The 55,316-nt window shown below is 68.3% G+C and carries 54 protein-coding genes (1 of these 54 running past the window's edge); 27 read left to right on the top strand and 27 right to left on the bottom strand.

The annotated features are described in order from the left end of the window. From ABIC65_RS21780 to ABIC65_RS21770, 3 genes are all read right to left on the bottom strand, one after another. Positions 1-776, bottom strand: partial view of a 3-hydroxyacyl-CoA dehydrogenase NAD-binding domain-containing protein gene (locus ABIC65_RS21780; RefSeq protein ID WP_354311589.1) — the 5' portion only. It extends 94 nt beyond the left edge of the window; 776 of the gene's 870 nt are visible here — the first part of the coding sequence; the start codon lies at positions 774-776; its stop codon lies beyond the left edge, outside the window. A 66-nt stretch (positions 777-842) separates the two neighbouring features. Beyond that, positions 843-3,065, bottom strand: coding sequence for a transglycosylase domain-containing protein (locus ABIC65_RS21775; protein ID WP_354311588.1), 2,223 nt, complete (start codon positions 3,063-3,065; stop codon positions 843-845). 258 nt (positions 3,066-3,323) lie between these two features. Further along, positions 3,324-3,890: an HNH endonuclease gene (locus tag ABIC65_RS21770; RefSeq protein ID WP_315380088.1), complete on the bottom strand. Its 567-nt coding sequence runs from the start codon at positions 3,888-3,890 to the stop codon at positions 3,324-3,326. A 100-nt stretch (positions 3,891-3,990) separates the two neighbouring features. Between ABIC65_RS21770 and gluQRS the strand changes: the two genes are divergently transcribed. Together gluQRS and ABIC65_RS21760 are read left to right on the top strand one after the other, a co-directional pair. Continuing rightward, positions 3,991-4,833 carry a tRNA glutamyl-Q(34) synthetase GluQRS gene (gene gluQRS, locus ABIC65_RS21765; protein WP_354311586.1) on the top strand — a complete coding sequence of 281 codons (843 nt, stop codon included), beginning with the start codon at positions 3,991-3,993 and terminating at the stop codon, positions 4,831-4,833. Between the two features lie 9 nt (positions 4,834-4,842). Next, entirely contained in the window at positions 4,843-5,070 is a 228-nt protein-coding gene (locus ABIC65_RS21760) for an HIG1 domain-containing protein (RefSeq protein ID WP_141988222.1), read from the top strand. Between the two features lie 146 nt (positions 5,071-5,216). Here ABIC65_RS21760 and ABIC65_RS21755 read toward each other — a convergent pair whose 3' ends face one another. Next, positions 5,217-6,509 (bottom strand): PQQ-dependent sugar dehydrogenase, encoded by a 1,293-nt coding sequence (locus tag ABIC65_RS21755; protein ID WP_354311585.1) that lies wholly within the window; start codon positions 6,507-6,509, stop codon positions 5,217-5,219. Then, positions 6,509-6,949 carry a DUF2231 domain-containing protein gene (locus ABIC65_RS21750; protein WP_354311583.1) on the bottom strand — a complete coding sequence of 147 codons (441 nt, stop codon included), beginning with the start codon at positions 6,947-6,949 and terminating at the stop codon, positions 6,509-6,511. Before ABIC65_RS21750 ends, ABIC65_RS21755 begins: the two co-directional genes overlap by 1 nt. 159 nt (positions 6,950-7,108) lie before the next feature. On the opposite strand from ABIC65_RS21750, the gene ABIC65_RS21745 reads away from it, so the two are divergent. The 5 genes from ABIC65_RS21745 (at position 7,109) to ABIC65_RS21725 (ending at position 12,350) form a co-directional block, all read left to right on the top strand. Next, entirely contained in the window at positions 7,109-7,675 is a 567-nt protein-coding gene (locus ABIC65_RS21745) for a cob(I)yrinic acid a,c-diamide adenosyltransferase (RefSeq protein ID WP_354311582.1), read from the top strand. Positions 7,676-7,739: 64 nt separating this feature from the next. Next, positions 7,740-9,011, top strand: a complete 1,272-nt coding sequence (gene egtB / locus ABIC65_RS21740) for an ergothioneine biosynthesis protein EgtB (RefSeq protein ID WP_436286760.1) — start codon at positions 7,740-7,742, stop codon at positions 9,009-9,011. Then, entirely contained in the window at positions 9,011-9,988 is a 978-nt protein-coding gene (gene egtD, locus ABIC65_RS21735) for an L-histidine N(alpha)-methyltransferase (RefSeq protein WP_354311580.1), read from the top strand. Before egtB ends, egtD begins: the two co-directional genes overlap by 1 nt. 279 nt (positions 9,989-10,267) lie before the next feature. Further along, positions 10,268-11,269: a threonine aldolase family protein gene (locus ABIC65_RS21730; RefSeq protein ID WP_354311578.1), complete on the top strand. Its 1,002-nt coding sequence runs from the start codon at positions 10,268-10,270 to the stop codon at positions 11,267-11,269. 163 nt (positions 11,270-11,432) lie between these two features. After that, a complete protein-coding gene (locus tag ABIC65_RS21725) occupies positions 11,433-12,350 on the top strand; it encodes a DMT family transporter (RefSeq protein WP_354311576.1) in 918 nt (305 codons plus the stop codon). On the opposite strand, the gene ABIC65_RS21720 is transcribed toward ABIC65_RS21725, so the two are convergent. The 3 genes from ABIC65_RS21720 to ABIC65_RS21710 all read right to left on the bottom strand — a co-directional run bounded on the left by ABIC65_RS21720 (position 12,260) and on the right by ABIC65_RS21710 (position 16,452). Continuing rightward, positions 12,260-13,078 (bottom strand): NAD(P)-dependent oxidoreductase, encoded by an 819-nt coding sequence (locus tag ABIC65_RS21720; protein ID WP_354311624.1) that lies wholly within the window; start codon positions 13,076-13,078, stop codon positions 12,260-12,262. The genes ABIC65_RS21725 and ABIC65_RS21720 overlap by 91 nt on opposite strands. A 111-nt stretch (positions 13,079-13,189) precedes the next feature. Continuing rightward, positions 13,190-14,794 carry a M28 family peptidase gene (locus ABIC65_RS21715; protein ID WP_354311575.1) on the bottom strand — a complete coding sequence of 535 codons (1,605 nt, stop codon included), beginning with the start codon at positions 14,792-14,794 and terminating at the stop codon, positions 13,190-13,192. A 5-nt stretch (positions 14,795-14,799) separates the two neighbouring features. Next, entirely contained in the window at positions 14,800-16,452 is a 1,653-nt protein-coding gene (locus tag ABIC65_RS21710) for a M28 family metallopeptidase (RefSeq protein WP_354311574.1), read from the bottom strand. A 190-nt stretch (positions 16,453-16,642) separates the two neighbouring features. Here ABIC65_RS21710 and pepN point away from each other — a divergent pair, with 190 nt between their 5' ends. Continuing rightward, positions 16,643-19,231, top strand: coding sequence for an aminopeptidase N (pepN, locus tag ABIC65_RS21705; protein WP_354311572.1), 2,589 nt, complete (start codon positions 16,643-16,645; stop codon positions 19,229-19,231). Beyond that, positions 19,231-20,739 (top strand): ABC1 kinase family protein, encoded by a 1,509-nt coding sequence (locus tag ABIC65_RS21700; protein ID WP_354311571.1) that lies wholly within the window; start codon positions 19,231-19,233, stop codon positions 20,737-20,739. The genes pepN and ABIC65_RS21700 overlap by 1 nt, the downstream gene beginning before the upstream one ends. A gap of 158 nt (positions 20,740-20,897) precedes the next feature. Here the strand turns inward: ABIC65_RS21700 and ABIC65_RS21695 are convergent, their stop codons facing one another. Then, positions 20,898-22,523, bottom strand: a complete 1,626-nt coding sequence (locus tag ABIC65_RS21695; protein WP_354311570.1) for an alkaline phosphatase D family protein — start codon at positions 22,521-22,523, stop codon at positions 20,898-20,900. 260 nt (positions 22,524-22,783) lie between these two features. Between ABIC65_RS21695 and ABIC65_RS21690 the strand changes: the two genes are divergently transcribed. Beyond that, a complete protein-coding gene (locus ABIC65_RS21690) occupies positions 22,784-24,331 on the top strand; it encodes a hypothetical protein (RefSeq protein ID WP_354311569.1) in 1,548 nt (515 codons plus the stop codon). On the opposite strand, the gene ABIC65_RS21685 is transcribed toward ABIC65_RS21690, so the two are convergent. The 10 genes from ABIC65_RS21685 to pyrE all read right to left on the bottom strand — a co-directional run bounded on the left by ABIC65_RS21685 (position 24,268) and on the right by pyrE (position 33,707). After that, on the bottom strand, positions 24,268-25,467 hold the full coding sequence (locus tag ABIC65_RS21685; RefSeq protein ID WP_354311567.1) for a glycosyltransferase: 1,200 nt from the start codon (positions 25,465-25,467) through the stop codon (positions 24,268-24,270). The two genes, ABIC65_RS21690 and ABIC65_RS21685, sit on opposite strands and share 64 nt — an antisense overlap. An 8-nt stretch (positions 25,468-25,475) precedes the next feature. Beyond that, complete coding sequence (locus ABIC65_RS21680; protein ID WP_354311566.1) at positions 25,476-25,997, bottom strand: DUF2141 domain-containing protein; 522 nt, start codon at positions 25,995-25,997, stop codon at positions 25,476-25,478. Beyond that, positions 25,994-26,908 (bottom strand): hypothetical protein, encoded by a 915-nt coding sequence (locus ABIC65_RS21675; RefSeq protein ID WP_436286761.1) that lies wholly within the window; start codon positions 26,906-26,908, stop codon positions 25,994-25,996. The genes ABIC65_RS21680 and ABIC65_RS21675 overlap by 4 nt, the downstream gene beginning before the upstream one ends. A 229-nt stretch (positions 26,909-27,137) precedes the next feature. Next, positions 27,138-29,204: a TonB-dependent receptor plug domain-containing protein gene (locus tag ABIC65_RS21670; RefSeq protein WP_354311562.1), complete on the bottom strand. Its 2,067-nt coding sequence runs from the start codon at positions 29,202-29,204 to the stop codon at positions 27,138-27,140. Continuing rightward, the gene (gene maiA, locus ABIC65_RS21665) at positions 29,197-29,838 is read right to left on the bottom strand and encodes a maleylacetoacetate isomerase (RefSeq protein WP_354311560.1); all 642 of its coding nucleotides are present in this window, start codon (positions 29,836-29,838) and stop codon (positions 29,197-29,199) included. Before maiA ends, ABIC65_RS21670 begins: the two co-directional genes overlap by 8 nt. A gap of 4 nt (positions 29,839-29,842) precedes the next feature. Then, complete coding sequence (locus ABIC65_RS21660) at positions 29,843-30,940, bottom strand: AI-2E family transporter (RefSeq protein WP_354311558.1); 1,098 nt, start codon at positions 30,938-30,940, stop codon at positions 29,843-29,845. Beyond that, positions 30,937-31,827 carry a signal peptidase I gene (lepB, locus tag ABIC65_RS21655; RefSeq protein WP_354311556.1) on the bottom strand — a complete coding sequence of 297 codons (891 nt, stop codon included), beginning with the start codon at positions 31,825-31,827 and terminating at the stop codon, positions 30,937-30,939. The genes ABIC65_RS21660 and lepB overlap by 4 nt, the downstream gene beginning before the upstream one ends. Beyond that, entirely contained in the window at positions 31,827-32,240 is a 414-nt protein-coding gene (gene acpS / locus ABIC65_RS21650; protein ID WP_294256519.1) for a holo-ACP synthase, read from the bottom strand. Before acpS ends, lepB begins: the two co-directional genes overlap by 1 nt. A 157-nt stretch (positions 32,241-32,397) precedes the next feature. Beyond that, positions 32,398-33,126 carry a pyridoxine 5'-phosphate synthase gene (locus ABIC65_RS21645; RefSeq protein ID WP_354311554.1) on the bottom strand — a complete coding sequence of 243 codons (729 nt, stop codon included), beginning with the start codon at positions 33,124-33,126 and terminating at the stop codon, positions 32,398-32,400. Next, positions 33,123-33,707 carry an orotate phosphoribosyltransferase gene (gene pyrE / locus ABIC65_RS21640; RefSeq protein ID WP_354311552.1) on the bottom strand — a complete coding sequence of 195 codons (585 nt, stop codon included), beginning with the start codon at positions 33,705-33,707 and terminating at the stop codon, positions 33,123-33,125. Before pyrE ends, ABIC65_RS21645 begins: the two co-directional genes overlap by 4 nt. A 170-nt stretch (positions 33,708-33,877) precedes the next feature. On the opposite strand from pyrE, the gene coxB reads away from it, so the two are divergent. Together coxB and ctaD are read left to right on the top strand one after the other, a co-directional pair. Further along, a complete protein-coding gene (gene coxB / locus ABIC65_RS21635) occupies positions 33,878-34,990 on the top strand; it encodes a cytochrome c oxidase subunit II (protein ID WP_354311550.1) in 1,113 nt (370 codons plus the stop codon). 3 nt (positions 34,991-34,993) lie between these two features. Continuing rightward, positions 34,994-36,652 carry a cytochrome c oxidase subunit I gene (ctaD, locus tag ABIC65_RS21630; RefSeq protein WP_354311548.1) on the top strand — a complete coding sequence of 553 codons (1,659 nt, stop codon included), beginning with the start codon at positions 34,994-34,996 and terminating at the stop codon, positions 36,650-36,652. Between the two features lie 93 nt (positions 36,653-36,745). On the opposite strand, the gene ABIC65_RS21625 is transcribed toward ctaD, so the two are convergent. Together ABIC65_RS21625 and ABIC65_RS21620 are read right to left on the bottom strand one after the other, a co-directional pair. After that, positions 36,746-37,000 (bottom strand): hypothetical protein, encoded by a 255-nt coding sequence (locus ABIC65_RS21625; protein ID WP_354311546.1) that lies wholly within the window; start codon positions 36,998-37,000, stop codon positions 36,746-36,748. Positions 37,001-37,035: 35 nt separating this feature from the next. Then, positions 37,036-39,114 carry a TonB-dependent siderophore receptor gene (locus tag ABIC65_RS21620; RefSeq protein ID WP_354311544.1) on the bottom strand — a complete coding sequence of 693 codons (2,079 nt, stop codon included), beginning with the start codon at positions 39,112-39,114 and terminating at the stop codon, positions 37,036-37,038. Between the two features lie 233 nt (positions 39,115-39,347). On the opposite strand from ABIC65_RS21620, the gene ABIC65_RS21615 reads away from it, so the two are divergent. The 8 genes from ABIC65_RS21615 to ABIC65_RS21580 all read left to right on the top strand — a co-directional run bounded on the left by ABIC65_RS21615 (position 39,348) and on the right by ABIC65_RS21580 (position 43,962). Beyond that, on the top strand, positions 39,348-39,632 hold the full coding sequence (locus ABIC65_RS21615) for a hypothetical protein (RefSeq protein WP_121072049.1): 285 nt from the start codon (positions 39,348-39,350) through the stop codon (positions 39,630-39,632). Between the two features lie 40 nt (positions 39,633-39,672). Then, a complete protein-coding gene (locus ABIC65_RS21610; protein ID WP_354311542.1) occupies positions 39,673-40,578 on the top strand; it encodes a heme o synthase in 906 nt (301 codons plus the stop codon). A 29-nt stretch (positions 40,579-40,607) separates the two neighbouring features. Beyond that, positions 40,608-40,745, top strand: coding sequence for a hypothetical protein (locus tag ABIC65_RS21605; RefSeq protein WP_354311540.1), 138 nt, complete (start codon positions 40,608-40,610; stop codon positions 40,743-40,745). Then, complete coding sequence (locus tag ABIC65_RS21600; RefSeq protein WP_354311538.1) at positions 40,742-41,281, top strand: cytochrome c oxidase assembly protein; 540 nt, start codon at positions 40,742-40,744, stop codon at positions 41,279-41,281. Before ABIC65_RS21605 ends, ABIC65_RS21600 begins: the two co-directional genes overlap by 4 nt. Positions 41,282-41,317: 36 nt before the next feature. Next, positions 41,318-42,202, top strand: coding sequence for a cytochrome c oxidase subunit 3 (locus ABIC65_RS21595; RefSeq protein ID WP_354311536.1), 885 nt, complete (start codon positions 41,318-41,320; stop codon positions 42,200-42,202). 1 nt (position 42,203) lies between these two features. After that, positions 42,204-42,605, top strand: coding sequence for a DUF983 domain-containing protein (locus ABIC65_RS21590; protein WP_354311535.1), 402 nt, complete (start codon positions 42,204-42,206; stop codon positions 42,603-42,605). A gap of 1 nt (position 42,606) precedes the next feature. Then, positions 42,607-43,239, top strand: coding sequence for an SURF1 family protein (locus ABIC65_RS21585; RefSeq protein WP_354311533.1), 633 nt, complete (start codon positions 42,607-42,609; stop codon positions 43,237-43,239). Positions 43,240-43,335: 96 nt separating this feature from the next. Continuing rightward, the gene (locus ABIC65_RS21580; RefSeq protein ID WP_354311531.1) at positions 43,336-43,962 is read left to right on the top strand and encodes a hypothetical protein; all 627 of its coding nucleotides are present in this window, start codon (positions 43,336-43,338) and stop codon (positions 43,960-43,962) included. Between the two features lie 150 nt (positions 43,963-44,112). Here the strand turns inward: ABIC65_RS21580 and ABIC65_RS21575 are convergent, their stop codons facing one another. The 4 genes from ABIC65_RS21575 to ABIC65_RS21560 are packed head-to-tail and all read right to left on the bottom strand — an operon-like array spanning position 44,113 to position 48,057. Further along, complete coding sequence (locus tag ABIC65_RS21575) at positions 44,113-45,423, bottom strand: amidohydrolase (RefSeq protein ID WP_354311530.1); 1,311 nt, start codon at positions 45,421-45,423, stop codon at positions 44,113-44,115. A gap of 52 nt (positions 45,424-45,475) precedes the next feature. Beyond that, on the bottom strand, positions 45,476-46,102 hold the full coding sequence (locus ABIC65_RS21570; protein WP_354311528.1) for a DUF4893 domain-containing protein: 627 nt from the start codon (positions 46,100-46,102) through the stop codon (positions 45,476-45,478). Beyond that, entirely contained in the window at positions 46,099-46,884 is a 786-nt protein-coding gene (locus ABIC65_RS21565) for a 3-hydroxybutyrate dehydrogenase (protein ID WP_354311526.1), read from the bottom strand. The genes ABIC65_RS21570 and ABIC65_RS21565 overlap by 4 nt, the downstream gene beginning before the upstream one ends. Positions 46,885-46,905: 21 nt before the next feature. Continuing rightward, positions 46,906-48,057 carry a patatin-like phospholipase family protein gene (locus ABIC65_RS21560; RefSeq protein WP_354311524.1) on the bottom strand — a complete coding sequence of 384 codons (1,152 nt, stop codon included), beginning with the start codon at positions 48,055-48,057 and terminating at the stop codon, positions 46,906-46,908. A 135-nt stretch (positions 48,058-48,192) separates the two neighbouring features. On the opposite strand from ABIC65_RS21560, the gene ypfJ reads away from it, so the two are divergent. Then, complete coding sequence (gene ypfJ, locus ABIC65_RS21555; protein WP_354311522.1) at positions 48,193-49,089, top strand: KPN_02809 family neutral zinc metallopeptidase; 897 nt, start codon at positions 48,193-48,195, stop codon at positions 49,087-49,089. Positions 49,090-49,107: 18 nt separating this feature from the next. Next, positions 49,108-50,208, top strand: coding sequence for a M48 family metallopeptidase (locus ABIC65_RS21550; RefSeq protein WP_354311520.1), 1,101 nt, complete (start codon positions 49,108-49,110; stop codon positions 50,206-50,208). Here ABIC65_RS21550 and ABIC65_RS21545 read toward each other — a convergent pair. Further along, positions 50,205-50,339 (bottom strand): hypothetical protein, encoded by a 135-nt coding sequence (locus tag ABIC65_RS21545; protein ID WP_294253107.1) that lies wholly within the window; start codon positions 50,337-50,339, stop codon positions 50,205-50,207. The two genes, ABIC65_RS21550 and ABIC65_RS21545, sit on opposite strands and share 4 nt — an antisense overlap. Before the next feature lie 107 nt (positions 50,340-50,446). Between ABIC65_RS21545 and ABIC65_RS21540 the strand changes: the two genes are divergently transcribed. The 5 genes from ABIC65_RS21540 to ABIC65_RS21520 all read left to right on the top strand — a co-directional run bounded on the left by ABIC65_RS21540 (position 50,447) and on the right by ABIC65_RS21520 (position 53,658). After that, positions 50,447-51,172 (top strand): alpha/beta hydrolase, encoded by a 726-nt coding sequence (locus tag ABIC65_RS21540; RefSeq protein ID WP_354311518.1) that lies wholly within the window; start codon positions 50,447-50,449, stop codon positions 51,170-51,172. Continuing rightward, positions 51,148-51,984, top strand: coding sequence for a tetratricopeptide repeat protein (locus tag ABIC65_RS21535; protein WP_354311517.1), 837 nt, complete (start codon positions 51,148-51,150; stop codon positions 51,982-51,984). Before ABIC65_RS21540 ends, ABIC65_RS21535 begins: the two co-directional genes overlap by 25 nt. A gap of 62 nt (positions 51,985-52,046) precedes the next feature. Further along, on the top strand, positions 52,047-52,481 hold the full coding sequence (locus ABIC65_RS21530) for a VOC family protein (RefSeq protein WP_354311515.1): 435 nt from the start codon (positions 52,047-52,049) through the stop codon (positions 52,479-52,481). A 4-nt stretch (positions 52,482-52,485) separates the two neighbouring features. Then, entirely contained in the window at positions 52,486-53,220 is a 735-nt protein-coding gene (gene gloB, locus ABIC65_RS21525; RefSeq protein WP_354311514.1) for a hydroxyacylglutathione hydrolase, read from the top strand. 27 nt (positions 53,221-53,247) lie between these two features. Next, the gene (locus ABIC65_RS21520; RefSeq protein ID WP_354311512.1) at positions 53,248-53,658 is read left to right on the top strand and encodes a DUF6491 family protein; all 411 of its coding nucleotides are present in this window, start codon (positions 53,248-53,250) and stop codon (positions 53,656-53,658) included. Between the two features lie 188 nt (positions 53,659-53,846). Here the strand turns inward: ABIC65_RS21520 and hslU are convergent, their stop codons facing one another. After that, the gene (gene hslU / locus ABIC65_RS21515) at positions 53,847-55,139 is read right to left on the bottom strand and encodes an ATP-dependent protease ATPase subunit HslU (protein WP_294333067.1); all 1,293 of its coding nucleotides are present in this window, start codon (positions 55,137-55,139) and stop codon (positions 53,847-53,849) included. Between the last annotated feature and the right edge of the window lie 177 nt (positions 55,140-55,316).

Raw genomic sequence — 55,316 nt, 5'->3', positions numbered from 1 at the left:
AGCGGCGCCGGGCGGAACTTGGGGTCGCCGGTGCCTTCGAACAGCACGCGGGTGATCTCCAGGCAGGTATCCAGCCCGATGAAGTCGGCCAGCGTGAACGGGCCCATCGGGTGGTTGAGGCCGAGCTGGCAGGCCGCATCGATGTCCGGGATCGTCGCCACGCCTTCGCCCAGCGCGAAGCACGCCTCGTTGAGCATCGGCATCAGCACGCGGTTGACGATGAAGCCCGGCGCGTCGTTGGCATGGACGATCCGCTTGCCCAGCGACTGGCCGAACGCCTCCACCGCAGCGACGGTCGCGTCGCTGGTGGCGAGGCCGCGGATCAGCTCGATCAGGCCCATCACCGGCACCGGATTGAAGAAATGCACGCCCATGAAGCGCGCCGGATCGGGCGCCGCCTGGGCGAGCCGGGTGATCGGAATGGAGGAGGTGTTGCTGGCAAGGATCGCGTTGCCGCCCAGCGCCTTGCCCACCGTCTCGAAGATCTGGCGCTTGATTGCCTCCCGCTCGGTCGCGGCCTCGATCACGAGCTCGCAGGGCGCCATTGCGGCGAGGTCGCCAATGGGGGTGATCCGACCGAGCGCGGCCTCGGCGTCGGCGGCAGTGATCTTTTCCTTTTCGACGGCGCGCGCCAGCTGCTTGCCGATCCCCGCCTTGCCGGCTTCGGCGCGGGCCTGGTCGACGTCGGACAGCAGCACGGCATAGCCCGCCTGCGCCGACACCTGGGCGATTCCCGCCCCCATCTGGCCCGCACCGATCACGCCAACCGTCTTCATGTCCGTCTCCTGGAAATTTGTTGCGGCCCTCCTACCCGGTCGCGCCGGGGAGGGCCAGCGCCGGGATCACTCCTCGCCGTCGGGTTCGTCGCGCGGGGGATCGCGGCGGCGGCGGTCGGCGTCACTGCCGGGCACCGGGATCCGCACGTTGCGCGGGATCGCGTCGCGCGCCTCGCCCTCGGGCACCAGCTCGCGCACCCGGCCGAGATCGAGCTGCACGCCCTCGTCGTCGACCTGCACGCCGGCGCCGTTCAGCACCTCGTCCAGCCCCATCGCGTTCTCGTCGATCGCATTGTCTTCCTCGACCGGCGCCGGCGGCAAGGTGAGGCCGAGCGCGCGGACCATGAAGTCGCGCCAGATATGCGCCGGCAGCCCGCCGCCATAGGCGCCTGAAACCGGGCTGTTGTCATCATTGCCGATCCACACGCCGACGACGAGGTCGCCTGCCCAGCCGACGAACAGCGCGTCGCGCCCGTCCTGCGTGGTGCCGGTCTTGCCGAAGGCCGGCAAAGGCAGCGCCGCCGATCGCCCAGTGCCCGACTGGACCACCGTCCCGAGCATCGAGCGCAGGTCTTCGAGCAGCCGTTCGTCGAACCGGCTCGGCCCGCCTAGGCGGCGCGCCAGCCAGTCATCGGCCGATTCCTCCTCGTCGAGCCCGCGCGGGCGCACCGGATAGCTGCCGTTCGCCACCGCCGCATAGGCCGCGGTCAGCTCGAGCAGCGAGCCGGTCGAGGTGCCGAGCGCGATCGAGGCGTCGTTGCCGAGCGGGGTCGAGATGCCGAGGTCGCGCGCCGCCTGGGTCACCCGGCCGACGCCGAGCTTCTGGATCAGCCGCGCGGCGACCACGTTGCTCGATTTGGCCATCGCCTGGCGCAGCGTGATGCGGCCGGCATAGCGGCCATCGCTGTTCGAAGGCTTCCAGTCGCCGATCTGCACCGGCGTATCGTCGACCATCGTGTCTGGGGTCATCCCCGAGCGGAGCGCGGCCAGATACACGAACAGCTTGAACGCCGAACCCGGCTGGCGCCGCGCCTGGGTGGCGCGGTTGAACGGGCTGGCGGCATAGTTGCGCCCGCCGACCATCGCGACCACGCGCCCGTCCGGCCGCATCGCGACGAGTGCTACCTGCGCCTTGCCGAGGCCGGAGGATTTGATCACGCGCTCCGCCGCCGCCTGCAGCCGCGAATCGAGCGTGGTCGTCACGGTCTGCTCGGTGGCGACGCCACCGGCACGGTCGCGCGCTTCGGGGAGCACCCAGTCGGCGAAATAGGTGCCGTTGGGCAGGGTCTCGTCGCTGTCCTGGACGTGCAGCACCGCGGGCCGCACGCGGCGCGCCTCGGCCGCGGTGATGAACCCGGCCTCCTGCATCGCGCCGATCACCAGCCGCTGGCGCTCGCGGGCGCCGTCGAGATTGCCGGTCGGCGCCAGCCGACTCGGCGCCTTGACCAGACCGGCGAGCAGGGTCGCCTGGCTGAGCGTCAGATGCTCGGGCGTGGTCGAGAAATAATGCTGCGCGGCGGCGCGCAGGCCATAGACGTTGTCGCCGAAATAGACGTTCGAGAGGTAGCGCGAGAGGATCTCGTCCTTGCTCAGCCAGCCTTCGAGCCAGAAAGCGATCAGCACTTCCTGCGCCTTGCGCCCGAAGGTGCGGCGCGAGTTGAGGAAGGCGTTCTTGGCGAGCTGCTGGGTGATGGTGCTGCCACCCTGCGACCCGCCGCCCGAGCTGACATTGTGGAACGCCGCGCGCGCGATACCGCGGGGGTCGACGCCCCAATGGCTGTAGAAGCGTCGGTCTTCGATCGCGATGAACGCCTGCGCGACATGGTCGGGCAGCTTGGACACGTCGACCGGCTTGCCGATCACCGCGCCGCGTCGTGCGATCGGCGTGCCGTCGGCGGCGAGCAGGGTGATCGAGGGCGGCGCCGGCGGGCGTAGCGACTTGGAGAGCGGCGCGGTGATCGCCAGCCAGGCGACCGCGGCGATGAACAGCAGGATGCACACGGCAAGCCCGCGAACGATCCAGCGGCCCCAGCGGATGCGACGCTTGGCCGGCGCGGCGGGCGGCAGATCGTCGCCGCCGTCGAACCCGCCGCCTGCACCGCCATAGCCGCCGCGATAGGGCTCGTACGGCGCGGTGCTGTCGCTCGTGCCCATGCCGGGCCGCCAGATCGGCTCGCGCTTGTCGCGCCGGCCCTGCGGACGCCAGCCCTGCGGTTGCGCCACATCGTCGTCCGCGCCATCGCGCCGCAACGGGAATCGACTATCGGGAATGCCGGGCTCGCGCGCCATGGCCCCGCCTTAGCCGACTATCTGTGTTATCGCAATAACACACAAGGCATTTGGCGGGGCGCCGGGCATTTTCCATTCGCGCGGAGGCGCGAGGAAGAAGGAAGAGCATTTCGCGCAGAGGCGCAGAGAACGCAGAGAGCCCTCGCCAGCGCGAAGCGCAGGAAAGAGACGGATCGAGGTGACACAGCCTGCTTCGCAGGCCATCCACCTCTGCGCCCTCTGCGCCTCTGCGCGCAAAAACTTCTGTGTGCTGTCCGCTCAGGCCTCCAGCTCGATGTCCCAATAGAGCCAGTCGCGCCAGGTATCGTGGAGGTGGTTGGGCGGGAAGCGGCGGCCATGTTCCTGGAGCTGCCAGCTCGTCGGCCGGATCGGCTGGATGTAGAGCGGCATGCCGGCCTGCTGGGGGGTGCGGCCGCCCTTTTTCAGATTGCAGGGGGCGCAGGCGGTGGCGACATTTTCCCAGGTGGTGCGGCCGCCCTGGGCGCGGGGAATGACGTGGTCGAAGGTAAGATCCCGGTGCGATCCGCAATATTGGCAGGCGAACTTGTCGCGGAGGAAAAGATTGAACCGGGTGAAGGCGGGGAATTGCGAAGGCCGGACATATTGTTTGAGCGCGATGACCGAAGGAAGCTTCAGCACCGCGCTGGGACTTCGCACCTCGCGTTCATAATAGGAAACGACGTCGACGCGGTCGAGAAAGATCGCCTTGATCGCCGTCTGCCAGGGCCACACGCTCAGGGGATAATAACTCAGCGGCGTGTAGTCGGCGTTCAGCACGAGCGCCGGGCACCCATCCGGATGGCGGATCAGATCGGGATGGTACATGCAAGAACCTCACCCTCGATTTCGGTGCCTCGCCTCTTGCGCAGAAGCGTGACGCCCGCATGACAGCATATGCCGCGACTCACGGTCAAGAGCCACATTCATGAATATCCACACCCGATTTGCCCCCAGCCCCACCGGTCGACTCCATCTCGGCCACGCCTATTCCGCGCTGCAGGCGCACGACTTCGCGCGGGGCGCGGGCGGTCGTTTCACCCTGCGCATCGAGGATATCGACGGCACCCGCTCGCGGCCCGAACATGTCGCAGCGATCCTCGCCGATCTCGACTGGCTGGGGCTGCAATGGGACGAACCGCCGACCTTCCAGTCGCAGCGGCTGGGGCTGTACCAGGATGCGCTCGACCGGCTGCGCGGCATGGGGCTGCTCTACCCCTGTTTCTGCACCCGCGCCGATATCGCTGCGAGCCTTTCCGCGCCGCACGGGCCCGACGGCCCGCTCTATCCCGGCACCTGCCGTGGACTGGTCGATCCGGACCTCACGCGTCCGCATAGCTGGCGGCTGGACATAGCAAAGGCGGTTGCTTTAGCCGGGCCGCTCATCTGGAACGATGCCTATGCCGGCATCGTCCCCGCCAATCCCCTCAGCCACGGCGACGTGATCCTCGCCCGCAAGGACGCGCCCGCCAGCTATCACCTCGCCGTGACGGTGGACGATGCGGCGCAGGGCATCAGCCATGTCGTGCGCGGCGCCGACCTGTTCGCCGCCACCCATGTCCACCGCCTGCTCCAGGCGCTGCTCGACCTGCCGACGCCCGAATACCGCCACCACGCCCTGCTCGCCGGCCCGGACGGCCAGCGGCTCGCCAAGCGGAACGGCGCGCCCACGCTGGAATCGCTGCGGCTGGCGGGCGAGGACGGCCGCGCGCTTTCCGACAAACTGCGCAAAGGGGAAGTACCGATTGGCTTCGGCCAAATCGAGGCGTAGGGTCGGCGGATGTTGTTCCTCGCGATCCTGTTCCTCGCAGCGGTCCTGGCGACGCTGTTCTTCCTCATCAAGGGGTTGGTCAACATGGCCGGCACCACCACGCAGGACCTGGAAGGCGACGGCCCCAGCGAGCGTGCGCTGCGATCGAACAAGCTGATGCAGAAGCGCATCCTGTTCCAGGCAGTGGCGATCGGCGTCGCCGCGCTGATCCTGCTGATCGCCTCCGCCAAGAGCTGAGCGGGGGGCTTCAGCCTTTCCTCTCCATCGTCATCCCGGCGGAAGCCGGGATCCATTTGCCATCACGTTGGGGCTAGAGCCGATACGCTGAGGGCAATGGATCCCGGCTTTTGCCGGGATGACGCGATGGGGGATGAACCCTGAGCCTATTGCGCGCTGACCCGCCACACGGTGTTGCCGAGATCGTCCGCGATCAGCAGCGCGCCGGTCCTGTCGAGACCGAGGCCGACCGGGCGGCCATGCGCCTTCTCGCCCTCGACGAAGCCCGTCACCACGTCGACCGCCTTGCCCGACGGACGACCTTCGGCGAACGGCACGTAGATCACCTTGTAGCCGTTGAGATGGCCGCGATCCCAGCTGCCATGCTCGCCGATGAACGCGCCCGAGCGCCACTGCGGCGGGAGCGCGGCGGCGTTGGCGGCGAACACCATCCCCAGCGGCGCGACATGGCTGCTAAGACCATAGTCCGGCTTGATCGCCTTGGCGACCAGGTCCGGCCGCTGCGGCTTGACCCGCGGATCGACATGCTGGCCCCAATAGCTGTACGGCCAGCCATAGAAGCCGCCGTCGCGCACCGAGGTGAGGTAATCCGGCACCAGGTCCGGTCCCAGTTCGTCGCGTTCGTTGACGACGGTCCACAGCACGTTGGTGAGGGGCTCGAACTGCAGCCCGTTGGGGTTGCGCAGGCCGGTGCCGTAGAGCCGATAGGCCCCGCTCGCGCGATCGACTTCCCAGATTGCGGCGCGGCCGCGCTCGGCATCCATACCGTTCTCGGTGATGTTGCTGTTCGACCCCACGCCGACATAGAGCTTGGTGCCGTCGGGGCTGGCGACCAGGCTCTTGGTCCAGTGATGGTCGATCGGGCCGCCGGGCAGGTCGATCAGCTTGGTGCCCGCCGCGGTGATGCTGGTCTGGCCGGTCTGATAAGGGAAGCGCAGGATCGCGTCGGTATTGGCGACGTAGAGGTCGCCGCCGACCAGCGCGACGCCGAAGGGCGAGTTGAGCCCGGTGAGGAACTTGGTCTTGAGCTCGGGCACGCCGTCGCCGTTCGCGTCGCGGAGCAGGATGATGTCCATGCCCGCCTTGCCGCCGCCATGCGCCGCCGCCTGGATCAGGTTCATCACCACGTCCTTGGGGCGGTGGATCGGCTCGGACGGGCCGTCGGTCTCGACCACGAGCACGTCGCCATTGGGCAGGGTGTAGACCGTGCGCGGCTTGGCAAGCCCGGTGGCGAAGGCCTGGACCTTCATGCCCGCGGGCACCTTGGGCTTGGCCGAACCCCAGGGGGCGGGCGGCACCACGTGCATCGGCGGGATCAGATATTGCTGGATGTCCGGCAGCTTGGGATCGCCGCCGATCTGCTGGCTGGTATCGCCGCCCTTGCTGGCGCAACCGGCGAGCGCGAGCGTGGCGCCCGCGGCGAGAAGCAGTGCACGCATCAGCGAACCCTTCCGAACAGACTTTGCCGCAGCAGGATCGCGCCGAGCGCCGAGGCGCCGGTGAGCACGAGCACGGTCAGCACCGAAAGGATCAGCCCGGCGGGCATCGCGCCGTACGCGTCTCGGCTGTGAATGAAATTGTTGAGCAGCGCCAACACCATGGCGACGGCGTAGGCGATCGCGTACGGGGTCAGCAGCCGGTTCGCCCGCACCGCCGGTCGCAGCAGGTCGACGATGCCGACGATCGCGCCGAGCGCTCCCAGCACCATGCCGCCGGCAAGCAGCCAGTCGGCGAAATTCTTCCAGGCGATGTCGTAGGTGCGGACATAGGCGATGTCGGCGATCATCGCGGCGAGGAAGCAGATAAAGGGCAGGCCGAGCACGATCGGGTGCAGCGGCAGGCCATAGGATCGGGAGCGAAGCGGTACGGGATCGGGCATGGAGCGTCTCCCCAGACGAGGCAGGCCCTTCGAACGGTCGCGCTTTCAAGGGGTTCCGCCGCAGCGAGCCTAACCCTCCCCTTGGCGGGGGAGGAAACGTTGGGCCCTGTCCCTCGGCCCTCTAGCCCCGGCCGCGCATCCGCCGTACCTTCCCTCCCCATGGTCAAGCTCAACAAGATCTACACCCGCACCGGCGACGCCGGCACCACGGGGCTGGCGGACGGCTCGCGCGTTTCCAAGGCATCGGCCCGGATGGAGACGATCGGCGATGTCGACGAGGCGAACAGCGCGATCGGCGTCGCGCGCACCACGCTCGTGGCCGGCGATCCGCTCGACGCGACGCTCGCCCGCATCCAGAACGACCTGTTCGATCTCGGCGCCGATCTCGCCACGCCGGGCGAGCGGGAGGGCGCGCTGCGCATCACGCCAGAGCAGATCCAGTGGCTGGAAGCCGCGATCGACGGGCTCAACGAAAACCTCGAACCGCTCAACAGCTTCGTCCTGCCCGGCGGCAGCCAGGCGGCGGCGGCGATCCACCTCGCCCGCGCGATCACCCGCCGTGCCGAACGCGCCGCAGTGGCCGCCAACGACCAAGGCGGGCTCAGCGGCAATGCCCTCATCTACCTCAATAGACTGTCGGATTTTTTGTTCGTTGCGGCACGGGCCATGAACCAAAACGGCGCCACTGACGTTTTGTGGATCCCAGGGGGGCCGCGTAACCAATAGCCTGCCCTGCGCGCATCCCACCGTATGGGTTGCCCCCGCAACCGGCCTGCGGTAGGAGAACAGAATGCGAACGATGCCCGCCAATGCCGCCACCCCGGACGCCTTGGCGGCGCAGTTCGCGGGCGTTCGCGCGCTCAGCACGGCACTGGTGGCGCGGCTTTCCGATGCCGATGCGACGCTCCAGTCGATGGACGACGCATCGCCGGCCAAGTGGCATCTCGCGCACACGACCTGGTTCTTCGAGACCTTCGTGCTGCGCGACCACGTCCCCGACTATCGCCTGTTCGACGAACGCTGGCCCTTCCTGTTCAACAGCTATTACGAGGCCGAGGGGCAGCGCCACGCCCGTCCTCGCCGCGGCATGCTTTCGCGCCCGACGCTGGACGAGGTGCACGCCTATCGCGCCGCGGTGGATGCGGCGATCGTCGCGTCGATGCCGACGCTGCCGCCCGAGGCGCTGGCGCTGATCGCGCTCGGCTGCCAGCACGAGCAGCAGCATCAGGAACTGCTGCTCACCGATATCCTTCACCATTTCTCGGTCAATCCGCTCGAGCCGGCGATGTGGCCCGGGGATGCCAAGGTGCCCGTGGCGATGCCCGGACCGATCGGCTGGATCGAAGGCGCGACGGGTCAGGTCAGCGTGGGCACTGACGCTCCCGAAGATCTGGCGGATTTCGCGTTCGACTGCGAGACGCCGCGCCACCCCACCCTTCTGCACCCGCACGCGCTGGCCGACCGCACCGTCACCAATGGCGAATGGGCGGCCTTCATCGCCGATGGCGGCTATGCCGATCCACGCCACTGGCTGTCGGACGGCTGGGCCTGGGTGCAGGCAAGCCGGATCGAAGCACCGCTCTACTGGCAGCGGATCGACGGCGTGTGGACCCGCTTCGGGCTCGACGGCCGCCGCCCGATCGATCCCGCCGCGCCGGTGACGCATGTCAGCTTCTTCGAGGCCGATGCCTATGCAAGCTGGGCCGGTGCCCGGCTGCCGACCGAGTTCGAGTGGGAAGCCGCGGCGGCGAATGCCGATCCGCTCGGCGGCAACCAGCTCGATGCCGCCGGCCCGGTCGAGCCGCGCCCGTCCACCGGCGGCCCGGCCTGGTTCGGCGACGTCTGGGAATGGACCGGCAGCGCCTATCGGCCCTATCCCGGCTTCCGCACGGCGCAAGGTGCGGTCGGCGAATATAACGGCAAGTTCATGAGCGGGCAGTTCGTGCTGCGCGGCGGCAGCTGCTCTACCCCGCGCGGCCATGTGCGTGCCAGCTACCGCAATTTCTTCTATCCCCACCAGCGCTGGCAGTTCACCGGCGTGCGTCTGGCGAAGGACCTCTGATGCTCAAGCAGGAACTCGAAGACGGCCAGGCGAGCCTTGCCGACCCCCATTTCCGCGCCGACGTGCTGACCGGCCTCGCCGCCAGCCCGCGCGCGATTCCCGCCCGCTGGTTCTACGACCGCCGCGGCTCGGAGCTGTTCGAGGAGATCACCGAGCTCCCCGAATATTATCCGACCCGCACCGAGACGGCGCTGCTCGAATCGATCGCCGGGGACCTGGGCGACCTTGCCGCCCCCAATGCGGCGGTAGTGGAATTCGGCTCGGGCTCGTCGGTGAAGACGCCGCGGCTGCTCCGCGCGATCGAGCCGGCCGCCTATGTGCCGATCGACATTTCGGGCGAGTTCCTGCGCCACTCGGCCGCGCAGCTCTCCCAGGCGTTTCCGGGCCTGCCGGTCTATCCGGTCGAGGCGGACTTCCTCCGCCCGGTGCCGTTGCCCGAACAGGTGGCGAAGATGCCCAAGCTCGGCTTTTTCCCCGGCTCGACGATCGGCAACATGAACGCGTGGCACGCGGTCGACCTGCTGCGCGCGATGCGCGAATGGCTGGGCGAAGGCGCGCGGCTGCTGATCGGCATGGACCGGGTGAAGTCGCCCGAGATCCTGGTCCCCGCCTATGACGATGCGGCCGGCGTGACCGCGGCGTTCAACCTCAACCTGCTCGAGCGGATCAACCGCGAGCTGGACGGCACGATCCCGGTCGACGCCTTCCGCCACCGCGCGATCTGGAACGCCGATTATGCCCGCATCGAAATGCATCTGGAGGCGCAGCGCGATGTCGACTTCACCGTCGACGGCCGCCCCTTCGCGATGGCGGCGGGCGAGACGATCCACACCGAGAACAGCCACAAATACGGCCCCAATGGCGCGCGCCAGCTGCTCCGCGCGGGCGGCTGGACGCCGATCGAGCAATGGACCGACGACAAGGACTGGTTCGCGCTGATCCTCTGCGAAGCCCAGCCACTGCGCCGCGCGCCGTAATATTTTCGTTTCATGCGAGGCCGCGAAGGCACGACGAAGGCTTTTTGCGCGCAGAGGCGCAGAGAACGCGGAGAGAAGGGGGCGCTTTGCGCCTTGGGATGATTGCCCGAAGCAAGCTGGGCCTCCACCCCCCACAAACTCGCGCGCTCTCTGCGTTCTCTGCGCCTCTGCGCGAACAAAAAGCCTTCTTCTCTTCGCGACTTCGCGCCTCCGCGTGAAATAACGATCCCCGGAACCAGCCAGTTGACCCTTGCCGGAGGAACCCGCAAGGACCTGGCCATGCGCTTCTTTTCGGACAATGCCGCCGCAGTCTGCTCGCCCGTGCTCCAGGCGCTGGTCGACGCCAACACGCTCGACACCGCCTATGACGGCGATGCCTGGTCCAAGCGGCTCGACGGCGCCTTCTCCGACCTGTTCGGCACCCAGGTACGCGCGCTGTGGGTGCCGACCGGCACCGCGGCCAACTGCCTGGCGCTGACTGCGCTGTGCCCGCCGCATGGGGGCATCGTCTGCCACCGCGACGCGCACATCAATTGCGACGAGGGCGGCGCGCCCGAATTCTACACGCACGGCGCCAAGCTGCTCACCGCCACCGGTCCGGGCGCCAAGCTGACGCCCGAGGCGATCCACGCGGTGATCGATCCGATCCGCAACGACGTGCACCAGGTGCAGCCGCACGCGATCTCGATCACCAACGCCACCGAATATGGCCTGGTCTATGCCCCCGACGAGGTGGCGGCGATCGGCGACCTCGCCAAGGCCCGCAAGCTCGGGCTCCACATGGACGGGGCACGCTTCGCCAATGCGGTCGCGCATCTCGGCTGCCATCCGGGCGACGTCACCTGGCGGGCGGGTGTCGATGCGCTGAGCTTCGGCTTCGTCAAGAATGGCGGGATGAGCGCCGAGGCGCTGGTGTTCTTCCGGCCCGAGCTGGCGGATGTGACGCTCTACCGCCGCAAGCGCGCCGGACTGCTCTTTTCCAAGGGCCGTTATCTCGCCGCGCAGCTGCTGGCGATGGTGGAGAACGAGGTGTGGCTGGCCAATGCCCGCGCCGCCAATGCCGGCGCGCGGCTGCTCGCCGAGGCGGCGGGCGATCGGCTGGTGCATCCGGTGCAGGCGAACGAAGTCTTCCTGAAGGCGACCCCGACGGAAGCCGAAGCCTTGCGCGCGCTCGGCTTCGACTTTTACGACTGGGCGGAGGGCGAAGTGCGCCTCGTCACCAGCTGGGACCAGACGGAAGACGCGATCCGGCCGCTGGCGCAAGCGATCGCGGCACTGTGAGAGTCCCCGGCCTGCATCCAAATCATCGTCATTCCCGCGAAGGCGGGAATCCATTCGCCTGTGCGCTAGGGGAAAGACCCAAGCCCTCCAGGGCAATGGATCCCCGCCTTCGCGGGGATGACGGGTTGGGTGAGGCGGCCCAGCGGCAGCTCGCAGACGCGCTGTGATCGGCGCCGACACCCCCCGCTCCGCCCGGCTGACGGTCCTGATCCCCTTCCTGCTGGTGACGTTGATCTGGGGCTCCACCTGGCTGGTCATCAAGGACCAGCTGGCGGTGGTCCCGCCCAGCTGGTCGGTGAGCTATCGTTTCCTCGTCGCGGGCGTGACAACGCTGCTCTGGGCGACGTTCCGGCGCGACCGGCTGCTGCTCGACGCGCGCGGTTTCGCCTTCGCCGCCTGCCTCGGGCTCGCCCAGTTCGTGCTCAACTTCAACTTCGTCTACCGCGCCGAATCCCACGTCACCTCGGGCGTGGTCGCGGTGGTCTATGCGCTGCTGCTGGTGCCCAATGCGATCCTGGCGCGGCTCTTCCTCGGCCAGAAGATGGGGCGGCAGCTGCTGATCGGCTCGGTCGTGGCGATGGCCGGCGTGGCGCTGCTGTTCCTCCACGAGGCGCGGCTCAACCCGGTCGGTCCGCACGAGGCGCTGCTCGGCATCGGCATCGCGCTGGCGGGCGTACTCTCCGCCTCGGTCGCCAACGTGATGCAGGCGACCGGCACCGCCAAGGCCTATCCGATGGCGACCACGCTCGGCTGGGCAATGCTGATCGGATCGGCGCTGGATGCGGGCTTCGCGCTCGCCACGGTCGGCCCACCGGTGATCGAGACGCGGCCGGCCTATCTGCTTGGCATCGTCTACCTCGGCGTGATCGGATCCTCGATCACCTTCACCATCTATTTCCAGCTGATCCGCACCATCGGCCCGGCCAAGGCGGCGTACACCAGCGTGCTGATCCCGGTGATCGCGATGCTCTTGTCGACGCTGTTCGAGGGCTATCGCTGGTCGCTGCTGGCGGTGGGCGGCGGTGTGCTGGTGCTGGTCGGGCTGGTGCTGGCCTTGAGGGCGCGCAGGCCCAACCGGTAATCGGCATAGCGCGGCCGCCAGCCGAGCAACCGCTTCGCCTTGCCGTTCGCCACCCGCCGGTTCTCGGCATAGAAGGCGCGCGAGGCGGCGCTGAGTTCGACCTCGTCGGGCGTCACCGCCGGGCCGGGGTCGATGCCCAGCAGTTCGGCGGCGTAGGCGAGCACCTCGGCCTGGGGTGCGGGGAGATCGTCGGCGAGGTTGTACGCGCCGGGCGGCCCCTCAAACGCCGCGACCACGCCCGCGACCAGATCATCGACATGCACCCGGCTGAACACCTGGCCGGGGAAATAGACGCGCGTCGCCCCCGCCGCCATCCGCTCCAGCGCGGAACGCTCGGGCCCATAGATGCCCGGCAGGCGGAAGACATGCGCATTGGGAAGCGCGCCCCAGCCGAGATCTGCGTCCACCCGGCCGCCGCGGCGCCCCCGGAGCGGTGCGCTCTCGTCCACCCAGCCGCCGCCGGTATCGCCATAGACGCCGGTGGAGGAGAGATAGCCGAGCCACTTGTCGCTCGCCGCGAGATCGGCGCCATAGGCGGCGAGCACCGGATCGGCCTCGCCTGGCGGGATGCTGGAAAGGATGTGCGTCGCCGCCGCGATTTCCACGCGGGTGCGCGCCTGGTCGGCGAAGGTGGCGCGGGTGACGGTGGCGACCTCGCCGCCACGCGCCTGCACCGCCGCCATCAGCCGCGAGGCGGTATAGCCGGGGCCGAACACGAGCAGTCGCATATCAACGGTCACCCTCACCCTTCCCACCGCCTGCGGCGGCGGGTCCCTTCCCTCTCCCATTGGGAGAGGGAAGGAGCGGCGGAGCCGCGGAAGGGTGAGGGTGATTGGACGTCACTGCCCGCCTCCGAACAGCGCACCGAAAAAGTCGCCCTGGTTCCAGCTGGGCGGCGCGTCGCTATCGGCAAGCGCCCGCACCGTCGCCAGCCCGACATGCTTGTACTTCACCGCCGAGTTCCAGTCGAACGGCAGGTCGATCTGGTCCGAGGGCTTGTGGTAATTCTCGTCGAGGAACTTGCGCGCCGCCACCGCGCCGGTGCCGCCGGGGCCGGTATCGATCGACACCGCCGGGATCCCCGCCTGCACGAAGCTGTAATGGTCCGAGCGGACGAAGAACATTTCCTCCGGCTCGGGATCGGGCACCACGCCCAGCCCTTCCGCCTTGGCCGCCGCGGCAACCACGGTGCCGATGCTCGACCGCTCGCCGCCCAGCACGACGAGGTCGACCAGCGGATAGGTGAGGATCGGCATGTCGAAATTGACGTCGGCGACGATCGAGCCCCCGGGCACCGTCGGGAAATGCGCGAAATAGTCGGAGCCGATCAGCCCCTTCTCCTCGGCGGTCAACGCCACGAACAGCAGCGATCGGCGCGGTCGCTTGCCGCTTTCCTGGATGGCCTTGGCGATTTCCAGCAGCATCGACACGCCGATCGCATTGTCCATCGCGCCGTTGTAGATCGTGTCGCCCTTCACCGGCTCGCCGACGCCGACATGGTCGAGATGCGCCGACAGCACCACCGTCTGCGCCTTGAGCATAGGGTCGCTACCTTCGATCCTGCCCACGACATTATGGCTGTCGCGCGTCGACAGGCGCGTCTTGCTCGCCACCGCAAGCGTGCCCGTCAGCGGCCCGGTCGGCATGCGGGTTCCGCGCGTCTGCGCGGCGAGCACGTCGCTCCAGCGGATGCGCGCGCCCTCGAACAGCTTGGCCGCACCGGCCTGGCTCACCTGGCCGACGACCGGCGCCTGGGGCGACACGGCGTTGGCGACGCCGTCGGGCCCCGCCCAGCCGGTGCGCGGATAGGCATAATAGGGCGCGAACTTCTCGACGCTGAAATCCTTGGCGCGCGCGATCGTCTCGACGATCAGCACCGCCCTGGCGCCGCGCGCCGCCGCCAGCCGCGCCTTCTGCCCGTCGTCGCCGAAATGCGCGTTCACTTCGTTCGGCAGGCCTTTGGGCGTGCCGTCGAGGATCGCGACGATCTTGCCGCGGACGTCGAGGCCCTTGTAGTCGTCCCGCTTCCCCTGCGGGTAGACGATGCCATAGCCCGCGAAGACCAGCTCGCCTTCCGCCTTGAAGTCGGGCGACGAGGGCACCGGCTCGTTGACGAAATCCTTGCCGAAGACGAACGGCACGTCCTTGCCGCCCCGCTTCAGCACCCAGGTCGCCTTCTCGGCCGGACGATAGGTGGTGAGCTTGACCGGCTGGAACCAGCCGCCATTCGCACCCGGCTGGAGGCCCATCGCGAGCATCCGCGCGGCGACATATTCGGCCGCCACGTCATAGTCCCGCGTCCCCGCCTCGCGCCCGCGCAGCGCGTCCGAGGCGAGGAACTGGACATGCGCCTTGATCGCCGCCTGTTCGGGCGTGAGCGGCCGCGCCTGCTGCGCCAGCGCGGGGCTTGCGAGCAGGAGCAGGGCAAGCAGCGAACGCTTCACCGGGCTTACTTCGCGCCGGGACCGTCATAGGTGACGCCGAAGAAATCACCCTTGTTCCACACAGGCCGTTCGTCGCCGTTCGCGATCGCATTGGCGATGCGGAAGTTCACGTCGACGAAGCGCACGCCCGACTGCCAGTTGATCGCCGGCTGCTGGTCGATCTGGTCCGAGGGCTGGTGATAGTGGTTCTTCATGAAATGGTCGATCGCCGCGCGACCCGGACCGCCCGCCCCCGGCCACAGGAACACCGAGGGCACGCCCTTGCGCACGAAATTATAGTGATCCGAACGCACGAAGATATTCTCGCCCGGCAGCGGGTCGTCGGACATCTTCACGCCGATCTCGGCCGCCGCCTTGGCGACGATCGGCCCCAGCGTCGAATGGTTGGCGCCGTAGACCACGATATCCTCGAACGGATAGGTGATGATCGGCATGTCGAGGTTCACATCCGCGACGATCCTGTTCTTGATCGTCGGGTTGTTGGCGAAATAGTCAGAGCCGACCAGGCCCTTCTCCTCGGCGGTCACCGCCAGGAACAGGATCGAGCGGCGCGGCTTGGTGCCCGCCGCCTTGAAGCGCTTGGCCTCCTCGATCAGCGAGGCGGTGCCGATCGCGTCGTCGAGCGCGCCGTTGTTGATCGTGTCGCCCTTCGAATCCGGACGGCCGACGCCGATATGGTCGAGATGTGCGGAGAGCACGACAACCTCGCCGGCCAGCTTGGGATCGCTGCCCTCGATCAGCCCGGCGACGTTGAAGCTCGGCATCGGCGTCAGCGCGGTCTTGGCCGCGACCGTCAGCGTGGCCGGTAGCTGGAACGCCTTGAAGGTCGCCCCGTCGACCGCGGCCGCCTTGGCGATCGCCGCCCAAGGCGTCTTCGCACCCGCGAACAGCTTCTCGGCCCCCGCAAGGCTGAGCAGCCCCAGACCCGGCGTGCCCGGCGCGGCGATATGGCCGGTGCCGTCGGGATTGCCCCAGCTGACGCGGGGCCGGTTGGCATAGGCGGCGTACATCGCGAACGGCCGCGTCTTGGCGGTAAGCGGCGATTCGAGCGTGATATACCCGATCGCGCCGTGCTTCTTCGCAATCTCGGCCTTGGCGGCGGGGTTCTGGAAGTGCGCGCCTTCCTCGCCCGGGAAGCTCGACGGCGCGCCGCCGAAGAAGGCGACGATCTTGCCCTTCACGTCGACGCCCTTGTAGTCGTCGCGGCCCAGCCCGACGATGCCGTAGCCGACGAACACCACCGGCGCGGTGACGCTGTATTCGGGCTTTTCCGGGTTGGCGCCGGCGATGAAGTCCTTGCCTGCTTCGAGCGCGACCGGCGCGCCCTTGCCGCGGCCGATCGACATCGCGCCGCTGCCGTCCAGCTTGTAGCTGACCAGCGGCACCTTCTGCAGATAGCCGCCGTCATCGCCCGCCGGCTTGAGCCCTGCGGCGTAGAATTGCGACGCCACGTAATTGGCCGCGATCTCGAACTCCGGCGTGCCCGCCTCACGGCCCTTCAGCGCGTCCGACGCGAGGAACATCACATGGCTCTTGAGCGCCGCCTGTTCGGCCGGCAGCGGCGCGGTGATGACGGCATTCCGCTCGGTGGCGGTCTGGGCGAGTGCGGGCGACGCCGCGACGAGGAGAAGGGCAAGCGGCGCGGTCGGTCGAAGCATCGAGTTTCCCTGTGGATCGCAAGAATATTTCAAGCCTAGCAGGGATGCTCGGGCGGTCAATTCCCACACACGGCGCGGTCGCGACATTTCGATGCCGTAACGTCACAGCCAAGCATGGACGACGTTTCCGCTGAAGCTAATCGAGAGAATAGAGTAGCAGCCGGGGCGGCTTGTCCTATATCGAACCGGTATGAGTGACGCCCGCATCGCCGCCGCAGCTCCCCAGGCCATTCGCCGTGAGGACTATCGTCAACCCGATTGGCTGGTGCCCGAGATCGCGCTCGATTTCGATCTGGACCCCGCTGCGACCCGGGTGCGGTCGACGCTCCACGTCACCCGCAACGGCGCGCATGATCGCGCGCTGGTGCTGAACGGCGACGGGCTCGAAGCCGCTGCGGTGAAGGTCGACGGCGTTGCCGCGCAGAACTGGCGGATGGACGGGCAGGATCTGGTGATCCCGCTCACCGGCGATGCCCATGTGATCGAAACCGACGTGGTGATCGCGCCCGAGCGCAACACCCAGCTCCAGGGCCTCTATGCCTCGTCGGGCATGCTCTGCACCCAGTGCGAGGCCGAGGGCTTCCGCCGCATCACCTTCTTCCCCGATCGCCCGGACGTGCTCTCGAAGTACAAGGTCCGCATGACCGCGGACAAGGCGCGCTTCCCCGTGCTGCTCGCCAATGGCGACCCGATCGCGCAGGGCGATGCCGAGGGCGGCCGCCACTGGGCGGAGTGGCATGATCCCTTCCCCAAGCCGAGCTATCTGTTCGCGCTGGTCGCCGGCGATCTGGTCGCCAACACCGGCACCTTTACCACCATGTCGGGCCGTGAAGTGCAGCTGGGCATCTATGTCCGCGCACCCGACCTGCCCAAGACCGACCACGCGCTCCATGCCCTCAAGCTCAGCATGAAGTGGGACGAGGACGTCTATGGCCGCGAATATGACCTCGACGTGTTCAACATCGTTGCGGTGGACGATTTCAATTTCGGCGCGATGGAGAACAAGGGGCTGAACGTCTTCAACAGCCGCTACATCCTCGCCGACCCCGACACCGCCACCGACTGGGACTATGACGCGATCGCGGCGGTGGTCGCGCACGAATATTTCCACAACTGGTCGGGCAACCGCGTCACCTGCCGCGACTGGTTCCAGCTGAGCCTGAAGGAAGGCTTCACCGTCTTCCGCGACCAGAGCTTCTCGGCCGACCAGGGCTCGGCCGCGGTCAAGCGTATCGAGGACGTGCGCTCGCTTCGCGCCAGCCAGTTCCCCGAGGATGCCGGTCCGCTCGCGCACCCCGTGCGCCCGGACGAATATATCGAGATCTCGAACTTCTACACGGCGACCATCTACAACAAGGGCGCCGAGCTGATCCGGATGATGGCCACCATCCTCGGGCCGCAGAAGTTCCGCGCCGCCACCGACCTCTATTTCGATCGCTTCGACGGTACGGCGGCCACCTGCGAGGATTTCGTCGCGAGCATGGAGGAGGCCGGCGGCGTCGATCTCGGCCAGTTCCGCCGCTGGTACAGCCAGGCGGGCACCCCGCGCGTCTCGGCCAACCTCGTCCAGGACGGCGCGACCACCCGGCTCGCGCTCGCCCAGACCGTGCCGCCGACGCCGGGCCAGCCGGTCAAGGAGCCGATGGTGCTCCCGCTCAAGATCCGCCTGTTCGGCGAGAAGAGCGGCGCCCCGCTGATCGACGAGCAATTGGTGCTGTTCGACAAGCCCGAGCAGGAACTGCGTTTCGAGAACCTGCCCGAGCGCGCGGTGCTGTCGATCAACCGCGGCTTCTCCGCGCCGGTGATTGTCGACGCCAACCGCAGCGCCGCGGACCTCGCCTTCCTCTCGGCGCATGACGACGATCCGTTCGCGCGCTACGAGGCGATGCAGCAGCTGATGCTCGATACGCTGGTCGCCGCGGTGACCACCGGCAAGGGCGAGCATGGCGCGCTGATCGACGCCGTGCGCAACACGCTGACCGACCCGTCGCTGGACCGTGCCTTCATCGCCGAGGCCGTGCTGCTCCCGTCGGACAGCTTCATCGGCGACCAGATGGCGGTGGTGGATCCCGACGCGATCTTCCGTGCGCGGGAAGCACTCCGCGCCGATCTCGGCAACCTGCTCGAGGCCGAATGGCGCGCCGCCTATGAGGGGGCGCGGGCCAACCGCTTCGAATATTCGCCGGCCGCCAAGGGCGCGCGGCGCCTGAAGAATGTCGCGCTCGGCTATATCGCCGCGAGCGGGGCGGCCGATGCGGCGGAGCTGGCCTTTGCGCAGTTCGACGCGGCCGACAACATGACCGATCGCCAGGGCGGCCTTGCCACGCTGGTCAACGGCACGTCCTCGCTGCGCGAAAAGGCGATTCAAGCCTTCTACCAGCGTTATGCCGGCAACGCGCTGGTGCTGGACAAGTGGTTCCAGACCCAGGCGCTCTCCTCGCGCGACGATACGCTCGCGGCGGTCGAGAAGCTGGCCAAGCACCCCGACTTCACGCTGGCCAATCCGAACCGGGCGCGGGCGCTGGTCGGCGCGTTCAGCATCAACCAGCGGGCGTTCCACGATCCTTCGGGTCGCGGCTATCGCTTCGTCGCGGACCAGCTGATCGCGCTCGACAAGCTCAACCCGCAGACCGCCGCCAAGCTGGTACCGCCGCTCGGCCGCTGGAAGCGCTTCGATGCCGAGCGCGCCGCCAAGATGCGCGGCGAGCTGGAGCGGATCGTCGCCAGCCCGGGCCTCAGCAAGGACATGTTCGAGCAGGCCACCAAGTCGCTCGACTGATGCTCCGGCTGCTCACCGCCACGGTGCGCGATTCCGCCCGCGTGCGGACCGTCGCGGCCGTGGCGGCGCGCTTCGGGCTGGGCGTGCTGCTGGAGAAGCTGGGCTTTGCGGGCGAAGCGGATGCCGCCGATCCCGAAACCGGCGCGCTGCCCCTGCCCCGCCGCACCCGGCTGGCGCTGGAGGCACTGGGGCCCACCTATGTGAAGATCGGCCAGATCCTCGCCACGCGCGGCGACCTGCTCCCGCCGGACTGGATCGCCGAGCTGGAACTGCTCCAGAGCGCCGCGCCGACGTTGCCCTTCGAGGATATCCGCGGCGAGGTGGAAGCGGCGCTCGGCATGCCGCCGGAAGAAGCCTTCGCCTGGTTCGATCCCACGCCGCTGGCCGCTGCCTCCATGGCGCAGGTCCATCGCGCGCGACTGACGGACGGCCGCGAGGTGGTGCTGAAGGTGCGCCGCCCCGGCATCCGCGCCGCAATGGAAGCGGACCTGCGGCTGATCGGCGAACTGGCCGCATTGGTCGCAAAGAGCAGCGCCGAGGCGCGGCGGTTCGAGCCGGTGGCACTCGCCCGCCAGCTTCGCCAGGCGCTGCTCGAAGAACTCGACTTCACCAACGAGGGCCGCAACGCCGATCTGCTGCGCGCCGACATGGCGAACACGCCGCGCGTCGTGGTGCCCGAGATCCACTGGCAATGGACCTCCGAGACGCTGCTGGTGATGGACTTCATCGCCGGCGTGAAGCCGGTCTCGGGCGAAGCGCTGCGTGGCGCCGGGATCGATCCCGAAGCCATTGCCGAGCTGGGCGCCGATACCGTGATTGCGATGGTGCTGGTCAACGGCCGCTTCCATGCCGATCCGCATCCCGGCAATCTGCTTTGCCTGCCCGGCGACAAGCTGGCGCTGCTCGACCTCGGCTCGATCGGCCATGTGGGCCCCAAGCGCCGCGACGAGTTCATCGCCTTCGTGCTGGCGCTGACCGGCGGCAATGCCAGCGCGCTCGCCGACACCCTGGCGCTTTGGAGCGACGGGTATGACGTCCCCCGCCGTACCATCGACCGCGCGGCTGAGGCGATCGTTCAGCGCCATGGCGGGGGCAAGCTGGTCCTCTCCGCGATGATGCCCGATTTCCTGCGGCTGCTCCGCGAGGAAGGGCTGGTGCTGCCGCCCGACCTACTGCTGGTGTTCAAGGCGATGGTGACGATGGACGGCGTACTCGACCGCATCGCGCCGGGCTTCGACCTGTCGGGTGCGATCGGCCGGGCGCAGGTGGCGCTGCTAGCGAACCGATTCGGGCCCGCGCGGATGGCGGCGAGTTCGGCGGCGCTGGCGCTGGCGCTGGTGGAGCTGGGCGAGGACGCGCCGCGCCTGCTGCGCGCGGCCGCGGCGCGGCTGGAGGCGCCAGCGGCGGATACCGGCGTGGCAGCGGCGATCACCAAGGTTGGCGGGTGGATCGCGGCGGCGCTGATAGCCGGCGCGGGCCTGATCGCCGCCGCACTCTGGCTGGGCTGAATTAGCGTATCCTCCCCCGCCAGGGGGAGGTGGCAGGCGTAGCCTGACGGAGGGGGAGGAAGCACGACGGCTTCCGTTCTGGCATCCTCCCCCTCCGTCGCCTGCGGCGCCACCTCCCCCTGGCGGGAGAGGATACGGTCTGGTTCTTTCGCTTCCTATTACGCCGCCATCACGTTCCGCCCCCGCGCCACGATTGCGGTATGGCCCACGCTCGCCTTGAGGCTGCGCTCCGCAACCGTGTCGACGAACACCCAGTCGTTGCGCGCCTCGTCGGGCGTCAGCGTCAGCGCCATGTACCCGCGGCGGCTGGTGTCGCACCATTTCAGCTCGGGGTTGGCCTTCACCATCGCGGCGGCGATCACCTTCGGATCGGTCTTGAGCGCGCTTTCGAAGCCCGGCGAGGTCACCGCTTGGCCGGCGAACTCGACGCCCGCCGCCTTGCCGTCCTGCGCGAGGTCGAACGCCCAGGCATTGTGGCTGTCGCCGCACACCACCAGCAGGTTGGCACCCATGCTCTGCGACGACTTGAGGAACCGCGCCCGCGCCGCGGGATAACCGCCCCAGCTGTCATAGCCGAGCGGCAGGCCAAGCTTGCCGGCCAGCACGCCGGCCTGGACATAGGCCTTGGCGCGCGGATCGGCGTCGGGCGACAGCCAGTCCATGGCCGCGGCCGGTGTCGACAGATTGCCCAGGATCGTGCCGAAGCCGACCACCTGCCAGCGCTGCCCGGCCTGCACCGAGCGGCGCATCGCATGGTCGAGCCACACTTCCTGCTCGCTGCCGAGCATCGTCACCGCCGGATCGTGCCACGGACCATCCCGGAACGCGGTGAGCGCCTTGACCGGATCGGCTTCCTTGAACAGCGGCGCGACATCGGGCTGCTGGCTGCGCGCGAGCAGGCGGCTCTCGGTGCGGAAGAAGGTCGCCAGCGTGCCGATCTCATAGGTGCCCCAGGGCGTCTCGGAGACCGGCATCCATTCGCGGAACACCTGCATCGCCGCCGCCTTGCGCGCGCTCCAGTCGCCCTCTTGGTCGGGCTGGTGGTTCTCGGCGCCGCCCTCCCAGCTGTCGTTCGCGCTTTCATGGTCGTCCCACTGGACGAGCATCGGCTTGGCGGCATGCAGCGCCTGCAGGTCCGGATCGGCGCGGTAGCTGGCGTAGCGCAGGCGATAGTCGGCGAGGTGGATCATCTCACCGACCGGCTCGGGCAGACGCCCGCCGATCGCGCCGCCGGCCGGCGCATAGCCCCCCTTGGCATATTCGTAGAGATAATCGCCGAGATGCACCCAAAGGTCGATGTCCTCCCGGGCAGCGGCATGGCCATAGGCATTGAAATAGCCAAACGGCAGGTTCGAGCAGGAGAAGATCGCGATGCCGAAGCGGCGCGCGTCACCCAGCGGCAACGTCTTGGTGCGGCCGATCGGTGAGAAGCTGCCGTCGGGCGCCACGAAGCGGTAGAAATAGCGCGTGTCGGGCGCGAGGCCCGCCACGGTCACCTTGGCGGTATGGTCGCGCCAGGGGCCGGTGATTTGCTCGCCTTCGGCGACGATGCGGGTGAAGTCGGCGCTGGTGGCGATCTGCGCGCGCAGCTTGACCGCGCCGCCATCGGCGGGGACGTAGCGCGTCCAGAGCAGCATCGTGTCCGGCCCCGGCTCGCCGCTCGCCACCGAATGGGTGAAGCCGCGCGCAGTCGCTTGCGCAAGCGCAATGCCGGGAAGTGCCAGCGCGCCGATGCCGAGCGTTCCGGTGAGCAGCAGCGATCGGCGGTCGAGTCGAAGAGTCATTTTGTCGCGTCCCTTGTTCGGTCGAGCGCTCCCTGCCGCCGCCAGGTGTCGTGTTCGTGACAGCGGCGCAAAGCTGGGCTAGGCAATTTGGCGAATCGGGTTTTGGGGCGTGACAAACTGGGGGAACGCACCCTGCCGAGCGGGAATACCGCCGGCGGCACGGAGACGAAGGCGCACGTGAACGCATTCCCAACCGCGCCGGGCATTGCCCGGTCGCCTCGCCGCACCGGCGCGGCACCAGCGGTCGGCAACGCCGGCTGATGGCGACACAGATTGAAAGGTTCGGCCAAGCCGAACCGAGGACCGGGCTGGCCGCGGCCGCGGCGGCGGTTCCCCGCTGGCTGCTGCTGCTCGCCACGGCGGTGGCCGTGCGTGCGGTCACCTTCGGCAATCCGCTGGTCGCGGTGGACGAGCAATTCTACTGGGTCACCGCCGAGCGCATGCTGCACGGCGCCCTCCCCTTCGTCGACATCTGGGATCGCAAGCCGGTCGGCCTGTTCCTGCTGTACCTCCCCGCCGCGGCGCTGGGCATGCCCTGGGGCATCCTTGCCTATCAGCTGATGGCGCTCGCCTGCGTCGTCCTCACTGCCGGCCTGATCGCGCGGATCGCCGATCGCGTCGGCTGGGGCGCGGGTGCGCTGCCGGCGGCGCTGCTGTACATCCTGATGCTCAACACCGCGGACGGCCAAGGCGGGCAGGCTCCGGTCTTCTACAACCTGCTGACCATCGGCGCCGTCGCGTTGCTGCTGCCGCGTGTGCGCGACCGGGACGGCGATCCGGCGCGCGTCGGCCGCAACCTGCTGGCGATGCTGCTGATCGGGCTGGCGCTGCAGGTGAAGTACACGGTGCTGTTCGAAGGCCTGTTCTTCGGTCTCTGGCTGCTCCGCCGCGAGGCGGTGCTGGGGACAAGCCTGGTCCATCTCGCGCGACGCGGCCTCGGCTATGCGGCGATGGCGATGCTGCCGACCCTGCTTGCCGCCGTCGTCTATGCCTGGCTCGGCCATTTCGATGCCTGGGCCTATGCCAATTTCGGCTCGATCCTCGATCGCCGCAGCGATCCGTTCATCGACCTGGTCGGCGCCTTTTTCGAAGTGTCGGTGCCGCTTGCCCCGCTGCTGGTGCTGAGCTGCCTGGCCTGGCTCGGCATGCGTCGCAGCCGCACGCTGCGGCCGGGCCAGGCGCTGCTGTTCGGCTGGCTGATCGCCGCGCTGGTCGGCCTGATCGTGTTCGGCTCCTGGTATCCGCACTATGCGCTGCCGACGATGATGCCGGCGAGCCTGTGCTGCGCCGCCTTCTTCGCGCGCGAGCGCCCGGGCCGCCGTATCGTTGCGCCGACCTTGCTGGCGGTCGCCTTCATCGCCGGTACGCTCTCGGTGCTGATCGTCCAGGCGAAGCGCGGGAACGCCGCCCAGCTGGCGACGATCGCCGACGCCATCGGCCATGGCGACGGCTGCCTCTATGTCCATTCGGGCAATGCGATGCTCTACGGCGCGACGGATCGCTGCGCGCTGAGCCCCTGGCTGTTCCCCGATCACCTGTCGCGCGAGCGGGAAGACGGCGCGCTGGGCGTCGACCAGCTTGCCGAGGTCGATCGCATCTTCGCCGGCCGCCCGGCGGTGGTGGTGATGCGCACCCCGTTCCGCGGCGAGCGAGCGGCGGTGCGCGCGCGCGTGGAGCGCTATCTGCATCGGCTCGGCTATTCGGCGCGCGGCACCTATTGGATGGGTACCGTGCCGACCACCGTCTATGCCGCGCCGGAGATTTCCTCGGCCGCCCCCCCGCGCCGGGCCGCCAGCAAGCCCGCATAATAGTCCATCAGCGCGGCGGCGTGATCGGCGTCGCTGCGCACCTTGGCGGCGCCCACCCGCGCGGCATGGCGCAGGATCGTCTGGTCCCGCGCGAACAGCCGGCGGATCGCATCGGCGGCCGAGAGCGTATCGCGCGCGGCATAGGTCTCGGCGAAAGGCGGCTCGGCGATCTCGGCGAACCCGCCCTCGTCCGGACCGATCAGCGGCAGGCCGGAAGCCAGCGCTTCCCAGGCGACCAAGCCGAAGGGCTCCGCATCGGATCCGTGGATCAGCGCATCGCAGCTGGCGATGATCCGCGACAGCCGCAACCTGTCATAGACGGGGCGGAAGATGCGGATATGCGGGCTGTCGGCGATCAGCGCCTCGAGCTGGTGGCGCTGCGGCCCGTCGCCGAGCAGCATCAGCCCCACCGGCAGATCGTTCGCCGCCGCTTCCACCGCCTCGATCACCAGCGGCCAGCGCTTTTCCTTGTGCTGGCGCCCGAGCCCGAGCAGCAGATGCCCCTCGGGCGGCAGGCCCAATTGGGCGAGCAGCGACACCCGCAGCTTCTCGTCACGCAAATCGGGGGAGAACCAGCCGCGGTCGATGCCCAGCGGCACCGACGCATCGACCTTGAGCCCCCGCCGCTCGAAGCGCTTGGCGAGCGCGGGGCCGTTGGTCACGAACGCATCATATTGCGCCAGGAAGCGGGCCATGTAGCGCGTGTACCAGCCGAAGGCCTGCTCGACCTGGAGCGGCGTCGCGACGGTGTCGAGCCAGCGCTGGGGATAGGTGCCCACCAGGTCGCCATGCGCGAAATAGACCTTGAGCGCGTCGCCCTGCCATCGCCCCACCGTCCAGGCGGGCAGCCAGGGCGAGCTGTTCTCTACGATGTCCGGCTTGAGGCGATCGAGCGCGGCCCAGACCGGCTCGTCCTTGACGAAGATGCGATAGTTGCGATCGAGCAGCAGCGGCGGGGCCTTGATCCAGTGGATCGCGCCGCCGCCGGGGCGTTCCTCCACCGCATTCTCGGCGCCCGGCGCGACGACGATCAGCTCGTGCCCCAGATCGGCCATTAGTCCCATCTTGCGATCCAGATAGGTGCGCACGCCGCCGCCGGTGGGCGAGTAGAACTCGTTGACGTCGACGATCCGCATGCCGTTCCTCACTCGAGCGGGCTGAACCCTCCCAGTCCGCGCAGATACTGCGCCCGAATGTTCACGGTGGTCACTCCGTTCCCGACGCGCACCATCGCCTGACGCAATTTGGGACGGCTGCGGCCCAGGCGCTGGTTCGAGGGGAAACCGGCGCCGTCCGACCAGAAGTTGAACTTGTTCTTGCCATCGCGGTCATGGGTGAACAGCACCGCATATTCGCCGGGCGCCGGCACGCGGATGCACATGATAACCGCGCCGGAAGGCGGCGTGTTTGCCCAGATGCGGCGGAAGGTCTTGCCTTCCTTGATCAGGTCGCGGTCGTCCTTGAGGAAATCCTCCTCGGTCGCCGGATACAGCTCCAGCTTAAGCCGCCCGCTGCGGTCCTTGAGGCCGGTGATCTCGGCCTGGATGGCAGGCCCGTGCCCGCCGGTGCAGGCGCCGGCATCCTCGCCCAGCGTCTGCGCCGACGCTGGCTGCACGGCGGCAGCAGCGGCGAGCAGCGTGGCGGCCAGAAGGTCGGTGCGCTTCATGCGGTTTTCCTCGTAAGCAATGCATACAGGCCGAAGCCTGCGATCAGGACGATGTGCGCGGCCAGCGAAAGGCCGGCGATGAGCGCCATCAGTTCGGACAAAGCCTCGCCCTGGCCGATGATCATGATCGCGAAGCTGGCGAACAACAGTTCCTTGTTGGGCACGAGCGGCAGGCGCCAGGCGAGCAGGCGCCCGGCGGACAGCAGCAGCCAGATGCCGAGCGAAACCTGCGGCATCGCGAAGTGCCAGGCGAAGGCGACCAGCACCGAGCTGGTGATGATGCGGATGCAGTGCACGCCGAACACCCACCAGAGCTCACCGCGCGGTAGCGAGAAGACACGCTTGGAAAAGATCAGGAAGGGCAGCGACATCGCGAAAATGACCGCGATCGAGCCCATCAGCGTGTTGAACTCGGCGGGCTTCAGCAGGTCGATACCGAAGGGCAGCGCCATCGCGACCACCGCCAGCGTCATCGCGTTGCCGGCGATCGCGGAGAGGATCGTGACGTCCTTCACCGCGCCGAACGGCGCCGCGATCATCTGGGTGCGCTGGCGGGCCCAGGCGTAGAAATAGGCCTCGCCCGAATAGCCGAGCAGCACTTCGTTCGCGATCCGCTTCTTGTTGAGCGCGATCATCCCGTCGATCGGGATCCGCCACAGCTTGCGGAAGATGATGAAATCGAAGGTCGGCGAGGTGAGGTAGTAGAGCACAAAGACCAGGTAGAAGAGCGGGTTGGTGGGCAATGCCCGCGCCAGCCCGGTCAGCCCGCCGCCGAACAGCTCGCGGCCCAGGCCCACCACCATCAGCAGCGTGAGGCCTGCGCCGAGCCACATCGGCCAGCGACGCCTGATCTTCTCGACGGGCTCGAGCCCCCCGAGATCGGGTGCAGCCGGAAGCGCAGCCTCGGCCATGCGCGTGTTCACCGAAGCCTCCCCCGCCTGCCTGTTCAATCGATTCAAAAGCGCCACCGAAAAGACCGCAACAATCGCAACTATCCCGCGTCCTGGCGTCTCCCCGGTCGTCCGGCGCGTCGCGCGATAGTGGCGCTATCCTACCACATTGCGGTTTATTCCGGCAGCGATTTGGGCACTAGAAAGGCAAATCGCAAGTAGATGCTGCTGCGGCCGCCTGCGCCTCCCGTCAGCGCATGGCGTAGCGCAGGCCGATCCACAGGGTGCGCGGGGTAGCGCGCTCGATGACGTTGCCGCCGCTGATGCCTGCCTGCACCTCTGCATCGAACAGGTTCTCGGCGCGTCCCTCGATGCGAAGCGTGCGGGTGACCGGCACGCCGAGCGTCGCATCGACGGTCCAGGCCGGATCGAGCCGCGCGCTGTTCTGGTCGTCCTCGAACCGCGCGCCGGCATAGCGGGCGGTCACCGAGGCATTGGCCAGCGCCGAACGCCAGGCGAGCGTCGCCGATCCCTGGAAGCGCGGGGTCTGTGCCGGACGCAGCCCGTCGAGCGACACCGCAGCACCGGACGCGTGGACGCGGCTATCGGCATAGGCCCAGGATCCGGCAAGGCTCCAGGCGCCGAGCGTCCATTGGCCGTCGAGTTCGACGCCCTTGGCCTCTACGGCATCCAAATTCTGGCGTTGGCGATAGGCTCCCGCCGCCGAGACGAAGCCGACACCGGGGAAGGTTCCCGGCCCGCGTGCGAGGGTGACATTCGCGATCGCGCCGTCCAACCGGTTCCAATAGCCGGTCGCGCGGAAGACGAGGTCGGGCACCGGCCGCAGGTCGACGCCGACCTCGCCGCCCCACAGCCGTTCGGGATCGAGACCAGGGTTCGCCGCGGTAGCATCGGCACCTGCGCGGAACGGTCGGTAGAGTTCGTTGAGCGTCGGAAGCCGCCAGCCGCGATAGCCAGCCGCGCGCAGCGTCACCGGGCCCATCGCATAGGCCGCGCCCAGCCGTCCGGTCGGTTCCCAGCCATGACGGTTGGCGTAGCGGGTGTCGGTCAGCACCGGGCCGGCGGCGAGCGGCGCCTCGAACAGGCTGCCGTCATAGATCGTCCAATGGTCGAGCCGCCCCCCGGCATCGAGCGTCCAGTCGCCGCTGGTGTAGCTGGCGTTGGCAAAACCGCCGGTGGTGAGGCTTGCGCCGCCGGCGATGCGTCGCCGCGTCGGGTTGGTGCCGACAAAGGTGTAGAGCTCGCGCGTCTCGCCCGAGACGCGGCGCAGGTCGCCGCCTAGGCGCAGCGTGACGCCGCCGCCCACGGGCGGGGCGACTTCGATCCGGCCGCCGATGCCCGTTGCGGGGACTTCCTGCTGCACGACCGGGCTCACCGTGTCGCGCGCGGCGGAGATGCTGGCGAAACCGCTCTCGAACTGGCGCACCTGAAGGTAGGCGAGCGCGGACCAGCCCCATTCGCCCTTTTGCCCGTTGCCGCGGTGGACGAGGCGCACGCTGGCGTCCGCGCCCTTGCTCAGAACGTCGGTGAAGGCGGTGCCGCGGTCGCGCTGATCGGTGAAGCCGGACAGGTTGGTCTGGAGCTCGGTGCCGCCCCCGACATCCGTCACGCCGCGCACCGCGACGCTCGCCTGCTCATAGGGCGCGGCGCGATCGACGCGGCCGGGGTTCACGATCGGCACGAAGCCGTCGCTGCGGCCATATTGCCCGGCGACGGTGAAGAAGCCGCCGCGGACCGGCACCGCCGCCACCGCATTCGCGTCGACGCTGTCGCGGCTGCCATAGAAGGCCCCGACGTTCAGCCTGCCGAGTTCCGCAGGGCTGCCGCTCTCCAACTCGACCGTGCCCGCCAGCGCACCCGGCCCGGCAAAGCCGCTGCCGCCGCCGCGCGTCACGCGGATGCCCGCCAGGCGACCCGGCATATAGGCCGGGAACGGCACCCAGCCGCCGAACGGATCGGTCTGCGGCACGCCGTCGAGCAGGAGCAGCGCGCGGCTCGAAGCATTGCCGCCCAGGCCGCGCAAGGTGATCCCCTGGCTGGTCGGATGCGCCGAGGTGGAGGTCGAGCGCCGAAACTGCGCGAGCCCCGCGACATCAGCCAGCACATCCTCGATCCGGTTGCTGGCAGTGTCGGCCAGCCGGGCGCGGTCGATCGTCACCACGTCATAGGCGGCATCGCCCGGCGGCACGTCGAGCCCGCGGCCGGTCACGACGATCTCGTCCTGCGCACGATCCTGCGCGACGGCAGGGGCCGCCACGCACAGCGCCGCGACGGCGCATCCCAGTTTTTCAAGCATGTGGTGCGACGGTATCCGGATGGGCGGCGACGAACGCCGGATGGGAAACGGCAGCCGCTTCGGCGCGGAGCAGCAGCGGATAGGCATCCAGCGGCACGGCGAAGCGCCGGGCGTTGAACAGTTGCGGGACCAGGAAACAGTCCGAGATGTCGGGTGCGGCACCCCCGAGGAACGGGCCGTCGCCGACCGAGTTGCGCACCATCGACTCCAGCGCCGAAAAACCCTCGGTCATCCAGTGCGCCGTCCAGGCCGAGCGCGTCGCTGCATCGGCGCCCATGCTATGCTCCAGATGGCGCATCACGCGCAGATTGTTGATCGGGTGGACGTCCATCCCGATCACCATCGCCCGCGCCAGCGCATCGGCCCGTGCATCGGGATCGGCGGGGATCAGCCGCGGCTCTGGGTAGCGCGCGTCGAGCCAGTCGAGGATCGCCAGGCTCTGGGTGAGGATGCGCCCGTCCGCTTCCAGCGCGGGCACCAGCCCCTGGGGATTGCGGGCAAGATGCTCGGGGCTGCGCTGGGCGTTCTCGAGCAGCGGAATCTCGTGCCGCACATGCTCCACCCCCTTCAGGGCGAGCGCAATCCGCACTCGATACCCCGCCGAGGAGCGGAAATAGTCGTGCAGCACGAGCACGGGCTCAGTCCTTCTCGGCGTCGTCGTCGCTCTTCGGCTTCTTGCCGTTGAGCCGCGCGTTGCTCTCCAGCGCGACCTTGATCATCGCCACCATCGGATCGGCCAGCGCCAGCCCGAGCACGCCGAACAGCGTGCCCGACAGGATCTGGGAGGACAGCGTCAGCGCCGGCGGCAGGTCGACGGTGCGCTTGGCGACCATCGGGATCACCACATAGCCGTCGAAATTCTGCACGGCGAAATAGATGACGATCGCCCAGATGCCGGTTTCCTGGCCCGCGCTGAAGCCCACCGCGGCCATCAGCACGCCCGAGATGATCGCGCCGACATTGGGGATGAAGGCCAGCACGCCGGTGATGATGCCGAGCAGCAGCGCCATCGGCACGCCCGCGACGCTGAGGCAGATCCAGGTCAGCACGCCTTCGAACAGCATGCCGAGCAGGCGCCCGGCGAGCAGCCGCCGCATCGTCGTCGCCATGCCGCCCAGCATGTGGGCGAAGGCATGGCGCTGGTCGAGCGGCACCATCCATTGCAGCCCGCGCTCGTAGATGCGCGGCTCCAGCGCGATGAACAGGCCGAGGATCAGGATCATGATCATGCTGGTCACCGCGCCGATCGCGGTGCCGACGGCCGTGGTCAGCTTGCCGACGGAACCCAGCGCCTCGCGCAGCATGCCGTTGATGTCCGAGCGGCCGGGCATCAGCCCCATGTCGGAGGCCCAGCGCGCGACCCGATTGGCCTGCGCCTCCAGCGTGGTGCGCAGCTGCTCGGCCTGGTCGGCGATCTGCATGCCGGTGCGGTAGAAGACGAGACCGAAGAACGCGAAGACCAGCAGCAGCACCAGGCCGATGCGAAGCCCCCGCGGGATCGGCAGCACCTTGCCGAGCAGCCGGGCGCCGCCATCGAGCATCGAGGCAAAGACGAGACCGGCGAAGATGATCAGCAGCGGCTGGATCAGCAGCACGATCAGCGCGATGCCCACCGCCATGCCCAGCCAGACTGCGGCCTTCTTGAATTCGGCGCGGGTGGCGGGGTCGCGAAACTCGTTCGGGCCCGGTTCGCGCACGACGCGGACGTGCGCGGATTCCAGCGGATCGTTGCTCATTTATCCTCGTGGGTAGGGTGCAGCGAAATGCCGAACCGATCCCCACGGAAACCCGTGAACCAGGTCAGCGGGTTCCATGTCGACGAGCCGTCGCGCGAAAAAGTGATGAACTCGGCGCGGCCGCCGATATTTTCCCACGGCACTGGGCCGCCGAGGCCACCCTGTTCGAGGCTGAACCGGCTGTCGGCGCTGTTGTCGCGATTGTCGCCCATCAGGAAAACATGGTTCTTGGGCACCACGGTCGGCGGAAAATTGTCACCGGCGGAGTCGCCGAGGTCGGCGACGTCGTAGCTGGCGCCGTTCGGCAGCGTCTCGCGGAACAGCGTCAAGCTGCAATAGGCCTTGCCCTGATGGACGACGCGGCGGCCTTCGTAGAAGATCGATCCGCCGCGCTCGGGATCGGGATCGCAGCGGGTGTTGCCGTCGATCGGCACCAGCCGCTCGCCCAGCGGCTCGCGCGCCACCTGCTTGCCGTTGAGCCAGACGATCCCGTCGCGCACGGCAATGGTGTCGCCGGGCAGGCCGATCACGCGCTTGATATAGTCGGTGCTGTGCTGCGGCGGGGTGACGATGACGATGTCGCCGCGCGCGGGCAGCCGGCCGAGGATGCGCCCGGGGATCGGCGGCAGCAAATGGAAGGTCGGCGTGACGAAGGAATAGCCGTAGGGATATTTGCTGACGATCAGCTGGTCGCCCACTCGCAGATTGGGCAGCATCGATTCCGAGGGGATGTAGAAGGGCTTGGCGATCAGGCTGTGGAAGGCGAGCACGCCCAGCACCAGCCAGACGAGGCCGCGCAGTTCGGCCCACCAATCGGTACCCTGGCGTGTGGCGCTCTGGCGTCGCTCGCTCCGCTTGCTGCTCAACGCCAGTTCGTCCGCCCCCATCACATATCCTTTTCCGCCGGCACGGCCTCGATCATCACCATCGCGAACGCCCAGGGCATGTCGTCCGTGAGCGTCAGGTGCACCTTGGCCACGTGTCCCGGTGGCGTCATGGCGTCAAGTCTCGCCTTGGCCCCGCCGGTCAGCGCGAGCGTGGGTGCGCCAGACGGTGCATTAACCACGCCGATATCCTTCATGAACACGCCCCGGCTGAACCCGGTTCCGACCGCCTTGGAAAATGCCTCCTTCGCCGCAAAGCGCTTGGCGAGCGTCGGCGCGTAATTGTGCGGGCGCTTGGCGGCCTTGGCGAGCTCGACTTCGGTGAACACGCGCTGCTCGAACCGCGTACCGTAGCGATCGAGCGAATTGCGGATCCGCTCGATGTTGCACAGGTCCGATCCCAACCCGAGGATCATATTTCCCTCTCCCGCCTGCGGGAGAGGGAGGGAGCCGCCGCAGGCGGCGGAAGGGTGAGGGTGTGTGGGGTTCGCGAAATGGTCGACCTTGAGGCGCCCGACTCACCCTCACCCCGGCCCTCTCCCGCAGGCGGGAGAGGGAGAAGGCAGGCAAGCCTCACCGGGCGGAGTCCATCAGCGCGCGCATCCGCTGCACCACGGGGCCGAGGCCGTCGAAGATCGCCTCGCCGATCAGGAAATGGCCGATGTTGAGTTCCATCACCTGCGGGATCGCGGCGATCGGCACGACATTGTCGAAGGTCAGCCCGTGGCCGGCATGCGGCTCGATGCCGTTGCGCGCGGCCAGCGCCGCTGCGTCGGACAGCCGCTTCAGCTCTACCGCGAGATCGTCACCGGAAAGCTCGGCATAGCGGCCGGTATGCAGCTCGACGACCGGCGCGCCGAGCCGGATCGCCGCGTCGATCTGGCGCGCCTCGGGCTCGATGAACAGCGACACGCGGCTGCCATTGTCGCGCAGCCTGCCGACCATCGGTGCCAGCAGGTCGAACATGCCCGCCGCGTCGAGCCCGCCCTCGGTGGTCCGCTCCTCGCGCTTCTCCGGCACGATGCACACGGCGTGCGGACGATGCTTCAGCGCGATCGCCAGCATTTCCTCGGTCGCCGCCATTTCCAGGTTCAGCGGCACCGTCAGTTCAGCCGAGAGCCGGGCAATGTCGGCATCGGTGATGTGCCGGCGATCTTCGCGCAGATGCGCGGTGATGCCGTCCGCCCCCGCCTCTGCGGCCAGCAGCGCCGCGCGCACGGGATCCGGATAGCCGCTGCCGCGCGCGTTCCGCACGGTGGCGACATGGTCGATATTGACCCCGAGGCGCAGCTTGCCGGTCATGCCGTGATCGCCCGGCTCCCGGGCTTGATCGCCGGGATCGCCGCCAGCTCGGGCGGGAGCTGGTCCGCCGGGTAGGCCGGCACGTCGAGCTTGGTCAGCGCGATCAGCGGCACGCCGACATCGGCCTTGCCGTTGGAGCGATCGACGATGCACGCAGCACCCACCAGCGTGCCGGGGTGCTTGCGGATCGCGGCGATGCACTCGCGCGAGGAAAGCCCGGTGGTGACGATGTCCTCGACCATCACGACACGTGCACCTTCGGGAATCTCGAAGCTGCGGCGCAGCTGGAACTCGCCGTCCTCGCGCTCGACGAACACCGCCTTGCAGCCGAGCGCGCGCGCCGTTTCATAGCCGGGGATGATGCCGCCGATCGCCGGGGAGACGACGATGTCGACCTCGCCGAACGTCTCGCGAATCAGCTTGCCCAGCGCGCCGCACACCCGCTCGGTGCGGACCGGATCTTCGAAAATACGCATCTTCTGGAGAAATACGGGAGAGCGCAAACCCGAAGACAGGATAAAATGCCCCTCAAGCAACGCGCCTGCGTCGCGAAATTCGTCGAGGATGGCGTCTCCGGTCAATGTCTGGGCTCCTGAAGTCAACGGTGGAACGATCCTTTAAGTGGCGGGGGCTGCTACCGCAACCGCACGCGAAAAAGGTTGAGCATGGCCTTTTCCCAGCTATACCTTTGGTACAAAGGGCCGCTAGGATGCCCCGGTTGTGCGTTCCTGGAGAGGGGTGACAACACCTTATGCGCAGTTTCTTGGTACCGTCGATCTTGCTGGCCGCTGGTCTGGCCTTCGCTTCACCGGGATCGGCGCAACCCGCCGCCCCGGCCCCTGCCGCATCGCCGGCCGCCGCTGCAGCGCCTGCCGCACCCGCCGCCAAGGTTGCCGACCCGACGCTCGATGCCGCGGGCAAGCCGTTGCACACCGCCGTTCCCGGTGTCGGCGAGCCGATCGACAAGGCCTTTTCGCTCCAGCAACAGGTGACCCCCACCGGCCAGGAAGCGCACTGGTTCCACAATGTTATCCTGCTGCCGCTGATCACGATCATCTCGATCTTCGTGCTGCTGCTGCTGGTGTGGGTGATCATCCGCTATCGCCGTGCCGCCAACCCGACGCCGTCGCGCACCAGCCACAACACCGCGATCGAGATCGTCTGGACGCTCGCGCCGGTGCTGATCCTGGTGGCGATCGCGATCCCCTCGATCAAGCTGCTCGCCGCGCAGTTCAAGCCGGCACCCAAGGGGGCGGTGACGCTGAAGGCGATCGGCAACCAGTGGTTCTGGTCGTACGAATATCCGGATAACGGCAACATCCAGCTAACCGCCAACATGCTCAAGGAAGAGGGGCAGGTCGGCAAGGATCAGCGCTATCGCACCGATGCCGACGGCCCCCGCCTGCTCGCTACCGACCAGCGCGTGGTGCTGCCGGTCGGCGTGCCGATCCGGCTCGTCACCACCGCGACCGACGTGATCCACAGCTGGGCGATGCCCGCCTTCTGGATCAAGTTGGATGCCATCCCCGGACGCCTCAACGAGACGAGCTTCATCATCCAGAAGGAAGGCGTCTATTTCGGCCAGTGCTCCGAACTGTGCGGTGCGCGCCACGCCTATATGCCGATCGCTGTCGAGGCGGTGAGCCCGGCCAAGTTCGCGCAGTGGGTCGCCTCGAAGGGCGGCACCATGCCGGGCACCAAGGCCGAGCCGGCGAGCACCACCGCGATGGGCAATGACGCGACCGACGCCACTGCCAACGGCTCGACGGATGCCGAACCCACCGTCAATGCCACCGCCACCGCGGCACCGTCCAACCAGCCTGCGACCGCGAATCCCGCCGGCGCCGGCAACACGGGCAACTGAGCCATGACCGATACCGCGCTCCCCTACTCCGCCGCGCACGATCATGCGCATGGCGACCACGACGCCGATCACAAGCCGAGCTTCTTCGCGCGCTGGTTCATGTCGACCAACCACAAGGACATCGGCACGCTCTACCTGATCTTCGCGATCTTCGCGGGGATCATCGGCGGCGCGATCTCGGGCATCATGCGTGCCGAGCTGATGCAGCCGGGCATCCAGTATCTGCCCTGGTGGGTCGCCAAACTGCACGGCGAAGGCACGTTCGACGAGGCGATGCACTTCTGGAACGTCCTGATCACCGCGCACGGCCTGATCATGGTGTTCTTCATGGTGATGCCGGCAATGATCGGCGGGTTCGGCAACTGGTTCGTGCCGATCATGATCGGCGCGCCCGACATGGCCTTCCCGCGGATGAACAACATCTCGTTCTGGCTGACCGTGGCGGGCTTCGTGCTGCTGATGCTCTCGCCCTTTGTCGGGGTGGGCGCCGGCACCGGCTGGACCGTCTATGCGCCGCTCTCCACCTATGGCGAGCCGGGGCCATCGGTCGATTTCGCGATCTTCTCGCTCCACCTGGCGGGCGCGGCGTCGATCCTCGGCGCGATCAACTTCATCACCACGATCTTCAACATGCGCGCGCCGGGCATGACGCTGCACAAGATGCCGCTGTTCGCCTGGTCGGTGCTGGTCACCGCCTTCCTGCTGCTGCTCGCGCTGCCGGTGCTCGCCGCGGCGATCACCATGCTGATCACCGATCGCAACTTCGGCACCGCCTTCTACGATCCGCAGTACGGTGGCGATCCGGTGCTCTACCAGCACCTGTTCTGGTTCTTCGGCCACCCCGAAGTGTACATCATGATCCTGCCGGGCTTCGGCATCATCAGCCACATCATCGCGACGTTCAGCCGCAAGCCGGTGTTCGGCTATCTCGGCATGGCCTATGCGATGGTGGCGATCGGCCTGGTCGGCTTCGTCGTCTGGGCGCACCACATGTTCACCACCGGCCTGCCGGTGCAGGTGAAGATGTACTTCACCGCCGCCACCATGGTGATCGCGGTGCCGACCGGCGTGAAGATATTCTCCTGGATCGCGACGATGTGGGGCGGCTCGATCAGCTTCAAGACCCCGATGGTCTGGGCGATCGGCTTCATCTTCATGTTCACCGTCGGCGGCGTGACCGGCGTCGTCCTCGCCAATGGTGGCGTCGACGACTATATGCAGGACACCTATTACGTCGTCGCCCACTTCCACTATGTGCTGTCGCTGGGCGCGGTGTTCAGTCTGTTCGCGGGCTTCTACTACTGGTTCCCGAAGATGACGGGCAAGATGTACAGCGAGCTGCTCGGCCAGATCCACTTCTGGGTGTTCTTCGCCGGCGTGAACCTGCTGTTCTTCCCGATGCACTTCCTGGGCCTGCAGGGCATGCCGCGCCGCATTCCCGACTATACGGACCAGTATGCATTCTGGAACCACACCGCCACGGTCGGCTACATGATCATGGCGGCGGGCATGGCGGTGTTCTTCGTCAACGTGATCTACTCGCTGCTCGCCGGCAAGAAGGCGGAGGCTAATCCCTGGGGCGAAGGCGCGACCACGCTCGAATGGACGCTGTCGAGCCCCCCGCCCTTCCACCAGTTCGAGACGCTGCCCAAGATCGACTGATCCGGCCGCAGCCGAACGACAAAGCCCCGGGGGGAAACCTCCGGGGCTTTTTCTATGCCGCCGTCGTCTATCCCAGTCGTCGCGGCGCTGCCGTCACAACCAGCGCACCCCGTGCGAATGGCTCACATACAGATCGGCATGATGGTCGAGGCACCATTGGGTGAGCTCCGCGTGGAGCGCCGGCCAGAGCGCCCGCGCCCAGTCCGGTGCCGTTTCCGCCCACGCGGCCGCACTCGGCAGATTGGCCGACAAGACGCCCATCGGCAGATCGAGCTCGAACGCGCCGCCGGGACCGGTCACTACCAGCCGTTCCTTCCACGCGGGCTGAAACTGGAACACGCTTGCCATCCTCGGTCCTCGCTACGGGGTCAGCGCGGGGCGCGCTAGAACCGCGTCGACGCCGTCACGCGGAAGCTGCGCGGCGTGCCGGGCGTGGTCCACACATTGGCGTAGGAACTGGCGATGTAATAGGCATCGAACAGGTTATCGACGTCCGCCCGCAGGGTGAAATGGTCGTTCACCGCCACGCTCAGATTGGCGCGGGCGATCGTATAGGCCGGCAGCCGATAGCTGGTCCCGAACGGATCGCCCGCCCGCGCACCGACATGCGTCACCCCGCCGCCCAGCGCCACCGGGCCGAGCGTCTTCTGCACGAACAGGCTGCCCATGTCGCTCGGCACGTTGCTCAGCGAGGTGCCGATCAGCGCGGCATTGGCATCGTTGCGGACCTTGGCATCGAGATGGGTATAGGTGCCGGTGACGAGCAGGCCGTTCGCCGCCTTCCAGTTGAGCTCCAGCTCGCCCCCGCGCGAGCGCTGCCGCCCGATCTGCGTTCGCACGAACGGGTCGACCGCATTGGGATTGAGCACGTTCCGCTTGATCATGTCGAACAGCGCCGCCTGGCCGGTCAGCCGCTGCCCGAACAGCGCGAACTTCACGCCGCCCTCGATCGACTGGCTGCGCTCGCCGTCGAAGCTGGTCGTCCCGTCCGACGGGTTGAGCCGCAGCGATTCGCCCCAGCTGGCGTAAAGCGCGATCGCCTTGCTAGCCCGCCAGGTCAGCGCGGCACGCGGCGTCACGCCCTTGTCGACCGTCTCGAAGCGGCGGTTGGTCAGCCGGTTGATCACCGTCTCGCGGAAGCTGTTCCACCGCGCGCCGAGCAGCAGCGTGAACGGCCCCGCCCCGATCAGGTCCTGCGCATAGGCGCTCTCGCTGCGGAACCGGCTGTCGCGGCTGGCAAAGGGCGGCGGCACCGGCAGCGCGGTGGTGGTATAGACCGGATCGAACAGGTCGATCGGCAGCAGCGGCCGGGTCGGCGTGCCGCGCGCGCGGTCGAGCACGAAGTCCATGTGGTAGCGGACGCGGTCGGCACCGACTCGCAGATCATGCGTCATGCCGAACAGCGTGGCCTTGGCGGCCAGCTCGGCGCGCAGCGACAGATCGTTCCAGGCGAAGTCGTGATAGCGGCGGTCGCGCCCGGCGGTGCGCCCGTCCGGCTGCAGCCCGCGCGGGCCGAAATCGACCATCGTTCCGAAACCGCGCAGCGATCCGTCGCGCTGGCTGGCGCCGAGCTCGAGCCGGACGTCCCTGGAGAGATCGGCGAACAGGCTGCCCTGCTGCCAGAACCCGTTCTGCACGATATGGCCATCGCCGGGCTCGCCGAGGAAGGCGCGCCGATCCATCGCCCGCGCATTGCCGCCCACCGCGACGATGCCGCGATCCAGCACGCTGGTATTGCGCATGTATTCCGCCTGATAGAGCAGCCGCAGCCCCTCCGCCGGCACCCAGGCGAGCGACGGCGCGATCAGCCGGCGCGAGCCGTCGACATGGTCGCGGAAGCTGTCATGCCCCTCCGCCACGCCGATCAGCCGGGCGGAGAGCCCCTGGGCGAGCGGCCCCGTCACGTCGGCGCTCGTCCGCCAGCTGTTCCAGCTGCCCGCGCTCAGATCGGCGCTGGCCTGGAAGCGATCGAGCGGCGCCTTGGTGACGATGTTGATCGCCCCGCCCGGCTCACCGATACCCGACAGCGCCGCGGTGGCGCCCTTGAGCACCTCGACGCGCTCGATCGTCGCCGCGTCGATCGGTGCGTTGAAGCCGAAATTGCTGCTGAAGCGGTTGATCCGGATGTCCGGCCCGGCATTCTCGTCGCCGGCAAAGCCGCGGATCGACACCTTGTCCCACAGCCCGCCGAAATCATTCTGCCGCGCGATGCCGCCCGCCAGATCGAACAGGTCGCCGAGTCGCGTGGGGTTCACCACGTCGATCAGCTCGCGATCGAGCACCCGAACCGATTGCGGATAGGTGAAGGCGGGCACGTCGGCGCCGAGGATGCTCGCATTGGCGGAGCGTCCGGTGACGACGATATCGTCCTCCTGCAGCGCCTGCGCCGCCGCGGGCATGGCGACGCCGCTGGCCAGCGCGGCCAACAGGATGCCGTGCCGGCGTAGGGAGGATAGATTCATGGATGCGCCCCGATGCAGATGTTCTGATTTTGGTGGGCGCATAGGCGTACTAATAATCAGTTGCAATAGCATCACCCACCGCAGCCGGTGGATCGCGCCGAATAGGCTGGTCTCGCCGCCGCGATGGGCGCATCAGCGGATTCGGTAACTTCTCTCCGCTATCCTGCGCGACGCCCCCGGACGCGTCGCTCGCGCGTTCTCTCGTTGGTCCGGTCGTATTTTTGGAGACGTCGATGCGCAGCCCCTATGCCGACTGGATGAAGATCGGCCTCGACAGCTGGATGCTGGGCATCGAAGCCTCGACCGTGATCGGGATGCGGCTGACAAAGCTCGCCGCCGGCGGCCCCGGCGCCACGGCCGAGGCGCAGCGCATGGTGGCGGAGAAGATGCAGGCCGCCTGGGAGCTCCAGGTCGCCGCCGCTACCGGCCGGCTGGGCAGCACGCCCGAGGCGCAAGCGAGCAAGACTCTGCGACATTATCGCCGCAAGGTGCGGGCTAACGCCAAGCGACTCGGCTGACCTCTTTCGCCCGCGCGGGCTGCGCCGTATATCGGGAACGATGATGTCCGTGACCAACGCCAATCCCGCCATGCCCGCCGATTGGCGCGATTTCCTTGCCCTCACCAAGCCCCGGGTGATGACGCTGGTCGTCTTCACCGGGCTGTGCGGCATGCTCGCCGCCCCGGTGCCGATCCACCCGGTGCTCGGCTTCACCGCGATCCTGTGCATCGCGCTGGGTGCGGGCGCGGCGGGCGCGCTCAACCAATGGTATGAGTCCGATCTCGACGCCAAGATGAAGCGCACCCAGGGCCGCCCGCTGCCCGCCGGCCGGATGGACCGGCAGTCGGCGCTGCATTTCGGCGTGGGGCTGGCGGTGTTCAGCCTCGTGCTGATGTATGTCGCGATCAATCTCGTCGCGACGCTGATCCTGGCGGTCTCGATCCTGTTCTACGTGTTCGTCTACACGATCTGGCTCAAGCGCCGGACGCCGCAGAACATCGTGATCGGCGGCGCGGCCGGGGCCTTTCCCCCGCTGATCGGCTGGGCGGCAGCCACGGGCAATGTCGCGACGCTGCCGCTGCTGCTGTTCGCGCTGATCTTCCTGTGGACACCGCCGCATTTCTGGGCGCTCGCGCTGTTCGTGAAGACCGATTACGCCAATGCCGGCGTGCCGATGCTCCCGGTCGTCGCGGGCGAGCGAACCACGCGCATCCAGATCGGGCTGTACACGCTGCCGATGATCGCCGCCGCCGCCGCGCCCTGGCCGCTGGGGCTGAGCGGCATGGTCTACGGCCTCACCGCCGCGGCGATGTCCGGCATCTTCCTCGCCATGGCGATCCAGGTCGCCACCCGCCGCACCGAACCCGAGGACCGTATGATCCCGGAAAAGCGGCTGTTCAAATTCTCGATATTGTATCTGTTCGTGCTATTCGGTGCGCTCGTGATCGACAGGTGGATCGGATGAACGATTCCCGCGGAGAGGATGTGATACGGATGCCCGCATCGGAACTGGAACTGATCCGCGCGCGCCAGCGATCGCGCGCCCGGGTGATGGCGCTGCTGCTCGGCGGGTTCGTCGTGCTGGTGTTCGCGATTTCGATCGTGAAGATGCAGCTCGGCCATAGCGGATGAGGATCAGCCGCAACCTGCGCGTCGGCCTGATGGGTGCCGTGCTGGTGTGCGGCATGACCGGGCTCGGCTTTGCCGCGGTGCCGCTCTACCGCATCTTCTGCGAGGCGACCGGGCTCAACGGCACCACCCAGCGCGGGCTGCGCGCGCCGGGCGCGACCGGCCAGAAGATCACGGTGGCGTTCGACAGCAATGTCAGCCCCAAGCTGCCCTGGAAGTTCGCGCCCGAGCGCCGCGCGGACACGATCGACATCGGCGGCCGCGACATGGCGTTCTTCACCGCCACCAACACCTCCAGCCGCCCGATCACCGGCACCGCGACGTTCAACGTCACGCCCGCGCAGGTCGGCAAATATTTCACCAAGATCCAGTGCTTCTGCTTCACCCAGCAGACGCTGCAGCCGGGCGAGACCGTCCGTATGCCGGTGATCTTCTTCGTCGACCCGAAAATTCTGAACGATCCCGACGCGCGCGACGTCGAGGAGATCACCTTGTCCTATACATTTTATCCAGTGGATTCGCCGAAGACACCAAGCTAGCATCGCGCAAAATAGAGAGAGGATTGGGATACGCCCATGGCTGGAGCAAAGAACCACCAGTATCATATCCTGCCGCCGAGCATCTGGCCGCTGCTGGGATCCATCGGGGCCGTGATCCTCGCCTCGGGCGCCGTGATGTGGATGCACAAATATGCCAACGGCACGCTGGTGCTCACCACCGGCTTCGCGCTGGTGCTGCTCACCATGTTCGGCTGGTGGGGCAAGGTGATCCAGGAGGCGCATGCCGGCGATCACACGCCGATCGTCCAGCTCCATCTGCGCTACGGCATGATCCTGTTCATCGCTTCCGAAGTGATGTTCTTCGTCGGCTGGTTCTGGGCCTGGTTCGACTTCTCGCTCTTCCCCTCCACGGTCGAGGCGGTCGGCGGCACCTGGCCGCCCAAGGGCATGGAAGTGCTCGACGCCTGGCAGTTCCCGCTGCTCAACACGCTGATCCTGCTCTGCTCGGGCTGCACCGTCACCTGGGCGCATCACGGCCTGATCCACAACGAGCGCGGCGGCGAGCTGCGCGGGATCTGGGGCCTGATCGGCGTGGGCGAAAACGACACGGTGAAGAAGGGCCTGTGGCTCACCGTGATCCTGGGCGCGATCTTCAGCTGCCTGCAGGCGTATGAGTATATGGAGGCGCCCTTCCCTTTCAAGGCGGCGAGCGAAGGCGGCTCGAGCTATGGCGGCGCCTTCTTCATGGCGACGGGTTTCCACGGCTTCCACGTGATCGTCGGCACGATCTTCCTGATCGTGAACCTGGTGCGCGCCTATCGCGGCGACTTCACCCCGCGCCAGCATTTCGGCTTCGAGGCGGCGGCCTGGTACTGGCACTTCGTCGACGTCGTCTGGCTGTTCCTGTTCGCGTCGATCTATGTCTGGGGCGGTTGGGGCGCGCCGGTCCACGCCGGCTGACGTGGTCAATCCGAAACCTGATCCCAAAGGGGGCGGCAGCGCTGCGTTGCCGCCCCCGATCGCATCCGGTCTCCAGGGCTGCTGCCCGCGCTGCGGCGCCAAGACGCTGTTCCGCAGCTTCACCGCCTTTGCCGAGCGCTGTTCGGCCTGCGGGCTGGACTTCACCAAGTTCAACGTCGGCGACGGGCCGGTCGTGTTCCTCACCCTCGGCATCGGCGCGCTGGTGACGATTCTGGCGCTATGGCTGGAGTTCAGCCTCTCCCCGCCCTTCTGGGTCCATCTGCTGCTCTGGCCGCCGGTCACGCTGGCGATGGTGGTGGGATCGCTGCGGGTGGCCAAGGGACTGCTGCTCGCGCTGGAATATCGCAACCGGGCCCATGAGGGCCGGATCGCCGGGGACTGAGATGCGCCGCGTGCCCCTGGTCCCCACCCTGCTCGTCGGCCTCGCGGTGGCAGCGATGATCGCGCTCGGTTTCTGGCAGCTCGACCGGAAGACGCAGAAGGAGGCGGCGCTCGCGATATTCGCGGCCAACACGCTGCAGCCGACGATCACGATCGAGAGCGGCGCGGCCGATGCCTCGCTGCTCTTCCGCCATGCCCGCTCGGCGTGCCAGGCGGTGACCGGCTGGGCGCGCCAGGGCGGTCGCGGGGTGCAGGGCCTGCAGGGCTGGCGGCAGATCGCCACCTGCCGCACCCATGCCGACGCGACGCTGCTGGTCGACATGGGGGTGACCCGCGACCCGATGTTCCGACCGCACTGGCCCGGCGGGATCGTCAGCGGCACGCTTACCCGCGCACCCGATCACCGTCCGCTGATCGCCGGCATCTTCGATTCCGCGCCGCAGCCGCTGATGCTGGTTTCCGACCAGGGCGCGCCGGGGCTCCAGCCCAGCGCGCCGCCCGACATCGCGAGCGTGCCCAACAACCACCTCGCCTATGCGGTCCAGTGGTTCCTGTTCGCCGGGGTGGCGATCATCATCTACGGCCTCGCGCTGCGCCTACGCGCCCGAGGAGCGCCCGAGCCCCGGATCCGCTGACCCCCTGCCCCTCCCGTACCGCCGCGCAGATGGGTGGACGCGGCCGCACCGCGCGCTAAGGGTGGGGCAAGGCAAGCGAACCTTGGAGCGGCACGCATGAACGATCAGGTTTCCCAGGGCTATGGCGCGGTCGCCGCGACCGCCGAGACCGGATGGCTGACCACCTCCTTCGTCCTCATCGCGCTCGGCGCGGCGCTGGCGGTGTTCATCCTGGTCTGGGGTGCCCGCCTGGCGATCCGCCGCCGCAAGGCGCGCGAGGAGCTGGACCAGCGCGGCGAGCTCGAGGTCGTCGATCCGGCCAAGCCGATCGAACCGGCATCGGAGATCCCGAGCGCGCCCGAAGCGCCGGCCCCCACGCCCGAGCCCGGCCCCCTTGCCGACGAGCCGATCGCGGCCACAGCGCCGGTCGCCGCCCCGTCGGCGGCGCTTGCTGCGGACACCAATGCCGAGCCGGCGCCCGTCGAAACCGCCACGCCCGCTGCGGGCGGCGACGATCTCACCCGGCTGAAGGGCGTCGGCCCCAAGCTGGCGGCACGGCTCAACGAACTCGGCATCACCCGCTTCGCCCAGCTCGCCGCGCTCGACGAGGCCAGCGCCAGGACGCTCGATGCGCAGCTCGGCAGCTTCCAGGGCCGCATGACCCGCGACCGCTGGACTGACCAAGCCCGCTTCCTCGCCGCCGGCGATACGGCGGGCTACGAGGCGGTGTTCGGCAAACTTTGAGCGCTAGATAGTCCTCCCCCGCCAGGGGGAGGTTGGGCCGCGTAGCGGCTCGGAGGGGGAGGATGCCAGACCCTCTCGACCGGCATGAGTCCTCCCCCTCCGTCGCCTTCGGCGCCACCTCCCCCTGGCGGGGGAGGATCGAGGGCGCCGCTACCGCTTCAAAATATCCAGCGCCGCCGCGGTCAGCGCCTCGGTTGCGGTGCTGACCACCGCCTCGGCATCGGGCGCCCATTCGGCGCTGTGGAGCGAGGGCAGCATCGCCTTGCCGCCCTGCGCGGCTTCCCACTTTGCCTGGGGCACGCCGCCCACCCAGAAGATCGTGCTCTGGATGCTCTTGTCGGCGAGCCAGTAGCGGCTGAAATCCTCGCCGCCCATCACCGCCTTGGTCTCCACCACCCGCTCCTTCCCGAAGCGCGCGGCGAACAGCCCCTGCAGCCGCCCGGCGAGCGGCTGGGTGTTGAAGGTCGCCGGGGTATATTCGTCCTTCACCGACACCACCGGCATCCGGTCCTCGGGCACGCCGGCCGCGATCGCCTCGCCCTTGGCGATGCGCGCGATGCCGCCGAGCAGCTGCTGGCGCGATTCGGGTGTGAAGCTGCGCACGGTGAGCAGCATCGTCACGTCGTTGCCGATGATGTTGTGCTTCGATCCGCCATGGATCGCACCCACCGTCACCACCGCGGGCTGCTGCGGGTCCATCTCGCGGCTGACCAGCGTCTGCAGCGTCGTGACGATCCGCGCGGCGAGCACGATCGGGTCGCGCGTCGTGTGCGGATAGGCGCCGTGCCCGCCCACTCCCTTCACCACGATGTCGACCGAATCGACATTGGCCAGCGCATAGCCCGGCGTAACGCCGATCTGCCCGGCGGGCAGGCTGGCGCTGTCGTGGAAGGCGATCGCATAGCCGGGCTTGGGGAAGCGGGTGAACAGCCCGTCATCGAGCATCGCCTTGGCCCCGCGCCCGCGCTCTTCGGCGGGCTGGGCGATCATCACCACGGTGCCGTGCCAGCGATCCTTCATCGCCACGAGGTTGCGCAGCGTACCGACCCAGCTCGCCATGTGCGTGTCGTGCCCGCAGGCGTGCATCACGCCGCTCTCGATCCCCTCGTCCGTCGTCGCGCGGACCTTGGAGGCGAAGGGCAGTCCGGTATTCTCGACGACCGGCAGCCCGTCCATGTCGGCGCGGATCAGCACCACCGGCCCCGCGCCGTTGCGCAGCACCGCGACCACGCCGGTACCGCCGACCTTCTCGGTCACCTCATAGCCCGCCTCGCGCGCGGCGGCGGCGAGCTTGGCGGCGGTCTGCACCTCGTGCAGGCTGAGTTCGGGATGAGCGTGGAGGTCGCGGTACAGCGCCATCAGCTGCGGCATCGCCCTGGCCGTGGCATCGCGCACCGGATCGGCGGCAGCGGCAGACGTGCCGAGGCTCATTGCCCCGGCCAGCAGGAAAGACGTGAACATCGGGCCCCCTTTGCGATCATGGGCCCGAGTGTCACGCCTGCCTGCCCGCCTGTCAAACGGCCGGCACGATCTCGATCACATCGACCTTCGATTCGAATGCCGGATAGGGCAGCACGAGCCGCCAGCGCTTGTCGCCGATCCGCTCGCCATAGCCGATCAGGTCGCGCTTGTTGTCGAGCCCGTAGCGGAGCGGTGCGCTGTCGTCCCCCACCTCCAGCGTGCCGAGAAAGGTCACGCGGGCGACCGCATCCGGAAAGAAATTGCCGTCGGGCCGCTGCACGCCACCCTCGATCCGGAAGTGGCGCAGGTCGCCCTCCGCGGTGATCGGGCAGGGCCGCCAGTCATAGCTGACGATCGCGGTCACCGCGGTGCCGCCGCCGCCAAGCTTGAAGGTGCGGCAGCGATAGGCGCCGGCCGGCGGCATCGCGGTTTCCAGCGCCCGATCGGGATCGAACAGCGCGGGATCGCCTTCGATCAGCTTCACATCGGCGGCGCGCGCGAGCGGCAGCGCCTCGCTCCACGCCGTGCGCCAGTTGCGCAGCTTGGTGCGATCGGTATCGGTGGCGATCCGGCGCCAGGGAAGGCGCGTGTCCATCCCCGGCGAGGTTGCCTCGTGATAGGCGGTGCAGCCGGCCAGCGCCGCGCCCAGCCCCAAGGCGACCAAAGTGCGCAGCATCATTCGGCAGTCCAGCCGCCGTCGATCGAATAGTTCGAGCCGGTGATCTGCGCGGCTTCGTCGCGGCACAGGAACACGACCAGCGCCGCCACCTGCTCGGGCAGCACGAACTGCTTGGTCGGCTGGGCATCGAGCAGCACGTCGTTGATCACCTGCTCGCGGGTCAGCCCGCGCGTCTTCATCGTGTCGGGGATCTGGTTCTCGACCAGCGGGGTCCAGACATAGCCCGGCGAGATGCAGTTCACCGTGATGCCGTGCGTCGCCACTTCCAGCGCCGCCGTCTTGGTGAGCCCGGCCAGGCCGTGCTTGGCGGTGACATAGGCGGACTTGTTGGGGCTCGCCACCAGGCTGTGCGCGCTGGCGGTGGAGATGATCCGGCCCCATTTGCGCGCCTTCATGCCCGGAATCGCCGCGCGCATCAGGTGGAAGGTCGAGCTGAGGTTGATCGCGAGGATCGCGTCCCACTTGTCGATCGGGAATTCGTCGATCGGCGCGACATGCTGGATGCCGGCATTGGCGATCGCGATGTCGACCGCGCCGAATTCGGCCTCGGCGCGCGCGACCATCGCCGCGATCTGGTCCGGCTTGGTCATGTCGGCGGCGTCGTACAGCGCCTTGCCGCCGCTGGTCTCGGCCAGCGCGGCGCGTTCCTTCTCGATGGCGGCGGCGTCGCCGAAGCCGTTGATCAGCACATTGGCACCCTCGGCGGCGAGCGCCTTGGCATAGGCCAGGCCAATGCCCGAGGTGGAACCGGTGATGATCGCGGACTTGCCCTTGAGGAACATCGGCATACTCCTTTGAATCTTTTAGCGGGAGGTGAGGTCGAACGCGGCGGTGTCGCCGTCAAGGATGTTCTGCGCAATGAGGCGCGAATTCGCCATGGTCTTGGCCACCGCGATGCGGCCGGCCTCCCAATGCTCGCGCATCGTGCGGGTCGAGAATTCGTAATCGCGCGAATCGCCTTCCCACAGCTTGGCGCGGTAGATCAGCTGGACGATGTTGACCGGATATTCGGTCACCAGCTCGCGCACCGCCTTCACTTCGGGTTCGTCGGCGATGTGGTCGGGCAGCTTCTCGAGCAGGCGCCGCACCGTCTCGCGCGCGTTGCGCAGCCGCAGCCGCTCGTCGGAGATCGCGCGCGTGCGGCTGGAATAGCGGATTTCCTTCTCGCGGCCGAGCACGTCGGTCATCGTCCGCGGCAGCTCGTTGGCGGCGGGGAAGAGATCGACCTGGAAGACGAGCATCTCGGCCTCCTGCCGATCGAGGACATGGGTGAGCGGGGTATTGGAGACGAGACCCCCGTCCCAATACCAGCAGCCGTCGATCTCGACCGGCGGCAGCCCCGGCGGCAACGCACCAGAGGCCATGATGTGCCGTGCGTCGATGCGTTCGTCGCGCGTATCGAAATAGCGGAAATTGCCGCTCTGGATGTTGACCGCGCCCACCGACAGCCGGACCGGCCCGTTGTTGAGCAGGTCCCAGTCGACCAGCCGGTCCAGCGTCTCGCGCAGCGGCGTGGTATCGTAATAGCTCAGCGCGCCGGGCGTGCCCGGTGCGGCGAAGATCGGTGGGATCGGGCGCGGGCGGAAAAAGCCGGGTACCCCGCCCAGCATGACCGCCCCGGCCGACCAGGCATGAGCAAACTCGCGCGCCTGATCGTTCAGCGACGGCAGGAATTCGGGCAGCGCCGAGGTCACCTGGTCCCAGAAGGCGTGGATCGCCTCCAGTCGCCGCTGCGGCGGGTTGCCGGCGAACAAGGCGGCGTTGACCGCGCCGATCGAGATGCCCGCCACCCAATCGACCTCGATCTCGGCCGCGGCAAGCTCCTCGATGACGCCGGCCTGGAAGCTGCCGAGCGCGCCGCCTCCCTGCAAGACGAGGGCGACGGTGTCGGGCAGCGGCATCCCGGGTGCGGCATGGCGGCGACGACGGGGCGGGCGGGACTCAGCATCAGCCATGCACCGGGTCTGACCCAAAGCATGCTGCGGAGCAATACGAGTGCCGTTAGTGGCGTGGCTAACCGCGTGAGAAGCACGTGCAACGCACGGCCGACTGAAGCATTGTGACGGCAATCGAACAAAAGGGGAGGCCCGATGCGGCTCGACGATCTGGATCCGACCGACAATGCGCAGGACCTGGGTTCCGGCGGCGGTGGCGGCGGCGGCTTTCCGCTGCTGGGGTTGCTGCCGATGTTCCTCGGCCGCGGCATGGGTTGCGGCGGCATCGTGCTGATCGGCATCATCGCGCTGGTGATGTTCGGCCTGGGCGGCGGCGGCGGCATGCTGGGGCAGAGCGGCGGCGGCAGCGCCGGGCGCTCGCCCACCGCGGGCCAGTCCGGCCAACAGGTGTGCCGGGTGAACGAGCGCCGGCTGGAAGCATGCCGGGTGATGCGCAGCACCGACGATACCTGGGGCAAGATCTTCCAGGAGATGGGCCGCAACGACTATCGCCCCGCCACCATCAAGTTCTTCCAGGGCGGCGCGAACACCGGCTGCGGCGCGGCGACCTCGGCGGTCGGCCCCTTCTACTGCCCGAGCGACGACGGCGTGTACATCGACACGAGCTTTTTCGACGAGTTGCAGAATCGCTTCGGCGCCAAGGGCGACTTCGCCCGCGACTATGTGATCGCGCACGAGATGGGCCACCACATTCAGGACCTGCTCGGCACCTCGACCGAAGTCTCGCAGGCCCAGGCCCGCGCCTCCAAGACCGAGGGCAACCGCCTGTCGGTGAAGCTGGAACTGCAGGCGGACTGCTATGCCGGCGTCTGGGCCGCCCGCAACCGCGATCGGCTGGAGCCGGGCGACATCGAGGAAGGCATGACCGCCGCCAACGCGATCGGCGACGACACCCTGCAGAAGGAAGCGCAGGGCAGCGTGGTGCCGGACAGCTTCACCCACGGCACCTCGGCGCAGCGCATGGCCTGGCTCAAGCGCGGCATCGAGACCGGCGATCCGCGCCAGTGCGACACCTTCAACAGCGCGCTCTGACCGCGACGAGATGGTTACTTGACGTCAACCCTTGGCCGCTATTGGGTAGCGACCAAGGGGGATCGACCGGTGGATACGCGCGTCTGGCATTATGACGGCCGAACCCAGCAACGGCGAATGCCGACGCTGGTACCGAGCGCCGACGAGACGTACTTCACCCTGGAGGGCGACGGCGCGGCCCCCGGCCCTTATGCCTTTGCCGATCTCCAGCCCGAGGGGCATTCGCATCACGAGCGCGCCTTCGGGCTGAAGGGCCGGCCTGGATGGCGGATCACCTTCCTCGAATTCCCGCCGTCGGAGATCGCCGTCCGCCTACCCAAGCCGCGCCGCGATCGCCCCTGGCTGTCGCGCGCAAGGCTGGGTTGGGTAGCGGCGGTGCTGGTCGTGTTCGCCCTGTTCGTGCTCGGCCTCACGCTGAAGCTGCCGCCTCTGCTCGCCCGGCTCATTCCGCAGGCGACCCAGCAGCGGATGGGCCGGCTCGTCGTCGCGAATCTCGGCGCCTATGCATGCTCGAATCCGCAGGGCGAGGCAGCGCTCAAGGTGCTCGCCGCCCGCCTGCGCCAGGGCGACGACGTCACCATCCGCGTCGTCCACGCGCCGATGATCAACGCCGCGGCGTTCCCGGGCGGCGAGGTGGTGTTGTTCGACGGGCTGATCCAGAGCGCGGAATCGCCGGACGAGATCGCCGGCGTTCTCGCGCACGAACTCGGTCATGTCGCGCATCGCGACGGGATGGAAGCGCTGATCCGCGACTATGGGCTTGACCTGCTGTTCGGCGGGTTCGAACGCAACGTCAGCGGCTATAGCAGCGCGCTGCTCCATGCCCGCCATTCGTACAAGGCCGAGGCCGGCGCGGACGGCTATGCGATCGGCCGCCTGCAATTTGCGAGGATTTCGCCGCTTCCCACCGCCGCGCTGCTCGCCCGGCTGGCGCAACAGGACGAGTCCCCGGAGAATGCGGGCAAGCTGCTGACCTATGTCTCGTCGCACCCGCTGTCGAAATCGCGCGAACGCGCCTTCCAAGCAAGCGCCGACCCGAGCGTACGCTACGAGCCTGCGCTCGATGCCGCGCAGTGGCAGGCGCTGCGCCGCATGTGCGGCGGCGCGGCGGGCGCTTAGGCGAGCGCGCCGATCAGCTTGCCGGCGAGGACCGACAGGCCCGATACGGCAATCGCCGCGCCGAAGACGAGCTGGCTGCTGGGGACGAACCGGCGGACCGGCAGGGCGATGGCTTTCTCGACTTTGCTCATGACGCCTATGTGCTCCTTGCCTGGGCCTATGTCCTACGATCAATCCCGATGGCAGTGATCGGTTCCGTCGCTGGCGGCGAAAGGCGCGAGCGGCTACACCGCCGGCCATGACCATGCTCGCCCATCACCACACGCCCGGCGCCGCCCCCACCATCGTCTTTCTGCCCGGTTACCGCTCCGACATGCAGGGATCGAAGGTGCTCGCGATGGAGGCCTGGGCACAGGCGCGCGGTCAGGCGTTCCTCCGCTTCGACTATGCCGGCTGCGGCGAAAGCCCCGGCGACTTCGAGGATCAGACGCTGGCGAGCTGGCGCGACGATGCGCTGCGGATGATCGACACTCTGGTGGATGGGCCGGTGGTGCTGGTCGGCTCGTCGATGGGCGGGTGGCTGATGCTGCTGGTGGCGCAGGCGCGGCTCGAGCGCGTGGTCGGCATGGTAGGCATCGCCGCCGCGCCCGATTTCACCCGCTGGGGCTTCACCGATGCGGAGAAGGCGACGCTCGCCAGGGAAGGCCGGCTGGAGCAGCCGAGCGACTATGGCCCCGAGCCGATGGTCACCACCCTCCCCTTCTGGACCTCCGGCGAGGCGAACCTGGTGCTGGAGGCGCCGATCGCCTTCGACGGGCCCGTTCGCCTGCTCCAGGGCCAGCGCGATGCCGAGGTACCCTGGGAGCTGGCGCTGCGGCTTGCCGACACGCTTCGTTCAGACGATGTGCAGGTGACTTTGGTCAAGGGCGGAGACCACCGCCTGTCGCGCGACGCCGACATCCGCCTGCTGCTCCGCGCCACCGAGGACGTACTGATCGCATGCTCTTCCCCCTCCTCCTGCTGATCGCCCAGCAGCAGCAGACTCCCGCCGCCATCGCGCCCAAGGCGGGCCCGGTGCTGCGCGATGCCGAGCGCGCCCGCGCCGCCGCCGCCAAGGCCGCCGCTCCTGCGCCCGCCGGCGAGCCGCCGCGCTTCACCAAGTGCATGGACCTCGCCACCGGCGATCCCGGCGCGGCGATCGACGAGGCGGTGAAATGGGGTGCCGAGAAGGGCGGCATGTTCGCCCGCCAGTGCCTCGCCGTCGCCTATAGCAACCAGGGCCGCTGGGATTCGGCCGCCGCTGCGTTCGAGGAAGCCGCCGGCGAAGCGGAGACTGCGAAGGACGGCGCGCGCGCCGCGGTCTACTGGACCCAGGCGGGCAATGCCTGGCTCGCCGCCAAGAAGCCGCCCAAGGCGCGCGCCGCGATCAATGCCGCGCTGGCCAGCGGGCAGCTGAAGGGGCTGGCGCTGGGCGAGGCCTATCTCGATCGCGCCCGCGCCGCCGTCGCATCGGGCGAGAATGTCGGCGCGCGCGCCGATATCGACGTGGCGATCGCCAAGGCCGGGGACGATCCGCTCGCCTGGCTGCTCTCGGCGACGCTCGCGCGGCGGATGAACGACCTGCCGCGTGCGCAGAAGGACATCGCCGAGGCGGTGAAGCGCGCCGGGGATGACGCGGCCGTCCAGCTCGAAGCGGGCAACATCGCCGCCGCAAGCGGGGACGAGGCGGGCGCCAAGGCGGCATGGAACAAGGTGGTCACCGCCGCCCCGAGCAGCCCGCAGGCGACCGCCGCGCGCGCCGCGCTTGCCCAGTTCGAGGCCGCACCGGCCAAGTAGCGGGTGGCACGGGGCATCCCACGCCCCTATCTGGCGGGAAACGCCAATGCAGGGAGTGCCCCGTGAAGTTCCTCCACACCATGATCCGCGTCACCGATCCGGACGCGACGATCCGCTTCTTCGAGCTGCTGGGCCTGAAGGAGACCCACCGCATCACCAGCGAGAAGGGCCGCTTCACGCTGATCTACCTCGCCAGCGAGGCGGACATCGATCCCGAAACCGGTCGCGGCACCGCCGAGGTGGAGCTCACCCACAACTGGGATCCCGAGGACTATACCGGCGGCCGCAATTTCGGCCACCTCGCCTTCCAGGTCGACGATATCTACGAGACCTGCCAGCGGCTGCAAGATGCCGGGGTGACGATCAACCGCCCGCCGCGCGACGGCCACATGGCCTTTGTCCGCACGCCCGACAAGATCTCGATCGAGCTGCTCCAGAACGGCAGCCTGCCGCCGCAGGAGCCCTGGGCGTCGATGCCGAACACTGGCGAGTGGTGAGGCCATGACCGCGCTCCGGATCGTCCGCGTCCCCGCCTTTACCGACAATTACATCTGGCTAGTCCACGATCCCGTGTCGGCGGAGACGATCGTGGTCGATCCAGGCGACGCGGCGCCGGTGCTGGCGGCGCTGGCCGAACGGGGCTGGCAGCTCTCGGCGATCTGGAACACCCATTGGCATCCCGATCACACCGGCGGCAACGCGGCGCTCAAGACGGCGACCGGCTGCACCGTGATCGCGCCGACGGCCGAAGCCGCGAAGATCCCCACTGCCGATCGGCTGGTCGGCGAGGGCGATACGGTCGCGATCGGCGGGCATGTCGCGACGGTGCTGGAAGTACCGGCGCATACGGCGGGCCACATCGCCTATCACTTCGCCGAAGACGCGCTGGCGTTCGTCGGCGACACGCTGTTCGCGATGGGTTGCGGGCGGCTGTTCGAAGGCACGGCCGAGCAGATGTTCGCCGCCATGCAGCGCTTCGCCGCGATGCCCGACGACACCATCGTCTATTGCGCGCACGAATATACACTGTCGAACGGCCGCTACGCGCTGGTGGCGGAGCCCGACAACGCCGCGATCCGCGAGCGCATGGGCGAAGTCGAGCGGCTGCGCGCTGCGGGCAAGGCGACCGTGCCGACCACGATCGCCGCCGAGCGCGCGACCAACCCCTTCCTCCGCGCCGCCGATGCGCGCATGCTCGCCGAACGCCGCGCCGCGAAGGATAGTTTTGCCGGCTGAGTCGTAGGTGCGGCGAGGAGAGAGACGATGCGCTTCGCCATCACCACGATTATCGGCGCGCTTGCGCTCGCCGGTTGCGCCCAGAATGCCGAGTACCAGGCCCAGCGCGACGCCCAGGCGCGGCGCGAGCTGGCCAGCGCGCTGGGCGACCGGGTGCCAGGCAAGCCGCAGGACTGCATCAACCCCGGCTTCACCGACGGTCCGCAGATCATCGATACGCGCACCCTCGTCTACCGCCAGGGCGCACGGCGGTATCGCAACGATCTGGTTTCCGAATGCCCGTCGCTGGCGCCGCTGAGCACCGTGATTGTCGAGATGCGGGGCAGCCAGCTCTGCCGCAATGACCAGTTTCGGGTGCTTACGCCCGGAATGAGCATCCCCAGCGCCTATTGCCGGCTGGGGAAGTTCACGCCGTATACGTCGGCGAAGGGGGGCTGAATCAAACCTAAGCCCCTCCTCCTTGGAGGAGGGGTTGGGGGTGGAGGGATCCCAGAACGCCGTTGGTCTCTGCGAGACACAGCCCCACCCCAACGCCGCATCAGGTGAACAGCGCCCCGCGCTGTTCAGGCCATGCCGGGGGCATGGCCGACCTGATGCGCCCAAAGGGGAGGGGCTTAGGAGGCGCGTTACAGCACGTAGCGGCTCAGATCGGTATTCCGCGCCACGCTGGCCAGCTGCTGGTCGACATAGGCCGCGTCGATCACCACCGCGCTGCCGCTGCGATCCTCGGCCTCGAAGCTGACTTCCTCGAGCAGCTTCTCCATCACCGTCTGGAGGCGACGGGCACCGATATTTTCCACCTCGGCATTCACCTCGGCAGCAATCTTCGCCACCGCGCGGATGCCATCCTCGGTGAAGTCGATCGAGACGCCCTCGGTGCCGAGAAGCGCGGCGTATTGCCGCACCAGGCTCGCCTTGGTGTCGGAGAGGATCGCGACGAAATCCTCCTCGGTCAGCGCCTTGAGCTCTACCCGGATCGGCAGGCGGCCCTGCAGCTCGGGCAGCAGGTCGCTGGGCTTGGCGACATGGAAGGCGCCGGACGCGATGAACAGGATATGGTCCGTCTTCATCGGGCCGTATTTCGTGGCGACCGTGGTGCCCTCGATCAGCGGCAGCAGGTCGCGCTGCACGCCCTCGCGGCTCACCGAACCGCCGCGCACGTCGGACACCGCGATCTTGTCGATCTCGTCGAGGAAGACGATCCCGTTCGCCTCCGCGTCCGCCAGCGCCACGCGGCTAACCTCGTCCTGGTCGAGCCGCTTGTCGGCCTCTTCCTCGACGAGCTTTTCCCAGGCGGAGCGGACGTTCAATTTGCGGCGCTTGAGCGGCGTGCCGGTCAGGCCCTTCATCATCTCCGACAGGTTGATCATCTGCGGCGCGCCGCCGGGGATGTCGAACGGCATCTGCGGCGCCTGCTCCACCTCGATCTCGATCTCGGTGTTGTCGAGCAGGCCTTCGTTGAAGCGCTGCTTGAACGCCTCGCGGGTCGCGGTGCTCGAATCCTTGCCGGTCAGCGCGTCGAGCAGGCGGCCCATCGCCGCTTCCTCGGCCTTGTCCTTGACGGCGGAGCGGCGGCGCTCCTTCTCCAGCCGGATCGCCTCTTCGACCAGGTCGCGGGCGATCTGCTCGACGTCGCGGCCGACATAGCCGACCTCGGTGAACTTGGTCGCTTCCACCTTCACGAAGGGCGCGTCGGCCAGCTTGGCGAGGCGGCGGCTGATCTCGGTCTTGCCGCAACCGGTGGGCCCGATCATCAGGATATTCTTCGGCGTCACTTCGTCGCGGAGGTCGGCCGAGAGCTGCTGCCGCCGCCAGCGGTTGCGCAACGCGACGGCCACGGCCTTCTTGGCGTCCTTCTGGCCGATGATGTGCGCGTCGAGCGCGGCGACGATCGTCTTGGGGGTGAGATTCTGGTTCATGTTTCTCTCGAATTCTGAAAGCCCCTCCCCTTCAGGGGAGGGGTTGGGGTGGGGCAGAGTCTCACCGAGACCAACATCGGGTCTGGCATGCCCCCCCCCCCCACCCCCCCCCCCCCCCCCCCCGGCGGCGAAGAAGTTAAAAAGCCCCGCCACCCGATCAACCGGCCGCCCCGCCGG

The sequence above is a fragment of the Sphingomonas trueperi genome (genome assembly GCF_040545665.1).
Lineage (GTDB): Bacteria > Pseudomonadota > Alphaproteobacteria > Sphingomonadales > Sphingomonadaceae > Sphingomonas > Sphingomonas trueperi_B.
Note: the sequence above shows the minus strand (reverse complement) of the source record. Positions and strands in the feature narration are given on the sequence as shown.

What these genes read in the sequence shown, in the direction of transcription:
- ABIC65_RS21535 (WP_354311517.1), top strand. Translation starts at nt 51,148, where the DNA reads ATGCTCTTCCCCCTCCTCCTGCTGATCGCCCAGCAGCAGCAGACTCCC.
- gluQRS (WP_354311586.1), top strand. Translation starts at nt 3,991, where the DNA reads ATGAATATCCACACCCGATTTGCCCCCAGCCCCACCGGTCGACTCCAT.
- ABIC65_RS21745 (WP_354311582.1), top strand. Translation starts at nt 7,109, where the DNA reads ATGGTCAAGCTCAACAAGATCTACACCCGCACCGGCGACGCCGGCACC.
- ABIC65_RS21520 (WP_354311512.1), top strand. Translation starts at nt 53,248, where the DNA reads ATGCGCTTCGCCATCACCACGATTATCGGCGCGCTTGCGCTCGCCGGT.
- ABIC65_RS21670 (WP_354311562.1), bottom strand. Translation starts at nt 29,204, where the DNA reads ATGCTTGAAAAACTGGGATGCGCCGTCGCGGCGCTGTGCGTGGCGGCC.
- ABIC65_RS21680 (WP_354311566.1), bottom strand. Translation starts at nt 25,997, where the DNA reads ATGAAGCGCACCGACCTTCTGGCCGCCACGCTGCTCGCCGCTGCTGCC.
- ABIC65_RS21700 (WP_354311571.1), top strand. Translation starts at nt 19,231, where the DNA reads ATGCTCCGGCTGCTCACCGCCACGGTGCGCGATTCCGCCCGCGTGCGG.
- ABIC65_RS21575 (WP_354311530.1), bottom strand. Translation starts at nt 45,423, where the DNA reads ATGTTCACGTCTTTCCTGCTGGCCGGGGCAATGAGCCTCGGCACGTCT.
- acpS (WP_294256519.1), bottom strand. Translation starts at nt 32,240, where the DNA reads ATGATCCTCGGGTTGGGATCGGACCTGTGCAACATCGAGCGGATCCGC.
- ctaD (WP_354311548.1), top strand. Translation starts at nt 34,994, where the DNA reads ATGACCGATACCGCGCTCCCCTACTCCGCCGCGCACGATCATGCGCAT.
- ABIC65_RS21580 (WP_354311531.1), top strand. Translation starts at nt 43,336, where the DNA reads ATGAACGATCAGGTTTCCCAGGGCTATGGCGCGGTCGCCGCGACCGCC.
- ABIC65_RS21605 (WP_354311540.1), top strand. Translation starts at nt 40,608, where the DNA reads ATGCCCGCATCGGAACTGGAACTGATCCGCGCGCGCCAGCGATCGCGC.
- ABIC65_RS21560 (WP_354311524.1), bottom strand. Translation starts at nt 48,057, where the DNA reads ATGGCTGATGCTGAGTCCCGCCCGCCCCGTCGTCGCCGCCATGCCGCA.
- ABIC65_RS21595 (WP_354311536.1), top strand. Translation starts at nt 41,318, where the DNA reads ATGGCTGGAGCAAAGAACCACCAGTATCATATCCTGCCGCCGAGCATC.
- egtB (WP_436286760.1), top strand. Translation starts at nt 7,740, where the DNA reads ATGCGAACGATGCCCGCCAATGCCGCCACCCCGGACGCCTTGGCGGCG.
- ABIC65_RS21620 (WP_354311544.1), bottom strand. Translation starts at nt 39,114, where the DNA reads ATGAATCTATCCTCCCTACGCCGGCACGGCATCCTGTTGGCCGCGCTG.
- ABIC65_RS21730 (WP_354311578.1), top strand. Translation starts at nt 10,268, where the DNA reads ATGCGCTTCTTTTCGGACAATGCCGCCGCAGTCTGCTCGCCCGTGCTC.
- ABIC65_RS21540 (WP_354311518.1), top strand. Translation starts at nt 50,447, where the DNA reads ATGACCATGCTCGCCCATCACCACACGCCCGGCGCCGCCCCCACCATC.
- ABIC65_RS21750 (WP_354311583.1), bottom strand. Translation starts at nt 6,949, where the DNA reads ATGCCCGATCCCGTACCGCTTCGCTCCCGATCCTATGGCCTGCCGCTG.
- ABIC65_RS21545 (WP_294253107.1), bottom strand. Translation starts at nt 50,339, where the DNA reads ATGAGCAAAGTCGAGAAAGCCATCGCCCTGCCGGTCCGCCGGTTCGTC.
- ABIC65_RS21610 (WP_354311542.1), top strand. Translation starts at nt 39,673, where the DNA reads ATGATGTCCGTGACCAACGCCAATCCCGCCATGCCCGCCGATTGGCGC.
- ABIC65_RS21570 (WP_354311528.1), bottom strand. Translation starts at nt 46,102, where the DNA reads ATGATGCTGCGCACTTTGGTCGCCTTGGGGCTGGGCGCGGCGCTGGCC.
- gloB (WP_354311514.1), top strand. Translation starts at nt 52,486, where the DNA reads ATGACCGCGCTCCGGATCGTCCGCGTCCCCGCCTTTACCGACAATTAC.
- ABIC65_RS21675 (WP_436286761.1), bottom strand. Translation starts at nt 26,908, where the DNA reads ATGGCCGAGGCTGCGCTTCCGGCTGCACCCGATCTCGGGGGGCTCGAG.
- coxB (WP_354311550.1), top strand. Translation starts at nt 33,878, where the DNA reads ATGCGCAGTTTCTTGGTACCGTCGATCTTGCTGGCCGCTGGTCTGGCC.
- ABIC65_RS21645 (WP_354311554.1), bottom strand. Translation starts at nt 33,126, where the DNA reads ATGACCGGCAAGCTGCGCCTCGGGGTCAATATCGACCATGTCGCCACC.
- ABIC65_RS21660 (WP_354311558.1), bottom strand. Translation starts at nt 30,940, where the DNA reads ATGAGCAACGATCCGCTGGAATCCGCGCACGTCCGCGTCGTGCGCGAA.
- ABIC65_RS21685 (WP_354311567.1), bottom strand. Translation starts at nt 25,467, where the DNA reads ATGCGGATCGTCGACGTCAACGAGTTCTACTCGCCCACCGGCGGCGGC.
- pepN (WP_354311572.1), top strand. Translation starts at nt 16,643, where the DNA reads ATGAGTGACGCCCGCATCGCCGCCGCAGCTCCCCAGGCCATTCGCCGT.
- ABIC65_RS21615 (WP_121072049.1), top strand. Translation starts at nt 39,348, where the DNA reads ATGCGCAGCCCCTATGCCGACTGGATGAAGATCGGCCTCGACAGCTGG.
- ABIC65_RS21760 (WP_141988222.1), top strand. Translation starts at nt 4,843, where the DNA reads ATGTTGTTCCTCGCGATCCTGTTCCTCGCAGCGGTCCTGGCGACGCTG.
- lepB (WP_354311556.1), bottom strand. Translation starts at nt 31,827, where the DNA reads ATGGGGGCGGACGAACTGGCGTTGAGCAGCAAGCGGAGCGAGCGACGC.
- ABIC65_RS21565 (WP_354311526.1), bottom strand. Translation starts at nt 46,884, where the DNA reads ATGTTCCTCAAGGGCAAGTCCGCGATCATCACCGGTTCCACCTCGGGC.
- egtD (WP_354311580.1), top strand. Translation starts at nt 9,011, where the DNA reads ATGCTCAAGCAGGAACTCGAAGACGGCCAGGCGAGCCTTGCCGACCCC.
- ABIC65_RS21720 (WP_354311624.1), bottom strand. Translation starts at nt 13,078, where the DNA reads ATGCGACTGCTCGTGTTCGGCCCCGGCTATACCGCCTCGCGGCTGATG.
- ABIC65_RS21755 (WP_354311585.1), bottom strand. Translation starts at nt 6,509, where the DNA reads ATGCGTGCACTGCTTCTCGCCGCGGGCGCCACGCTCGCGCTCGCCGGT.
- ABIC65_RS21625 (WP_354311546.1), bottom strand. Translation starts at nt 37,000, where the DNA reads ATGGCAAGCGTGTTCCAGTTTCAGCCCGCGTGGAAGGAACGGCTGGTA.
- ABIC65_RS21770 (WP_315380088.1), bottom strand. Translation starts at nt 3,890, where the DNA reads ATGTACCATCCCGATCTGATCCGCCATCCGGATGGGTGCCCGGCGCTC.
- ABIC65_RS21695 (WP_354311570.1), bottom strand. Translation starts at nt 22,523, where the DNA reads ATGACTCTTCGACTCGACCGCCGATCGCTGCTGCTCACCGGAACGCTC.
- ABIC65_RS21585 (WP_354311533.1), top strand. Translation starts at nt 42,607, where the DNA reads ATGCGCCGCGTGCCCCTGGTCCCCACCCTGCTCGTCGGCCTCGCGGTG.
- ABIC65_RS21690 (WP_354311569.1), top strand. Translation starts at nt 22,784, where the DNA reads ATGGCGACACAGATTGAAAGGTTCGGCCAAGCCGAACCGAGGACCGGG.
- ABIC65_RS21600 (WP_354311538.1), top strand. Translation starts at nt 40,742, where the DNA reads ATGAGGATCAGCCGCAACCTGCGCGTCGGCCTGATGGGTGCCGTGCTG.
- ABIC65_RS21775 (WP_354311588.1), bottom strand. Translation starts at nt 3,065, where the DNA reads ATGGCGCGCGAGCCCGGCATTCCCGATAGTCGATTCCCGTTGCGGCGC.
- hslU (WP_294333067.1), bottom strand. Translation starts at nt 55,139, where the DNA reads ATGAACCAGAATCTCACCCCCAAGACGATCGTCGCCGCGCTCGACGCG.
- ABIC65_RS21710 (WP_354311574.1), bottom strand. Translation starts at nt 16,452, where the DNA reads ATGCTTCGACCGACCGCGCCGCTTGCCCTTCTCCTCGTCGCGGCGTCG.
- ypfJ (WP_354311522.1), top strand. Translation starts at nt 48,193, where the DNA reads ATGCGGCTCGACGATCTGGATCCGACCGACAATGCGCAGGACCTGGGT.